Raw genomic sequence first — 45,046 nt, forward strand, 5'->3', positions numbered from 1 at the left:
TACAGCTTGTCCTCGGGTTAACCGAACCCCAATCATCAGGCATTGGCGGTGGGGCATTTTTAGTTTACTGGGACAATAAAAAGAAGGCGCTTACGACATTTGATGGTCGAGAAACAGCCCCTCTTGCTGTCACTCCCTTACTGTTTCAAGATAAAAAAGGCGAACCGCTTAACTTTTTTGATGCCGTTGTTGGCGGCCGATCGGTTGGCACTCCGGGTACGGTTCGATTGATGTGGCATACCCATCAACGTCACGGCAAACTCGCTTGGCGTAAGTTATTCGAACCCGCCATCGCGCTTGCCAAGGAGGGGTTCACCGTGAGTCCGCGCTTAGCAGAGTTAGTTAAGCAGGATCAAGAGCACCTCCAGCGTTTCAGCGCAACGCGCAGCTACTTCTTCAATGCTGATGGCGCTCCTATTCAAGCAGGCCAACAGCTTAAAAACCCTGAGTATGCCGATACACTGAGCCGGATCGCCGAACGAGGTGCCAGTGCGTTTTATACCGGTGACATCGCCAAAGACATCGTTAATACCGTGCGAAAAGCACCTGATAACCCCGGGGTATTGAGTGCGATGGATCTCGCCATCTACCAAGTCAAAGAACGGCCTGCGGTATGTGCGCCTTATCGAAAGTATGAGGTCTGCGGCATGGGGCCACCAAGCTCTGGCGCCCTCACCCTCGGGCAAATTATGGGCATGCTCAACCATTATCCACTTGCTGAAATGGGACCAAACAACCCAGATAGCTGGCGTTTACTGGGCGATGCATCGCGCCTTGCGTTTGCTGATCGTGGCCACTATATGGCAGATAGCGATTATGTCCCGATGCCAACAGAGGGCTTGTTGGCTAACGATTATATAGAACAACGCGCAACACTGTTAAATACCGACAAGGCACTCACCACGGTTTCTGCAGGCCAACCCGCTTGGCAACATGCCATGCGCTTCGCGATGGATGAATCGATAGAGCTCCCTTCCACCAGCCATTTTTCGATTGTTGATAGAGATCGCAACGTTATTTCTATCACCACCACTATCGAAAACGGTTTTGGTTCTCGTTTAATGGTACGCGGCTTTTTACTCAACAATGAACTAACGGACTTCTCTTTTCGCAGCCACAATAACGGCCTGCCTATTGCCAACCGTATTGAACCAGGTAAGCGCCCGCGTTCATCGATGGCACCGACTATCGTAATGAAAGAGAATAAACCCTATCTCGCAATTGGCTCACCCGGCGGCAGCCAGATCATCGGCTATGTCGCAAAGACACTGGTTGGCTACCTCGACTGGAACTTGGACTTACAACAAGCGATCAACCTGCCGAATATGAATAATCGCTTTGGCAGCTTTGAGCTCGAACAAGGCACGACCGCTGAAGAATGGGCGCCAAAATTGGAAGCACTAGGCTTTAACACCCAGATCAAACCGCTGAACTCTGGTGTGCAGGCGATCAGCATGGACGGAAAATCATTGAAAGGTGCTGCCGATCCCCGTCGGGAAGGAAAAGTAATCGCCCACTAAGACCACGCAGTAAGCCTTAATGAGCCAAAGGCACATATAAAAAACAAGCCCGTGAGCAAAGCGACTCACGGGCTTGTTATTTGTTATTGGTTATTGGTTATTGGTTATGGGTTATGGGTTCATTGACCGCTGTTACATCGGATCAAGCTTGGCGTATTGAGTAACCAACCACTTGATACCCTCACCATTGAATGCAACCTGTACTCGGCTTTGTGCGCCGCTACCTTCAAAGTTAATGATGGTACCCTCACCAAACTTCGGATGTTGGACACGTTGACCCAAGCTAAATCCGGTTTGATTGAAGTTGTCATTCACCTGTGTTTGGCTAAAGCGGCCACTGCTGGCTGGGCGAGACACTTTCGCCTTCATCCGCACTTCTTCAACATGCTGTTCTGGAATTTCACGAATAAAGCGTGACGGTTTATGGAAGTTATCTTTACCGTATAAGCGGCGCATCTCAGCGTAAGAAATGTATAGCTTCTGCATCGCACGGGTCATCCCCACGTAACACAGACGGCGCTCTTCTTCCAAACGACCGACTTCTTCGGTGGTACGTGAGCTAGGGAACATCCCTTCTTCAACCCCGACCATAAACACCATTGGGAATTCCAAACCTTTAGCACTGTGCATCGTCATCAGTTGCACTGCGTCTTGAAATTCATCGGCTTGACCTTCTCCGGCCTCTAAGGCGGCATGCGACAAGAAGGCCGATAGCGGGCTCATTTCTTCCGCTTCTTCCGGTACTTCGAACTGGCGAGTTGCCGTCACCAGTTCTTCCAAGTTTTCGACTCGGGCTTGCGCTTTCTCGCCTTTTTCCTGCTCATACATGCTTCGCAGGCCAGAATTGCGGATCACTTCATCCGTTTGCTGATACAACGGCAAATCACGGGTGTCATCCTCAAGCGCATTGATCAATTCAATAAAGCGACGTAATGAGTTAGCCGCTCGGCCAGCTAATACTTGCTCTTCCAGCAAGGCAATACTGGCTTGCCACATCGTGGCACCACGATCACGGGCAGCCATACGAATGGTGTCTAGCGTACGATCCCCCATACCTCGTGTTGGCGTATTCACAACCCGTTCAAACGAAGCATCATCGTTACGATTAGCAATCAAACGCATATAAGACAGTGAATCTTTGATTTCCTGACGTTCGAAGAAGCGCATGCCACCATAAATACGGTATGGCATTCCCTCTTGAATTAACGCCTCTTCCAACACGCGTGATTGGGCATTACTACGGTACAACATCGCCGAATCACTTAACGCCCCGCCTTTGTCGCGCCACTCTTTGATTTTTCCAACAACAAAACGCGCTTCATCCAACTCATTAAACGCCGAATAAATTGAAATCAACTCACCTTCTGCGCCATCAGTCCATAGGTTCTTACCCATGCGCTCATTGTTGTTGGCGATCAGTTCATTGGCCGCTTTCAGGATATTGCCGGTCGAACGATAGTTCTGCTCAAGAAAGATGGAAGAGGCATCTTTGAAGTCATTGAGGAAGCGTTGGATATTCTCTACCTTTGCTCCACGCCAACCGTAAATAGATTGGTCATCATCCCCCACGATCATAACGTTACAGTCAGGTCCCGCCATCATACGCAACCAAGCAAACTGAATGTTGTTGGTATCTTGAAATTCGTCGACCAAGATATGTTTAAACCGTGCTTGGTAATGCTCCCGAATATGCTTGCTGCTTTTTAATAGCTCGAAAGCACGAAGGAGTAACTCAGCAAAATCGACCAAGCCGGCACGATCACAGGCTTCTTGGTAAGCGGTATAAAGACGCAACCAAGTTTGCTCAACAGGATCATTAAAAGTGTCGATGTGCTGCGGGCGCAAACCCTCATCTTTCTTACCGTTGATATACCACACCGCCTGGCGTGCAGGCCATTGCTTTTCATCAAGGTTTTGCGCTTTGATCAAGCGGCGTAACAAACGCATTTGATCATCGGAATCGAGAATATTGAAATCTTCAGGCAGTTTCGCATCAAGGTAATGGGCGCGTAGCATACGGTGACATAAACCATGGAAGGTACCATTCCACATGCCTGCGGATGAGCCGTGCATCAGTTCATTGATTCGACCACGCATTTCTGCTGCTGCTTTGTTGGTAAACGTCACCGACATAATTGAATAAGGCGACGCCTGCTCAATCGTCATCAACCAAGCAATACGATGCACCAAGACGCGTGTCTTGCCACTTCCAGCTCCCGCTAGAACTAGGTGATTTCCCAACGGCGCAGCCACCGCCTCTCGTTGCTTGTCATTAAGGCCATCTAACAGGAGTGAAACGTCCATCGCTATCTACTGGTTATTTATACAATGGTATCGATTATAACCACAAACTCGCGTCAGATGCGAGATGAAGCCTATATCTCGGTCGCGATCAGCTGCTTATTCACATAGTTATCAATAGCCTGACATGCTTTCAATTGGTTAATTTTTCACCTTATAAATCTACTGACAAATAAATTTGTTCTATCATTTGAATTGCATTTGTTAATTAAAAGTAAAAAAACCTAAGAAAGTGTGAAATAAAAATCCTACTCGCCCTTTCTTATGTTTCGAGAGCACCAACAAGGTGCCAGATAGCGAAAAGGAAATGTTGCTCCTTATTTGCAACAGTCAGCGTATTAAAAGAGGAATGATCATGAATAAGACAAAAAATATCGCACTTGCTACCGCAGTAACCGGCCTACTCGCTCTTGCAGGTACTGCAGTAACCACAACGACAGCCGTTGCTGCTGACGCAAAAGAAAAATGCTATGGCGTAGCAAAAGCGGGGAAAAATGACTGTGCAACCAAAACCAGTTCATGTGCTGGTACATCCAAGGTTGATGGCCAAAAAGATGCTTTCATCATGGTTCCCAAAGGCCTATGTGATCGTCTAAACGGTAGCTCAAGCAGCTCATCTTAAGTCACTCCAATTAACCTATTAGTCAGCTCATACCCCACACAAAGGAAGTTTTATGAAAAAGTCTAACATTGCCGTTGCTACTGCTGTTTCTGGTTTACTGGCACTGGCAGGTACTGCCTTAACGACAACAACCGCTGTTGCTGCCGATGCGAAAGAGAAATGCTATGGCGTAGCAAAAGCAGGGAAAAATGACTGTGCAACCAAAACCAGTTCATGTGCTGGTACATCCAAGGTTGATGGCCAGAAAGACGCCTTCATCATGGTACCTAAAGGCCTATGTGACCGCCTAAATGGTAGCTCTGGTGAGGCTAAGTAATTGAGCAGGCTTGCGCCCAATAGGATAGTTGGGGTGGGGCTTCGCCCCCCCCACATCCAACAGATGTTAGCTGAGCAACCTACGGCTGGCTGGTTGGAAATTCATAGTGAAAACTATTTTTCTTCAACCTCAACCGCCCGCCAACAACTCAGAGAGCTTGCCAAGCATTACCCCATCAGTTGCCATGGCATTGGTTTATCGCTGGGTTCAACGGATCCCTTAGACCCTCGACACCTGATGCAACTAAAGCAACTCATCGATGAAATACAGCCTATCGCTGTCTCTGATCATCTGAGCTGGAGTTCAATTGACGGACAATTTTTCAATGACTTGCTGCCGTTGCCATATACCGAAGAGGCCCTCGATGTGTTTTGCCACAAGGTAATGCAAGTACAGGACTACCTCGGCAGACAAATGCTGATTGAAAACCCTTCCAGCTACCTGAGCTTTAATCACTCCACGATCCCGGAGTGGGAGTTTTTACATCAAGTTCAACAACGCACCGATTGCGGTTTACTGCTAGATTTGAACAATATTTATGTCAGCGGCTTCAATCATGGTTTTGACTGCGACAAATACATTGCCGCCCTCGACCCAAATGCCGTAAAAGAAATTCATTTAGCTGGCTTTACCATCAAGCAAGTGGATGGTGGTGAGATATGGATTGATACACATAGCCAACCAGTCAGTGAACCAGTGTGGCAGTTGTACCGTCGCTGGGTTAAACAGCATGGTGCAGTCCCAACACTTATCGAGTGGGATCTCGATATACCTGAGCTACCCATTTTATTGGGCGAGGCCCGTAAGGCTGAGCTAATCATTGAGCAGGAGGCGCACAATGGGCAAACAATCTCCTAGCTCACTACAGCAACTTCAGCAAGGCTTTGCACAGGCATTGCACTACCAGTCTAATCAGGCGATATCATATGTGAGTGATGGCCGCTTTCCAGCAGAGCAGCTGATCCAAGTTTATCGTAATAACTTCATTATTAGCTTGTCTGAAGTGTTGGAGGTTACCTATCCCTGCGTTCAAGCTGTTGTCGGTGAAGAATGCTTTAGCCAACTGGCTCGCCAGCATGTGCTCACCGTACCGCTTTGCCAGGGCGACGTAAGTGATTATGGCGATGGCTTTGCCATCACCATAGAGAGCCAGCCAGAATTACTTCAAGCGGTGCCATACTTAGCCGACTTAGCGCGTTTAGAGTGGGCTGTGGATAGCGTCAGTCAATTACCACCAGCAACACCGAGCTTTCCTCTAGAGAAGCTTGCACGCATCACAGAAGAAAACCTACCAACCCTAAGATTGGTTGTCGAAAAATCAACGCTATGCCTGAACTCTGCCTATCCTGTGGCGAGTCTCTGGCAGATGATCACCAATAATAACATTGAAGAAATTGACCTAACCCAGCCTGAGTCGGCCATTATTCAACACCGCGCCGATCAGGTACATGTCATCAGTACTACGACAAATGCAATATCGTTGATCCACCTTAGTCAGCAACATCAATGCTTAGCCAATGCGACAGCACCTATGCTGGCTCTGTTAGGTGAGCTGATCCAACAACACGTTTTTGCCGATATCTACGGCTTGCCCGAGGGAGAATGAGCATGCTGAATTTTTTCAAACAAATAGACAATATCGCCCAGCGGATCACCGATCCTCTCATTCCACTGCTATTACTTTTTACCCGCCTGTGGGTGGCATGGGTCTTTTTCAAATCGGGGATGGTTAAGTATTCCAGCTGGGATAGCACCCTCTATTTATTCGAGTATGAATACCAAGTGCCTATTATTCCTTGGCAGTTTGCCGCGTATTCGGGCACAGCCGCCGAGCTAATATTGCCGGTATTCCTTGCCCTTGGTTTGTTTACCCGGCCAATGGCACTCGCACTGTTCGTGTTCAACATTATTGCGGTGGCCTCTTACCCGTTGTTATGGGAAAAAGGCTTCTATGATCACCAGTTGTGGGGAATGATGATGCTGGTGAATGTCTTCTGGGGCGCCGGTATGATTTCTCTCGACCGCCTGATCAGCAATGAGCCCAAGCAAAGCTTATTGGAATAGCCATTAGTTAAATACATGGCACAAAAAAGAACAGCCATGGCTGTCCTTTTACGATAAGCAAACTGTCTTTTAAGCCGCTAAAACAAACTTAATAGCTGCGATAGCTGGTTAATTTCGAGATCAGGTAACCATTTTGCTCGAGGCTCATTACATAGTTGACGTTGGCTGTCATTAAACCAGCACGCCTGAAAACCATTAATTTTTGCACCGCCAACATCTGTCACAAGGTGGTCGCCAACATGTAAGATATCTTGCGGGGCAACCTTAAGGAACGTGGCTGCTTTCGCGAATAAAATTGGCTCTGGTTTCGCAAGGCCATCGTGCCCAGCCATTAATACCGCATCAAAATATTGTCCAAGCCCAATTTTATTAATATCAACATTGCCGTTCGTGATTGCAACCAAAGGCCTTTTTTCCGCCAACAAACCGAGCACTCGGTGTGTTTCTTCCGGTACATCGACTTGGTTGCGCACTTCAAGTACAACATCAACCCCTTGACGGGCTGCGCACTCTGCTTGTATTAGCGAATAGCCAAGCTGCATCAATCCAATTTTGATCAGTTCGTAGCGCCATAACGTCACATCATGGCGCAACATTGGGTCAGCCTCTGCCAGTTGCCGCTTCAGCGCCAGCCAGTGCTCACGTCCAATACCTGTCGTCGCAGGGTGATTCGCTGCAAGCCAATCATGCATCGCTTGTTCGGCACGCCGGATCACTGGCCGGTTGTCATAGAGGGTATCATCAAGATCAAAAGTTAACGCTTTAGGGAGTGAAACATTGCGATAAAACTGCATGACAGGCCAATAACTCCAGTGATTTTAAAACTTAAAAGGTGAGCAAGTACTCGCGACTATTTCCGCTTCGCGCGAGGGTGAGCATCATCATACACCTTTGCCAAGTGTTGAAAGTCCAAGTGGGTATAAATTTGGGTGGTAGAAAGATTCGCATGACCGAGCAGCTCCTGAACAGCCCGCAAGTCACCAGACGATTCCAGCATATGAGTTGCAAAACTATGGCGTAATTTGTGCGGATTGATATGGCTAGATACAGCCTGTTTCTGCCCCCATTCCGCCATTCGTTTTTGTACGTTCCGATTTGAAATGCGTTGGCCGAGCTTCGACACAAATAATCCGGATTCACCTGGCGAGGCAAGCTGCCCTCGCACTTTCAACCAATGCCCAACCCACTCACGGGCAAGGCCAGCAAACGGCGCAATACGCTCTTTGTCACCCTTACCAATCACACGAATATCGCCTTTACGTAGGCTGATATCTTTCACGTCGAGGTTAACTAATTCAGACAGACGCAAACCGGCGCCGTACATCAGCTCCATCATTGCCCGATCACGAATAGACAGCGGATCATCACCATCAACACTCAGTAGCTGATCCATTTCATCAACATCCAAGTTTTTAGGTAATGGCCGCGCTTTACGTGGTGCAGAGACCCCTTTTGCCGGATTGGCCTTAAGAAAGCCCTGTGACACCAAATAATCGAGAAAGCTACGTAAAGCAGAAAGGCGCATTGACAGGCTGCTCGCTTTAAGTCCATCGCGCTTCCCCTTACTGGCGAGCTGTCGTACCCAGCCAGCATCAACAAGTTTCCAGTCAGCCACACCTAAATCGACCAGTTGCTCAGCCATTGTCGTGAGCTGGCGCTTATAGTTCTGTTGAGTATGCAAGCTGAGCTCTCGCTCACTACGTAAATACTCATAAAAACGCTCGAGCGGCTTTTCCAGATCTTTAGGTAAACTCACTCAATAACCTCGCGAGAATATTCCCAATGATGTATCAATCGTGTCAACACTAATGCCAGTTGTTCAACAAACAGGGTATCCATTTCTGGCTGGAAATGTCCCCCATCAGCACAGGCAAAGCTCAAGACACCAATCGGACGCTCACTCCCCCCAAGAGGGAGCACAACAAATGATCCTAAGTGCGGCGGCTGCTCAAAGAGCAGGTCACTTTCTTGCTTACGTAGTCGACCTAAATAAACGGGCCGCGACACCAAGCGAGAACGGCGAAGCCCTTCAAATTCACGCCTATCAAGCAATAGTTGTTCATCAAGGCTATCAAACAGGCGTAAGCTAACATCCAGCTCAAGCTTCATGGCAAGATCATCTAACACCAGCAATGCTTGATAGATATTATGAGTTTGAAAAAGCTGCTGCTGTGCCTGTGAAAAAACATCAAATAACTGACTATTTTTAGCCGCGGCCCCAACCAAGTCAGCCATCTTACCTTCTAACTCCGTCACCTGATCGCGCAACCGTTCAAGTTGGATATCAACCAACGACACCACACCACGATCGGTATGGTGAACCTGAATACGCGTTAGCAGATCAGGATGTCGGATAAAGAAGTCAGGGGTAGCCTGCAGGAAGTTTGCCACTTCCTGCTCTGTTAACTCAGTTTGAGGGGCTGGCGACAGCTCATCAAACTGGTATACATCGGTCATAATACAATTTGTCCATCAAAGACATGGGCGACAGGCCCTGTCATATACAACGGTTGCCCTTCACCTTGCCAGCGAATATGCAGGTCGCCACCAGGAAGAGAGACCTTTACATTTTCATCTAATAAACCTTGTATTCGGCCAATCGCAACTGCCGCACATGCGCCACTGCCACAGGCTTGTGTTTCACCTGCACCACGCTCATACACACGAAGGTTAACTTCACTAGGGCTACATACTTGCATAAACCCTGCGTTCACTCGTTCAGGAAAGCGCTCATGAGACTCAAGTAATGGACCTAATGTATCGACATCTGCTGTCAATACATCATCGACCACGGTAACACAGTGCGGATTGCCCATGCTGGCCGCACCACAAAACAGCGTTTTATCGCCAACACGTAACAAATAGGTTTTTTCCGTTTGTTTCGCTCGAAACGGTATCTTGCTTGGCTCAAAAATAGGCACACCCATATTCACAGTGACCTGATTATCGTTCTCAAGCTTCAGCATCATCTTACCGGCTTTGGTACTAACCGAAATGTGATACTTATTGGTTAGCCCCTTCATCCAGACAAAGCGGGCGAAACAGCGGGCTCCATTGCCACACTGCTCAACTTCACTACCATCGGCATTAAAAATACGGTAATGAAAGTCGGTTTCAGGATCGTACGGTGGTTCAACGACCAATAACTGATCGAAGCCAACCCCACGGTTACGATCCGCTAATCGCCGGATACAATCCGGCGAAAAAAAGACATTCTGGGTTACGCAATCGACCACCATAAAGTCATTGCCCAGACCATGCATTTTTGAAAAGTTAACCTGCATGATGTTCCTTATCGTTATTCTGGCAACAAATGCTCAGACTGCCATAACTGCGCCAACTCCTCACGCTCACGTACTACGTGGGCTTTCGGGCCATCGACCATGATTTCTGCGGCTCTTCCTCGAGTATTGTAATTTGAGGACATAACGAAACCATAGGCGCCCGCTGAACGTACCGCCAACAAATCACCCGGCTCAAGGCATAACTCGCGATCTTTACCAATAAAGTCGCCAGTTTCACAAATCGGCCCAACAAAATCATATAACTTAGCACGACCTTCACGAGGTATAACGGGCACGATCGCTTGCCAAGCTTGATATAGCGTCGGGCGGATCAGATCATTCATCGCGGCATCAACAATGGCGAAGTTTTTATACTCGGTATGCTTTAGGTACTCAACGCGCGTCAACATCACGCCCGCGTTAGCGGCAATCGCACGACCCGGTTCAAAAATCAATTCAAGATCAGCGTGCTCAGTCAACCGCGCCAGTAACGCTTTTGCATAATCAGACGGTTCAGGCGGTCGCTCATCGCTATAAGTCACCCCTAGGCCACCACCGACGTCAAGGTGATCAATCTTAATCCCTTCCGCTTTTAACGTATCAATCAAGGCGAGCAAGCGGTCTGTGGCATCGATAAAAGGGTCGATTGCTGTCAGTTGCGAGCCAATATGACAGTCCATGCCCGTCACTTTTAAGTTTGGCAAACGCTGCGCAAGACGATAAACCTCAGGCGCACGCTCGAATGCAATACCAAATTTATTGTCACGCAAGCCTGTCGAAATATATGGGTGCGTCTGGGCATCTACGTCAGGATTGATCCGCAAAGACACCGGAGCCACTTTGCCCAACTCGCTAGCAACCTGATTTAAACGTTCAAGCTCAGGCTCTGATTCTACATTGAAGCATTTTATCCCTAGCTCCAGCGCCCGTTTCATTTCTGCGGCCGTTTTCCCCACCCCGGAGAAAACCACCTTTGATGGTTCACCGCCAGCGGCGATCACGCGCTCTAGTTCACCACCAGAAACGATATCGAAACCCGAGCCCAGGCGAGCCAGCACATTCAGTACGCCAATATTTGAGTTGGCCTTCACCGCATAGCAAATCAAGTGCGGGTGGTTCGCCACCGCTTGGTCAAAGGCATTCCAGTGGCGCTCTAGCGTCGCACGTGAATAAACATAAAGTGGCGTGCCGAAACGCTCTGCAAGTTCAGTCAGTTGAGTATCTTCAGCCCAAAGCTGACCATCTTGCTGGTAATTAAAGTAATCCAATGTAGTCTCTTCCCTGTATCAACGCTTATTGTTGTTGCTGTTGCTCTGAATCATCAGGCATATATAACGGCCCACTCTGACCACAGCCGGTCAGGGCAAGAACACTCAGTACGAAAATTGCTAATAAACCTTTGTGCATTTTGAAAGCCAGTGATTATCATTTCAATGCCCTCTATAATCGCACCAACACTAGGAAAAGCAATAGGACGTAATGGGATGAATGATACAGAATTTCATAAGTTAGCCGATGAAGTGCTAATGAGCATCGAAGAAGGCATTGATGAGTCAGGTGTCGACATCGACTATGAGACCACAGGCAACGTACTAACACTTGAATTTGAGAACCGCAGTCAAATCGTAATTAACCGCCAAGAGCCACTACATGAAATCTGGCTTGCGTCTAAATCTGGCGGTTATCACTTTAAATTTAAAGAAGGGGAATGGCACTGTACACGCAGTGGTGAAGAGCTGATTTCACTGGTAAAACAAGAATGCTCACTGCATGCAGAAGAAGCGGTAGACTGGTCATAGCCTACCGGAGTCATTAACGCGACGACAAGCCCATCATTGCGGTGGCGGCTTCTGCCGCCGGTCGTCGCGGGATTTTCTGACCACTCTTGTATGGTAGTACTTGTGCCTCACCACGGTCGTTATACACAATATCGTAAAACTGTGGCAGGTTAAAATTGATAAAATTAGCGCTATAACTAAAGCGATCCTGAGCTGAGGTGTAAAAGCGGTTTACCCCATGTACCATCTCATCCTTATCACCATTGCACTGGCGATAAACTTCAATGCGATTGGTTTCGTCCAAAATATAAATGTTGAACCCTTCATCGCAGTCTTCAAAGAAAAACTGAATTAAACCTTCACTGGCATAAGAATCAACAATTTCAGGTGGGTGTGGTTCATCGGTTTTCCCCATCACCAGATTAGCCGATCCCATGAGCTTATTACTTGAAATACAGCTGTAAAAATCCACCGAATTTTCAAGTTTCTGCACTGAAACACCACGGCGCTCAAAGAATAACCCATGGGTTTGTTTACCAATACGGATAGCTTTGAAACGACGGCGCTTTTCTTGCTCAACGGGTTTCAAGCGCATTTCAATACATTCAGCCACCAGTTGATAGACTAAATTACGGATCAAGCCTCGCATGTGCTTGCTGTAACAGAATACATCAACTGACTCTGGCGGCAGGGCGTCTTGGTGCATTTTGCCAAGTACGGTTTTCAGCGCATCGAGCATCGCATTTTCACCGGTAAAATTCAGCGTACGTACTTCATTCCACGAATTGCGATACACCAAATCCACACTTCCCACTAAGCATGCTTGCTCTGGGCCATAGCTAAAAATATCCGTGTTTTTAAAATCAAACCGAACTGAACGGTTTTTTAGTTCCGTGGTTGGATCGCTTTCAAGGTTCACAAACAAACCGAGTTGGCGGATCTCACACGGGCTCGATAATGCCTGCAAGCTCGGTTGTGGACGCCTGATCGGGAACGTATTGCGAATATCACTCACCAACTGATACAACTTATCAATGTCGAGCGCTGAGTCACGTACTACGGAATGCAAACATGTCGATTCAGTCAGCAACCCATTGAAGTATGCCCATGCCACGAGTTTACTCAGGTAGCGGTTATGCTCTAGCGGCGTACGACCGAGGATTGCTATCGGATCTAAAGACTGTTTATACAGATACCAACCAGCAGTATTTGTTCGCCCCGCAGGCACTTGGATAAGCGTGAGATCTTCCTCGTGCAAATCAGGGGAGAGCTGTGGGTTTAGCAAGGTCACTTTACCCGGTAGCACCTCAAAGGCTGCATACAGCTTACGCGCCAAAATACTGATATCTTCAGGACTAATTGCCGAAGTAATGTTGTTACGGCGAGCAAAGCGGATCAAGTTACGGTAACTCAGCATTAACGCGTCGAGTAACCCATTATGAGCACTTTTAACCAGCTCAACCTTCCAATCTCGACGATTATCAAGCTCCAGTAACACTTCATGCGACCACTGCCAGCTATCGGTCAGTTCTTGCAGCACTTTACGGCGCCAAGGCACCGAACCAGAAGCTGGCTCTCGGGTTAGCTTTTCATGGGTTTTAAGATAAAAACAACGGCGGACTAAATCGAGGCGACGGTGGTCGTTAATGCGCTCAAGGTAACGTGTGACCTTTTCGAGCATAAGAAAATATGCATCCATACAGAATTCAGTGCGATCTATCGCAAAGAACCGACGCTTACCATCAACACTTAATAACTGGGTATGTGGGTATTCCCATGAGTAAGCTTCAAGCAAAATCGCCTTTAACACTGATTTGTATGGCGAATCGATACTTTTATATAGCTGCCATAGGCTGGAGCCAAAGTATTCTTCTGCAGGAATACGCGCTAACCCACCGAAATCAATCCACTCATTACGACGGATATAACCATCTCGTTCAAGATAATCGATATATTCGTCGTAACACTCTTCCATTTCCGGCGGCACCATAAACCATAAAAGGCGTTGGCCAGCCATTTGGACTGCTGAGCGATAAAACTCATCAAGCAGCAACAAATGCTGGCTTGAGCCACAGTTTTCACCGGTCATTTTTTCAGAAAAGTTTTCGCGGAAGCGATTCTCATCAATCAGGAAAAAGTTTGCTTCTACCCCTTGTGCCATTGCCCACTCTGAAACCAGAGAACACTTAGCATCTAATGCTGCACGCGCATCAGCAGGTAAATCGGTACGGATACAAACCCAGATATCAAGATCACTGGTAAGGCTTTGTCCTAACGATGAAGTACTGCCCATCGCATAAAGACCAAGGATGGGACACTTATCATCGCTAAGTGAAGGAGGAGTAACAGATGCTGAAAAAGCCAACCCACAATCATCAATAAACTGCTGTTGTTGTTCAGTAACGGCAAACGCCGCGATCCCCACCGGTACGGCCTGATCAAGGTAGCCGGGCACTGCTGGGTGATTATAGTGAAGCAAGACACTTAACAGGTTAAATACCTGCTCGGATTGTGCATTCATCGCTGCTCGAGCACGATCTCGTCGCAACTCGTTAAGCTGATCCTGTCTACTTTTAAGCGTTTCTATATAGTTCTGCAAATTACTCTTCCAAGAGCTGCCAGCTTGAGAGCGGCCCAAATCTTGTCATTAATGATGTAGAAGTGGCTCTACACATAAGCAAAAACGTGATCAATCTAACAGTTTTTGTATTAACCGTAAAGATAGTGCTGCTTTATGACAATTTGTGAATGGACTGCAATCTTGCCAGTCGACCTTTCCATAGCCCTGCTCACCTGAAGCTAGTACAAACCGAATGAATCGCCAGCTTATGACGTCTAATGGTTTTACCTCGTGAACTTTATGTGAACAATATCACATTAATTATCGTCGATATCAAGACAATACTGCTTCATCGCACTGACAGCCATAAGTGAATTATCATCATGGTTCAGTAGTGATAGGATTAAAGTAAATAGCTAGTTTAACAATGGACCCAACTCGATGACTGACACCCCTATCCGTATTGCCACACGAAAAAGCCCACTGGCCATGTGGCAAGCCGAGTTTGTAAAAGATGCACTTGAGCAAGCCCACCCAGGGCTGTCTGTAGAATTAGTACCCATGGTAACCAAAGGCGATATCATTCTAGATACTCCTCTTGCCAAAGTCGGCGGGAAAGGCCTTTTTGTTAAAGAGCTAGAAGTCGCCATGCTAGAAGGCCGTGCTGATCTTGCGGTTCACTCAATGAAGGATGTCCCAGTCGATTTTCCTGAAGGACTTGGCTTGGTTACTATTTGTGAACGAGATGACCCTCGTGATGCATTCGTATCAAATACCTACCAGCACATAGACGAACTGCCAGCAGGCTCTGTTGTCGGCTCATCAAGCCTGCGACGCCAATGTCAGATTCGTGCCCAGCGTCCCGATTTGGTGGTAAAAGATCTACGCGGCAACGTGAACACTCGCCTACGTAAACTCGATGACGGTGAATACGATGCCATTATTTTGGCTTGTGCAGGCCTAAAACGTTTAAAAATGGAAGATCGTATCCGTGATGCGATTGCACCAGAAATCAGTCTACCGGCAGTGGGGCAAGGTGCCGTTGGCATCGAATGTCGCCTGGATGATGAGCGTGTTCGTGGCTTGCTGAATGTTTTAAACCACCCAGATACCTCTACGCGTGTTTTATGCGAACGTGCAATGAACAATCGTCTTCAAGGTGGTTGTCAGGTGCCAATTGGTGGCTACTCTGAGCTTCAAGGCGATCAGATTTGGCTTCGCGCCCTCGTGGGTGAGCCTGATGGCAGTAAAATGGTCCGCGGCGAAATTAGTGGCCCAGCGGCAGATGCAGAACGCCTTGGCACAGAGCTAGCAGAGCAACTGCTGGCTGATGGTGCTAAAGACATTCTAGATAAGCTTTACGGCAACGCTTAAATGACCGTACTGATCACCCGCCCCGCACCCGACTGCCATCAACTTGTCCAGCAACTTGAGGCGGCGGGGATCAGTGCCATTGCCCAGCCACTGTTAGAAATTCAGCCGGGTCAACAACTTCAGCAGCTCATTTCACAGCTTCAGCAATTAAAAAAAGATGATTTCCTGATTGCCGTCAGTGTTAATGCCGTCAACTTAGCGCACAATTACTTAATGTCAGTGGGTGCCAGTTGGCCGAAAAACGTGCATTATATAGCTGTCGGACATAAAACCGCCGAAATGTTGAAATCCCGTACCGAACAGCCGGTAAGGTCACCAACAGAACGGTGCGACAGTGAAGGATTACTTACCCTGCCAGAACTGTCTGATGTAGATGGAAAACGCATATTAATTTTACGAGGTAATGGGGGGCGAGAGCTCATTTATCAAACTCTGCAGCAACGTGGAGCTAGCGTAAGTTATTGTGCAACCTATCAGCGCTGCTGGATCCCACTTGATGGTCAAGCGCTTTGCCAGCAATGGCAACAGCGGCATGTCTCAAAAATGGTGATCACTAGTGGTGAACAACTGAGCCATTTGGCACAGTTAGTACCCGACAATGCTAAAGCTTGGTTTTATCAATGCCACCTTTTCGTACCAAGCCAGCGAATCGCCAATCAAGCAAAAAAGCTTGGTTTTACTACAATTTCCACTGTGGGAAGTGCTGCTAATGGCCCGCTTCTCACTACCCTAAGAAAAATAGGCACGATGGGAAAATCGGATGACTGATAAAAAAACTAATAATGACAAGCCTGCAGATAACCAAAAGTCCGCAGCAACAAGTACTTCTGGGAAACAAGGTCACGCGAGTGCCAAAGCACAAGCGCCAAAACAACCTACAGCAACCAAAGCCGAAGAGCCTCAGAAAGCAGCAACCGCCGCAGATACCCCTGAACAGCCAAAAGCAGCAGACGAAAAGAAAAGTGGTAGCAAAACAGGCGCTATCGCCATTGCACTCGTGATCGCTCTGGGGGCAGGCCTTTATTATCACGGTCATCAACAAACGCTAACACAGAACGCCCAAATGGCTTCGCTGCAACAAGAACTCAGCAGCATGCAATCTAAATTGAATGCTAGCCAAAAAGAGACCCTAAGTCAGGTACAAACTAGCCTGCAAAGCAGCCAGCAAAGTACCAGTGTATCGCTAGAACAGCAGAATAAGTCCATTACAGGGCTACAACTAGCACTGTCTGAAATGAAGGGCCGCCGTCCCAATGACTGGCTACTCGCTGAAGCTGATTACCTTGTCAAAATGGCAGGCAGAAAATTGTGGTTAGAGCATGATACCGTTAGCGCAACCGTGCTACTGGAATCCGCAGACCACCGTATCGCCGAGCTAAACGATCCAAGCCTTACACCTATTCGCGAGGCTATGCATTCCGATATTACGGCACTAAAAGCCGTGGCACGTGTTGACCGTGACGGCCTTGTGCTGCGGTTGACGAGCCTACAACAGCAGGTAGCAAACCTACCCCTTGCTAATGCGATTTTGCCTGAAGCTGATCTCGTTGAAGCTACTGATGTCTCGACATCAGTCGATGATTGGAAGCAAAACCTCACAACATCACTGAAAAACTTCAGTGAGCACTTCGTGACGTATCGCACCCGCGATGGCAGTGTTATTCCACTACTCTCGCCAAAACAAGATTTCTACCTACAAGAGAATATTAAATCCAAGCTAGAGACGGCCATCAAATCGGTTTACCGCGAGCAAGGTGAGCTATATAGCACGTCACTGAGCATGGCAAAAGACTGGGCTGAGCAATTCTATAATATGGAAGATCCGGCAGCACAGAGCTTTATTAGTACTCTTGATGCGCTAGCAAGCGAAAATATTGAAGCAAGCTACCCAAGCAAGCTTAATTCGCAATCTCTGATCACCGATGCAGTCAGTGATCGTCTACGTCAGCAAGTTAAGCCACTTAGCACAGAGGAGAACCCAGCATGATCAAACTATTGTTGCTGGTTGCTGCGCTAATCGCCGGTATTGTTGCCGGGCCGATGCTGGCTGGTAATCAAGGCTACGTGCTGATCTCGGTAGCAAACCAGACTCTCGAGATGAGCCTAACCACACTGATCTTGTTCATTGTGGTCTTATTCGGTGCTTTCTTCTTATTAGAAACCATCTTAAAACGCTTATTCTCATTGGGTAGCTCTACGCGCGGCTGGTTTTCTGGCCGTAAAACGCGTAAAGCACGCCTCCAAACATCTGCAGGTTTAATGAAGGTCATCGAAGGTGACTGGAGACAAGCTGAAAAGTTGGTTGTGAAATCCGTTAAGCACAGTGACACACCACTATTAAACTACCTTGCGGCAGCAGAAGCAGCACAAGGCCAAGGTGATGCCAGCCAGCGTGATGAATACCTCAAGCAAGCGGCTGACATTGATAGCCAAAGCCTTGCCGTTGCCTTAACCCGTGCCAAGCTTCAGTTTCGTCAGCAACAGTACGAACAAGCAATGGCAACATTGCAGGAAATCAAACCTGATCATAGCCGCAACCCAGTATTACTCTCACTACTCAAAGAGTGCTACTTAAAGCTTGAAGACTGGAAACCACTACTTGCACTTCTGCCTCAGCTTGAAAAAGCGGGTGTGCTTCAAACCGAAGATATTGCAGTACTGGAAGTACAAGCGGAATGCGGCATCATGAAGCATCTTGCCAAGCAAGGTGGCAGCGAAGGCTTAATGGGTCACTGGAATAGCCTAAGCCGTAAGGCAAAGCTACGCCCAGAATTAGTTGCATGCTTTGTAACCCTCATGAGTGAACACAATGCTGACAGTGAAGCATACAGTGTATTGCGTGATACATTAAAAAAGAACAATGACAATAGCCTCATTGAGCTTGTACCAACGCTGAAGCTAGCTGACTACCACCCTGCCATTGTTCGCCTGCAAGATTTGCTACGTTATGACAGCAGTAACCCAAGCACTCACAGTGCATTAGGGCAGCTATTCATACACGAAGAGAAATGGGAAGAAGCGAAACAGCATTTTGAGAAAGCCATCGCGCTAAACCCCAATGTCGCTGACTACGGTTACTTGGTGAACACTCTTGAGAAGCTTGATCAGGCCCAAGCTGCTGCAGATGCATCTCGCCAAGCGTTAACATTGGCACTACCAGCCAAGAATTAACAAATAAGCAACATTACATTTTGACATCAAAAAGCACCCGAATGGGTGCTTTTTTATACCTAAAAACCATACTTTATGTGTCTTTCACCACATAATTGTTTCCAATTGTTAACAGTCATTTCATCTTATATCTATCCTATTGCTAGCAGTATGTAAAAAGGATTCAATAGATACTCTTGTTGCTCAACAGATGGATAGCTAACTATGGATATACTTCCTTGGTTAATCGTTTCTGGCATCATTGTTTCTGTGATCACCTGCTTAATGACAGCAGTACTGATCAAAGAATCATAATTGCCAGATACAAAAAAACCTCCGCTTGGAGGTTTTTTTGTATCTGGAGATCGAACACCGTCTGCTATAACTGCAATGCTCTCTTGGCTTTTTGCAGCGCTTTATCATAACGCTTCACCGCTTTTGCCGCTTTTTTCAACCGCTTATTTTTAACTTTTGCTATCGCCTTCAGCTGCTTTGCTTGCTTCTTCGTCACCACTGGTGAAATCGCACTCTCCGTTTGTTCAATCTGCTCTAGCGCCGACAAATGTACTTGAACTTCAGATTTCGATACCGCTGAATCAGCAATAGGAGAACTGGTAAGCTGCGATGTTAAAGCACTCGGCTTGCACAAATATGTTTTATCACTGGCAACGCGGGCACAACTGCTGCAAATAAAATTAGGTGTGCTAACAATTTTGCTGATCTCTGCAAACTTATCCGCAATTTCAATACGACGATACTTACATAATGACTTTGCCATTACCTCTTCCTCCAGCAAAGACAACCTACTTGGTGTCCACCCTCTTTCCATCATAGTGGTAAACAACAACTAACAAGGTAAATTGGTATTTTTATCATTTATACCAATGCATCAGATGAAAGGCTACTTCATTGCGGCTTTGACATAGACATCAAACCGATTTTTTTTGGTTTCAATGGCCGTTGACGGTTTTTTATCTGCTAAAAATTCCGCGTAATCAGGCCGCTTAACCACCACTCGTTTCGTCGCTAATGCCAATGCAGGAGCCAATAATGCGTCAGCATCAAGGTCAGGGCCAACTAGCGTTTGGAAAACTCGCATTTCTTTTTTAACTAACGCCGACTTTTTCTTGTGGGGATACATTGGGTCAAGGTAAACCACATCGGGTGCAACAAAATCAGGATCCGCGGCTAATTGCTCTAACGCATTATGGCTAGAAGCATGTAATAGGGTTAAACGCTCACTCACCCATCCACCAATGTCGCCATCCTGCTTGGCACGCTGTAAACCATCATCAAGTAATGCTGCTACTACAGGGTGACGCTCAACCATTTGCACCTTACAGCCTAGCGAGGCCAATACAAATGCATCACGCCCTAAGCCAGCGGTACCATCAACCACCGTTGGCATGACTCCCCCTTTCAAACCCACCGCTTTTGCGATTGCCTGACCACGACCACCGCCAAATTTGCGACGATGGGCCACAGCACCACCAGCCAAGTCCACAAACACTGCCCCTAGCTTCGGTTCATCAAGCTTACGTAACTCTAAACGCTCAGCGGTCAAAACCAACGCAAACGTACTCTCAGGGTCATGAGTCAATCCCCATCGAGCAGCAAGCAGGTCGAGGTCATGTTGGCGTTCTGAGTTTTCACAAGTTAAGGCTAGTTGCACAGGGCTCTCCGGTTCATTAACAATCCTGCATTTTATGTCATTCGGCAGAAAATAAGGCGTGGGATTATATACCCAAGCGGCCTCTCGATGCTCGTTTCAGCAATAATTACTTGGCGGTACCACTTTTTTATCTGCGCTCAATTGCTCAACCAGTTCCGCAAGAGGCAAAGGTTGGCCGAATAAAAATCCCTGCGCATAATCAACACCCAACACTTTAAGGTGCGCTAGTATCGCTTCACTTTCCACAAATTCAGCCACCGTTTGTTTGCCCATTTTCTTCGCCAGCTCATTGATCGCTTTGACCATTGCAAAGTCCATTTCATCATCGGCAATATCACGGACAAACATGCCATCGATTTTGATGATATCCACAGGCATTCGCTTCAAATAGCCAAACGAAGATAGCCCTGAACCAAAGTCGTCCAGTGATATCTTACAACCCAATGCTTTCAACCGAGTAAACAGCTGGATAGCTTCACTCATATTACCAATCGCCGCCGTTTCGGTAATTTCGAGGCACAGCTTGTGAGTGGGTAGCCCTGAACCACTGATCTTATCAATTAAGAAATGGACGAAGTCACGATCTCCCATTGACTGGCCAGATAAGTTAATGGCACACATTTCAAGTTCGGATACCGCTTCTGGATGGTCGAGCAACCAATTAATGACCTCATTAACCACATAACGATCAATCAAATGTGCGAGGTTATAGCGCTCGGCTGCTGGCATAAACAGGGCTGGAGAAATCATCTCACCGTCTTGACTACGGATCCTCACCAAAATTTCATAGTGATGCTGCGTACTCACAGTACCTAAAGGGGCTATTTCCTGAGCATGTAACTCCAACCGTTTTTCAGCGAGCGCTTTACGGATCAGGCTAACACATGCCATTTCTTGTTCACGGCGGCGCAATTCTTCGTCATCAGGGTGATACAAGTGAAGTCGATTACGACCTTCATCTTTTGCGGCATAACACGCCGTATCAGCCTGAGCATGCACCTGCTGGGACGAACCTGCCGTTTCATCGATCAAGCGGATACCAATAGAGCCACTAAAACTAAACCGCGTGCTCTGCCAGTAAAATGACGCCTCATCAAGCACGTATAGTATTTCACGGCCAAATTTCACCGCCTCTTCTAAGGTGCAATGATGCAGAATAATGGCAAATTCATCGCCTCCAAGGCGGGCCAACATCGCTTGCTCTGGCGTGATCCCTTTGAGTAACCACGCAACTTGTTTCAACGCCTCATCACCAGCTTCGTGACCCGCGGTATCATTAATGACCTTAAATTGATCAAGATCGATATAGAACATAGCGTGGCGCGCCCCTTTATCCCGCGCTTCAACCAATACCTGTTCAAGGTGCCGCTCAAAATAATTACGATTAAACAAGTCGGTAAGATAATCATGGCAGGCTTGATAAGCGAGCTGCTCTTCCAGCGCTCGGGTTGAAGTAATATCTTCCCCGACCACCAGCAGCTGTTGTTTCGACTGCATAGAGCGGATCACCTCGCGAATCCACACGCGTTGACCATCAGCACAGCAATATTGTAATTGGCGACGCCAAACCTTGTCGTTCTCACTATCACTCGCGGTCGAAATAAACTGCTGAGGCTTGAGCTCGCCATGATGATAAAAGTCTGACACTTTATGGCCGAGCAACTCCCGCTTACTATAACCAAGAAGGTCGGCGGCAAACTGATTAACCGATTGTATGCGAGACTGGCGATCAATGGTCATGAGCATGACGGGTTGCTGTTCGTACAGCAGTCGGTAACTTACCTCTCGCTCGCGCAGTTTTTCTTCCATTTGATAACGTGTTGTGACATCTCGAGCTTCAAATAAAACTTGAGCTTCACCACTGACCGCATAGGGCAAGCGCTTCATTGAAACATCCAACATCCGATAGCCATCTTCCGCACTTTGAACCTCTAACTCCAGTCGCACTTGCTGATCGAGCTCAACACGTTCAAAAGCTTGTTTAAGGGGCAACATCGCCGCTTTATCCCAGCAATACCACTGCCAGATTGCACGATCATATTTCATTGCAGAACGACCGAGTAACCCTTGCAAAGCGAGGTTGCCAGAGATCAAAGTGCCATTAATATCTAGTATCCCGATGTATTGAAAGCTCTGATCAAATACACCAGCAAATAAAGCACGGCTCTGCTTTAATCGTTGTTCGTCATTTTTTAACCGACGGATCACAATACTCAGCAAAACGATCACCCCCCCCATTAAACCTAGAGACACGGTGAGAACCCGGATTTCATTCTGATAGCGTTCAAGCCAGCCTGCAGGTTGGTTCAACACCAGCACATCACTGTTATCAACATTCAGTCCCCAACGAGACATAACGGGGTAGTTAAAAAGCTTTTTGCTTGGGCTTCTGACAAAAGCCGGGTATTGGGAAAGTTGATTATTCACGATGCTCAGCAATAATTCGCCAGCTAGTTGCCCCTTCTCAAAACCACTGGTCATAACGCCGCCGACGACCCCATATTGCAGCATATATTGATAAGAAGCATAGACGGGGGCCGACGACGCCAGCGTTAGTTGACCGAGAAAATCATCGCTATCCATGTAGTGGCCGGTATTGTCACGGAAATAACTAAGAAAAAGCACGGCAGAATTTAGAGGAAGCTCAGCAACCTCCTGGAAAAGATCGCTAAAGGTATCATTTTCAACCCGAGTAACCTCAAGATCGAGGTAGTTTGCCGCAAGGTAGTCGACTAGCCCTTGCCATTTAGCCTCTCCCGTTGCGGTATTATCAGCAAACACATAAACCTGCTGAAGATTGGGCTGAACAGACAGAGCCAATGACAGGTTATAAGATGGGTCGCTTTGCTCTAGCACCCCTGCCACCTTAACCAATCCACGGTGCTTATTGGGGTGGTAGCCATTCACTCCAACCAGTACAACTGGGGTATCACCGACCACATCTCCGAGCTGGTTCACCAGCCATAGCGCATTATTATCTGCAGCGACAATTGCCCGATAGCGCTTACGTTTTAATTTTGCACGATAAATATCGAGCAACTCTGCCATGTAGGTACTGGATTGATAGCGCTTGCTGTCCATATAACTGACACTGAGAGAAACGGAGGAGTGCTCAGTTGCCGCTTCTATGCCAGCTTGTAGAGAATCAGTCCACTGCATGCCTTGGTGATACGAGTGAATAACTAATATGTCTTGTTCTTGAGCAGAGGCTATCCCGCCCCATAAAAAAAACCATACAACGAGAAACCGCATAATGAAAAGGAAGTCCTGTCTGACTGTGCATTGGCTATATCCATTCTTGCTGACCTTGAGCATCCCTCAGCCAAAATGATATTTATTACCTTTGTTTATTTATATTTAGAGACTTAGGCATGGACAGTATAAGATATGAGCATGCTGGTATAAACAAAGGATTGCTTGCATCATGACCCCCCAGATTCGAATAGATGATCTCGACCGTGAAATTCTCAACGCGCTCATGACCGACGCGCGTACCCCTTACGCTGAAATGGCTAAACGCTTCAATGTTAGCCCTGCCACAGTGCATGTCCGGGTTGAAAAGATGCGTGCTGCAGAAATTATTACTGGCACAGAAGTGATAATAAATCCCAAATTATTGGGGTATGACGTTTGTTGTTTTATCGGTATTAACCTTAATGCCGCTCGCGACTACCATTCTGCACTGGCCAAACTGAACGAGTTGGATGAGGTGGTAGAGGCGTATTACACAACAGGGGCATACAATATTTTCGTAAAACTGATGTGTAAGTCCATTGAAGAACTGCAATATGTGCTGATCGACAAGCTACAAGCCATTGATGAAGTCCAATCAACCGAAACGCTAATTTCATTGCAAAACCCCATTAATCGCAATGTACAGCCATAAAAAAGCGAGGCTAAATAGCCTCGCTCTAACATGATATTCACGCTGATATTATTCTGGCTTATTGCCTAATTCAGCGCCGCGCTCAGCGGCTTCTTCAGCTAACCACTCAGCAACACTCTTGGCAAAGTAAGTCAAAATACCATCTGCACCGGCACGCTTGAAGCATACTAATGATTCCATCACGGTTTCGCGCTCTTTCAGCCAACCGTTCTGAATCGCAGCCATGTGCATCGCGTATTCACCCGATACTTGATAAGCAAAGGTAGGGACTTGCAACTCGCTTTTCACACGACGAACCACATCCAAATAAGGCATACCTGGCTTCACCATCACCATGTCTGCACCTTCATTGACGTCCATCGCCACCTCATGCAATGCTTCATCGCTATTGGCAGGATCCATCTGGTAGGTTTTCTTATCGCCACCTTTTAGGTTCCCCGACGAGCCGACGGCATCACGGAATGGGCCGTAATAGTGAGAAGCATATTTGGCAGAATACGCCATTATCTGAGTATGGATATAGCCTGCTTCTTCTAGCGCTTCTCGAATAGCGCCAATACGTCCATCCATCATATCTGACGGGGCAATAACATCAGCGCCCGCTTCAGCATGAGACAGTGCCTGCTTGATCAGCACTTCTGTCGTGACGTCATTAACCACGTAGCCATCATCATCAATAATGCCGTCTTGACCATGGATTGTGAACGGATCAAGTGCGACATCAGTGATCACCCCCATTTGTGGCACGTGCTCTTTCAGTAAACGTACAGCACGTTGTACTAAACCTTCAGCGTTATACGCCTCTGCTGCACAAATGGATTTAAAGTCTTGAGAAACAACAGGGAACAGCGCAATCGCTGGTACACCCAGCTTAGCTAGGTATTCAGCTTCTAACAGCATAAGGTCAATAGACAAGCGCTCGATACCCGGCATTGAATCCACTGTTTCACGGCGGTTTTTACCCATCAGGATAAACATTGGATAAATAAGATCACTGGCAGAGATCTGGTTTTCTGCCATTAAACGACGGCTAAAGTCATGCTTGCGCATGCGACGCATTCGGCGAGCTGGAAACGCGCCCTGAATAGATACAGACACTGCATACTCCTTGTTGAAGGTTAACGTTCTTTTTGCTGATAATACCACTCCCGTCAGGTGACAGGAGATCCAATTTGAAAAAATGCCTGAGTAGTCGTATATGACTGAGCCATAACAACTTCAGCAGGTTGACGGCGGCATTCCGCAATCACGGTTGCAATGTGGGGCAAAAATTTGGGTTCATTACGGCTCGATTTAGGTTTTGGCCGATAATCTCTCGGCAATAAGTAAGGACAATCAGTTTCGATCATCAGCCTATTACCTGGAATATACTGCACAATATTACGTAACTCAGTTCCCCGACGCTCATCACACACCCAGCCTGTAATGCCCACGTGCAAATCAAGCGCTAAGCAATCACGTAACTCTGCCTCGCTTCCCGTAAAGCAATGCAAAACGGCTGCAGGGAGTTTATCTCGCCACGGTTTTAGAATATCCATAAAGCGTTCATGTGCGTCACGGCAATGCATAAATACTGGCATGTTCAGCTCTGCAGCCAAAGCAAGCTGCGCTTCAAACACGGCTTCTTGTTGCGGGCGGGGAGAAAAGTCACGACTGAAATCCAAGCCACATTCGCCAATTGCCACAACTTCTGGCGATAGGGCTAAGTCACGGATCTGAGGAAAGGTTAGATCATCGACTGTTTTGGCGTCGTGCGGATGAACACCGGCAGTACTGTAGCAATATTGAGGCCAGCGACGTGCCATCTGCAACGCCTGCTGGCTTTCTTCAATGCTAGTGCCAGTTAGGATCAGTCCGTTGACACCCGCTTGTTGTGCTCGACTAATAACCTCATCGCGATCTTTATCAAATCGGCTATTAGTCAGGTTCACCCCGATATCTATCATGATTATTCCATTTAAAAACTTTCTATACCGGAATAACTTAGAGGACTCGGGGCAGTTTGGCTATCACCCTTTGTAAATTTTTGGGTTAAAGACATCACGCAGCCAGTCACCCAATAGATTGATCACCAAGACAAGCGATACCAACACAATACCCGGGAAAGCGGTTATCCACCATGAACCAGAGAATATGTAGTTAAAGCCAATACTTATCAACGCACCCAGTGAAGGCTGATCAACAGGTAACCCTAAGCCTAAAAACGACAGTGCCGCTTCCGACATAATGGCATTTGCAACTTGCACGGTTGAAATCACCAAAATCGGCGATAAGCAGTTTGGTAAAATATGACGAAACATTATGCGAGGCGCCCTAAAGCCCATCACTTTTGCGGCTTCAACATACTCTTTTTTCTTCTCTGCCAGCACCGAGGCTCGGATCGTTCGCGCATACTGCGGCCATTCTGCCACGCCAATGATCACCACCAGCATTATTACAGCGTATTGACTATATAGCTGAGCGCCAAGAGCGGCACGAAAGATGGCCGACACAATTATCGCCACCATCATGGTTGAAAACGAAAGTTGGATATCGGCAAATCGCATCAAAAAGCTATCAATTCGCCCGCCGTAATAACCCGCAGATAACCCAATGACCACGCCTAAAACCATCTGTACCGCGACAGCCAGCAGGCCGATCATCAAAGAGACCCGCATGCCATAGAGAATGGTCGACAAAATGTCTCGCCCTTGTGGATCCGTTCCTAGCAAGAAGCGAGGATCAGAATATTCCATCCAAACAGGCGCCATCTCTGAATCCATGATGTCAATTTGGCTCAGATCGTACGGATTAAAGGGGGCAATCAATGGCGCAAATAGCGCACTCAGGAAAAAGGCCATGAATAGCGCAAAGCTCACCATCGCCACTTTATCTTTTAGAAAGTAATAAATAATGTCGGAGTTTTTAAATCGCTCCCAGCGACTTGGATAATGCATTGGAGTAGAAGACATCGTTACTCTCCCTTACCAGTAAGATTGACAGTGGGGTTGATCAGCCCGTAGAGCAAATCGACAATGGTATTGGTAACGACAAAAATCAAACCAACAAAAATGACATAGGCGGTAATGAGCGGTGTATCGACACGGTTGATCGCTTCAAGAAACAAAAAGCCAGTGCCCGGCCACTGAAAAACGGTCTCTGTTAGTATGGTATAGGCAACCATGGTACCGATTTGTACCCCACCTACCGTGATCACTGGTAGCATGGTATTTTTCAGCGCATGCTGATAATAAATTTTATTGGAAGCCAACCCTTTTGCTTTAGCAAATTTAATGTATTCGGAGCTCAACACTTCCAGCATTTCTGAACGAACTAAACGAATAAAAAGCGGTAGCATAATCGACGCCAGCGCCACACACGGCAAGACAAGGTGCGCTAAACCGTCAAGGTTGAATAAACCTGACTGCCAACCAAAGGTATCAGTGGTGGTGCCTCTCCCATAAGAGGGTAACCAACCTAACTCAATCGAGAAAACATACATCAGCATGATGGCGGTAAGAAAGACCGGAATGGATATTCCGATACTACTGAAAGCCATAATCACTTTAGTCATAAAACTATTGGGTTTAATGGCGGAATACACCCCCAACGGAATAGAAACCACAATAATGATCACAGCGGCGCCAAACACCAGTTCAAGTGTCGCCACCAATTTATCTAAAATGACATCAAGTGCTGGGCGCTTAAAGAAATAGGATGTTCCTAAATCACCTTGTACAGCATTGCCAACAAAGCGCGCATATTTGGTTACAAAGGGGTCATTCAACCCTAAATCGTCACGTAACGCTTGGCGTTCCGATTCCGAGACCGATTGACCAACTAACTCACGTAACGGGTCACCCAGGTTATCCTGAATGGCAAAAGCCACCAAGCTGATCACAAACATCACTATCAGTGCCTGATACAGGCGCTTGACCAGAAACGTCAACATTCCTTGCCCCTTATTTCGTCCTTAAAACAACATCAGGCCCTTTCAGGCCCGATGCATTATCTGGTAGTGATTACTTCTCTACCACTAAATCACCGAAGTACGGGAAGTTCATCGCGTTAACAATCGGTTTAATCTTAACGTTTGATTTTGCTGCCCACGCTAAGTTTTGGAAGTGAAGCGGTACAAATGCAGCGTCATCGTATAGCGTTGCTTCAACTTGCTTCAGCATCTGCGAACGTTTAGCCGGATCCGTTTCGATATTTGCGGCATCCACTAACTTGTCCATATCACTGTTAGCATAATAACCACAGTTATATTGACCACGACCTGTTTCTTCATTACGTGTCATCGTCAAGAATTCAGATAGGTTGGCAGAATCTTCGGTATCAGAGTGCCAACCAATCATCATCATATCTGCAGCACACACATCAAACTCAGGCCAGTATTGCGCTTTAGGCATTGTTTTCAAATCAACCTGAATACCAATTTTAGCCAGCATTTGTGATGCCGCTTGTGCGATGTTTGCATCATTTACATAGCGGTTGTTTGGCGCCATCATGGTGAGTTTGAAGCCGTCTTTATAGCCCGCTTCAGCCATTAGCTCTTTTGCTTTAGCGACATCAAAACGTGGTACCAGCGCTTCATTATAACCAGCGTACCCTTCTGGGCTTTGTTGGCCAGTGGCTGTCGCAAAATCACGCATGATACGCTTAACAATACCTTCATTGTTAATTGCATGAACAATCGCCTGACGTACACGTACATCTTTCAATGCTTCATGACTGTTCTGGTTCATTTGGAAAGAAATAAGGCGGGTACCAGCCATTGTAACAAGGTCGATATCTTTAGATTGTCCAACACGACGGTGATCGTTTGGCGCTACAGGAGCAATCATATCAACACCACCCGACAGCAGTGCCGCAACACGCGTGGCATTCTCTTTGATCGGCTGCAGTGTGATCTTATCGACGTTACCTGGCGATTGCGTATCCCAGTAATCAGCAAAACGTTCGAATTCCACTTTTACGCCTTGCTCACGCGCCGTAACGATAAATGGTCCGGTGCCAGACATATTGGTTGAAGCAAAAGAGTTGCCGTGCTTAACGATTTCAGCTTTATCTTTACCATCAGCGGTTTTGCCCGAATAGAACTTGCTGTCCATTGGGAAAATGTAGGTTGCTGTCTGTAGCACCAATGGGTACGGGCCGGTTGTTTTCAGCTCAATCGTGTAGGCATCCACTTTTTCGATACCCGTAAATGGGTCAAAAATAGCTTTAAAGTCAGCCGATTCTTTCAAACGATTAAACGTCCAAACCACATCATCTGCCGTCATTTCATTGCCAGAGTGAAATTTAACACCTTGACGTAGCGTAAATTGAAACGTTTGATCATCAACACGTTTCCAGCTTGTCGCTAGGCGAGGCTCGAAATCTAATTCTTGGTCAAAGCGTACCAGAGGGTCAAAAACCATGTGCGATAGTTGCAACGTACCACCAGATAGTTGCTCATGTGGATCCATAGAGACCGGATCGGCATCGTAAGCCACTTTAATGTCGGCAGCTGTAGCACTAAAACTTAAACCTGCCGCGATCAATGCAACAGCTAGCTTACTCTTAATGGTTTTCATGCATAACTCCTTTATGCGGGGAGCGAACTCCCTTTCTGTTGTGATTACTTGTTATAAATACTTTTACTGGCTCAGGTGCAGCTTTGAGCCAAGGTAATAATCAAGCTAATTTCAGTCCATCTTGACTGATACCTTTAAACTCCGGCATCAGTGAAATAAGGTGTTTGCTATACGCATGCTTCGGGGCCGTAAACAACTGCTCGGTGGGTGCGACTTCAAGCAACTCCCCTTTTTGCATCACTCCAATGCGATCACACATTTGGCGGATCACAGGTAAGTCATGGCTAATAAATAGCATGGTGAGGTTTAGTTCATCTTGCAGATCTTTGAGTAGATTAAGAATTTGTGCCTGTACCGAAACATCTAATGCAGAAGTCGGTTCATCGCAAATTAATAAACGCGGGCGGGTTGCTAATGCACGGGCAATCGAAATACGCTGACGTTGACCACCTGAAAACTCATGAGGGTATTTGACACCCGCAGCAACACCTAACCCGACATGATCAAGAAGGTCATTCACGATTTGTCGCGTCTGTGCTTCACTCTCGGTTAATCGATGGAAACGAATAGGCTCGGCAATGATATCCATAATTTTCATACGTGGATTCATTGAAGAATAAGGATTCTGAAATACCATCTGCATCTGGCGGCGTAACGGACGACGATCTTTTTCATTTTTCAATGCGGTAAGATCGACCCCTTCAAACGTGATTTTGCCTGAGTTTGGCGGGTATAAACCAGTGATCGCTCGGGCTATCGTCGACTTCCCAGAACCAGACTCTCCTACCAAGCCGAATGTTTCACCTTCAACAATTTCAAAGCTAACATCATTATTCGCTTGTACGTATTCACGGCGGCTTTCAAAAAATGAGTTTTTGGTGATAAAGCGTAAACTAACGTTTTCCACCTGAAGTAACGCCCCCGTATAGCTGCGCTGATCTTCACTTTGTCCCAGCCAGTGATTTTTAACGTCGAGCTGGCTCATCTCATGGGCTTCTTCAATGTAGCTTACCAGCGGAAAACGCTTAAGCTTAATATCAGAGCGAGGTACGGCAGAGATAAGACTCTGGGTGTAAGGGTGATTTGGACGACGCAGTACTTGCTCTGTCTCACCAATCTCAACCAAATCACCACGGTACATCACGGCAACCCGATCGGTCACATTGGCCACCACGCCCATATCATGAGTCACCAGCATACAGCCGACATTTTTCTCTACACACAGCTTACGGATCAAATTAAGAATTTGATCTTGAATCGAGACATCCAGTGCGGTGGTGGGTTCATCGGCAATGATTAAATCAGGCTCTCCCGCAAGTGCTATCGCAATAACAACGCGCTGACGCATTCCGCCTGAAAACTGGTGAGGGTATTGCTTAATACGCAACTCTGGCTGAGGGATCCCAACCTGCTCCATTAAGTTCAGGGCACGCTTGAAGGCATCCTCCTGACTGACCTTCAGGTTGGTCACAATCGTTTCAGTTAACTGCTGTTCAACTGTAAATAGAGGGTTCAATGATGTCATCGGGTCTTGAAAAATAAACCCAATTTTTGTCCCTCTTACTGAACGCATCTGGTTATTATCAAGCCCAGATATTTTCTCTCCATCAAGGAAAACATCACCACTGGCTATTCGCCCCGGAGGACTCAATAAATCGATTACCGCATTACCAACGGTTGATTTACCCGCACCTGACTCACCAACAACCCCGACAATTTCACCGCGTTCAATAGAAAATGACAACGATTTAACAGCTGCGTGAACGCCATGACGCGACGGATATTCAATACGTAGGTTCTTTACTTCCAATAAAGCCATTACCAGACCCCAACTGCTTGGCAGCTTTCTGCCCTGTCTGAAAAATTGATTCCCTTCAATCAGCATAATTTGCTGAATATATGTTCAGGACACAATCTGTCAAAAATTTCACAGAAAAGCAACAAAACATTAGTAAAAACCGACAAAATGAATATAAAAAGCATAAGTAGTCAAAAAAAACGACTTTAGACAGCAATTAAACAGACCGTTTACTTGTATTTGTATAACGAATAAACCCCACTGAGCGCAGAGGATTGAGCTGAAATACTGGTTATATGCTATAACCAAAAAACAAATCGAAATAAATACTTATGCATAAATATGAAAGTGACATTTAACACAACAGAAACAATCAACTCCCTGTAACGGCAATGTCATGTATAAACACTAGAAAATTAGGGGATTTTAAGATGATCGCATGTAACAGGATATTATCAGCAGAAGATCACACTTTTTAAAATAGAGGTAAGTGAGGATAGTGATGAAATTTGAGGGTATAGGTAAAATTGAAAAACTGTCGCAGGATATGGTTAGCGGTAATAAGAAGATAAAAGCTATAAATGCAAAAAACCCCAGTCTTTCGACTGGGGTTCTTAATAGTGGTCGGTGAAGAGGGATTCGAACCCCCGACCCTCTGGTCCCAAACCAGATGCGCTACCAAGCTGCGCTATTCACCGACAACATTTTAGGCTTGAAGCCAAGGGAGTGAAACACTACCTAAATATGGGGTGGCTAACGGGGCTTGAACCCGCGACAACCGGAATCACAATCCGGGACTCTACCAACTGAGCTATAGCCACCAATGTAAGTGGTCGGTGAAGAGGGATTCGAACCCCCGACCCTCTGGTCCCAAACCAGATGCGCTACCAAGCTGCGCTATTCACCGACTTTGTTCTGTATGAGGTCTCTCACCTCTGATACTAATTATAACAATCAATATCATTTAATATGGGGTGGCTAACGGGGCTTGAACCCGCGACAACCGGAATCACAATCCGGGACTCTACCAACTGAGCTATAGCCACCAATGTCACTTGCCAATATTTATTATCCGGAATGGCGCGCCCGAAAGGATTCGAACCTTCGACCTTTGGCTCCGGAGGCCAACGCTCTATCCAGCTGAGCTACGGGCGCCTTGCCCTATCGACGGGGAGGGATATTACGGATCACGCCCCGATTCGTAAAGTGTTTTTTTCGTTTTTTTTTCCGTTCGCTGGAAAGATAAGCAATTATCTATTGATTCGTATCATACAAAATCAGCTCGCTGGTTTATCACTACAACATAAGCAGATATAATCACTTTGTTTTTACAATTTAAACATTTTGTCAATAACCATACCCTTGTATCAATAGTTCAGCTAATAACAAGCATGCAGAAGACTGTGACAAGGACGCTATGATGGCAATCGCACATAATTATCTGGAAGTGTAAGGTGAGCTCAATGGAATTAACTCTTCGACAACTAATGGTCGCGGCCATCACAGCAATAACGCTGGCAGGCACAGCCGTTGCTGCCGATATGTCAGACGAAGCTATCGCAGAACGTATCAAGCCAGTGGGCTCAGTCTATCTTGAAGGGGAAGCACCTACTGGCCCCGCTGTTGCAGCAGGACCTCGCAGCGGCGATGCGGTTTATGGCACGTTCTGTGCCGCCTGTCATGGCTCAGGCCTGATGGGAGCGCCGAAAAAAGGCGAAGCTGCCGATTGGGATGCACGCCTTGCCAAGGGCAATGATGTCTTAGCCGACCATGCCATCAATGGCTTCAATGCTATGCCAGCAAAAGGATCGTGTATGGATTGTAGCGATGATGAAATCATTGCAGCCATTAATCACATGATTGATGGGCTATAAGTCAAATACACATTGAAATAAACGAAAAAGGGTTGATGTAAAACATCAACCCTTTTTCATACATATCGCTCGCTTAAATCACCCTACTTTTTAAACAGCGATCTAATATTCGCGATATGCGCTTGTCCTTTCTCCATTCGTTGCTGTTGAGTCATTGGCTTTTTATCCGCCTCCCACTCTAAGTCATCTTGTGGAAGCTCGTACAAGAAGCGGCTTGGCTCCGGCTTTAATAGCTCACCATACTGTCGGCGTTCTTTACATAGAGTAAACGTCAGCTCTTTTTGGGCACGGGTGATCCCAACATAGGCCAAACGACGCTCTTCATCGACATTGTCTTCATCAACACTGGTTTGGTGCGGCAAAATACCTTCTTCTGCGCCAACCAAGTACACATATGGGAACTCAAGACCTTTAGAGGCATGTAGCGTCATTAACTGAACCTGATCAGCGTCATCGTCATCTTCACCACGTTCCATCATGTCGCGTAGCGTCAGGCGCTGTACCACTTCCTTCAGCGTCTTCACTTCCTGATCGTAATTATCACCTTCTAAATCAGCAGTGATCCAACTATACAAATCAGAAACATTTTTCATCCTCATTTCAGCCGCTTTCGGACTCGGCGAGGTCTCATACAACCAATCTTCATAGTTGATATCTCGCACTAGCTGACGAACAGCCGCAACGGTATCACCACGTTCAGCATTGTCTGCAAGCTCAACAATCCAACGGGTAAAGCGCTGCAAAGACTCCAGCCCTCGCCCCGATAAATGCTGCTCTAGCCCTATTTCAAAACTCGCCGCAAATAAGCTCTTGCCGCGCATATTGGCATAAGTACCCAGCTTCTCGAGTGTGACAGGCCCTATTTCACGGCGTGGGGTATTCACGATACGCAAAAACGCATTGTCATCATCCTGATTCGTTAGCAGGCGCAAGTAAGCCATCATGTCTTTAATTTCGGCACGGGAGAAAAATGATGTGCCTCCCGAAATTTTATACGGGATACGGTTTTGCATCAGTGCCCGTTCAAACAAACGTGACTGATGATTACCTCGGTATAATATGGCGTAATCTTTATAGTTCGTGTTATTCAAGAAGCGATGGGCAATCAACTCACCTACAACCTTCTCTGCTTCATGATCTTCGTTTTTAGCCGTGATCACCTTTAGCATTTCCCCATCAGGGATTTCTGAAAACAACGTTTTTTCAAAAATATGTGAGTTATTCGCAATCAATATATTCGCGGTACGCAAAATACGGCTGGTAGAGCGATAGTTTTGCTCCAACTTGATCACTCTTAAACTAGGGAAGTCTTTGCTTAATAGGTTAAGGTTTTCGGGCTGGGCGCCACGCCACGAATAAATGGACTGATCATCATCACCAACGACAGTAAAACGTGAGCGTTCGCCTACCAGCAGTTTAACGAAGATATATTGGCTGGTATTGGTATCTTGATATTCATCCACCAATAAATAACGAATCCGATTTTGCCAACGTTGACGGACGTCCTGATTATCACGCAGCAGTAATACTGGCATCAAAATTAGGTCATCGAAATCCAGTGCGTTATATGCCTTCATCTGTCGTTGATACATTTCATAACAATGGGCAAACAACTCATCACGCTCCGAGCTTGCTTGCGCTTTCGCAGCCGCCGGTGACAGCATGTCATTTTTCCAGTTCGAAATGCTCGAGATTAAGAGCTTTAGTAAGTCTTTATCACCATCGATTTCGGCTTCAGTTAACTCTTTGAGCAGCGCCATCTGATCTTGGTCATCAAACAGAGAAAAGTTTGCTTTTAACCCCAATGATTTATATTCACGACGAATAATATTAAGCCCGAGGGTATGGAAAGTGGAAACCATTAGCCCTTTTGACTCATCTCGCCCCAAGGTCTGTCCAACACGCTCTTTCATTTCGCGCGCGGCTTTATTGGTGAAGGTAAGCGCAGCAATATTTCTCGCTTTGTAATCACAATGCTGAACCAAGTAAGCAATTTTATTGGTAATAACACGGGTTTTACCGGAACCGGCCCCTGCAAGAACCAGGCATGGTCCTGCCACATATTTTACCGCTTCATTCTGCCTTGGATTCAGTTTCATTGCATATCCTGTGTTAATCATCGGGCTGGCAAGCGCATTTTAACGGGTTCTAAGCCATTGTCTATTCGCCCAACCATTTACCTTATCAATCCTGACAATTCAAAAAATTACTTGCACAAAAACACAGACGCCATAAGATATTGAATGAACATTCATTCACCAACTTTAATTACAAAATAATTACATGAGTGACAAGAAAAAAAGGATTCTTCAGGCGACAGAAAAGCTGCTGGCTGTATACGGGTTTCACGGTATTTCCATGCAAATGGTTGCCAAAGAAGCCGGAGTTGCCGCTGGCACAATATATCGCTATTTCGAAGATAAAGAAGATCTCCTTCAGCAACTTCATGTTCACATTTTGTCTTATGTAGCGAACAAAATCAGTCAGAATGTGTCTGATGATATGCCGTTGAAGCAGCGCTTTCGTACTATATGGCTGAATATTTGGGATATGACCACGCAAGAAGATGCCCCCATCATTAATCGTGGCCAGTTCGAAAACTTACCCCGTAGAGAAAGTCACGAACAACGGTTACTTGAAAAAAAAATGTTCGCCAAGGTCGACCGATTATTTAACGAAGGAAAGGCCACTGGCCTCTTTAAAGATTTAGATAACGAGATCTTGAGCGTGTTAAGCCTTGAGCCATGCGCTTGCTTGGCTCGCAAACATGTTAATGGTGTATTCAAAGTGAACGAGACAGCGATGGAAGCTGCTATCGATGCCTCTTGGGACGCCATTATTCAACATAAACATTAGCACTACCGGAGCACACCCAACGATGAAAAAATGGATAGTGATGCTATTTCTCGCCTTCTTACTGTTTGGAAGCGTGATTGGTTTCAACCTTTTTAAGCAACAAAAAATAGCTGAGTTCATGGCAAATATGCCTGAGCCTGAGTTTCCAATTACTGCCACCGAAGCTCAATCGACCAATTGGGTTCCCGCTATCGAAGCAATTGGCTTTATAGAACCAAACCAAGGCGTGACCATCACCACTGAGGTTGCTGGTGTGATCAAAGATCTTGACTTCGAATCAGGCTCAACCGTCAAAGCAGAGCAACAACTGCTAACGCTAGATTCTGATGTTGAAGCGGCCAACCTGAAAAGTGCCCAAGCTCGTTTGCCGGCCGCCAAAGCTAAATATGAGCGCTACCGTGGCCTATTCAAAAAAGGGTCTATTTCAAAAGAAGCCTTTGACGAATCTGAAGCATCCTACTTTTCTCTCATGGCTGATATCGAAAGCTTAAAAGCAACGATAGATCGCCGTACTATCAGAGCCCCATTTGATGGTGTTGTTGGCCTACGTAATGTCTACCTTGGCCAATATATCCAACCGGGAACCGATGTTGTACGCTTAGAAGATACCACCTTAATGAAGCTACGCTTCACTGTGCCACAAACGGATATTTCTGATATTCACCTTGGCCAAGAAGTCGAAATCTTTGTTGATGCATACCCTGAAACCCCATTTAGCGGCAAGATCAGTGCAATCGAGCCAGCAGTAAGCTACCAAAGTGGCCTTGTGCAGGTTCAAGCTGACATCCCGAATAACAGTGGCCAGCTACGTAGTGGTATGTTTGCACGTGCGCATATCATTCTTCCAACCCTAGAAAATCAAATCATCCTGCCGCAAACCGCAATCACCTTTACCCTGTACGGGGACAATGTGTACCTTGCGAGCGAAGACGAAGATGGTGTGTTACGTGTGAGCCAGTCAGTGGTAAAAGTTGGTGAGCGTAAAGGCCAATATGTTCATGTCCTTAGTGGTGTCAAAGCCGGGGATACCGTCGTGACCTCAGGTCAAATTCGCCTCAGCAACCATGCGAAAGTTCGTCTGGTTGAAAGTGACTCGCTGGATGCTCCAGCCGAAACACCAATGCTGTAATCCGGAGGTCACATGCGCTTTACAGATGTTTTTATAAAACGTCCTGTTTTGGCAGTATCAATCAGCTTCTTGATTGCACTGCTGGGCCTGCAAGCCATTTTTAAAATGCAGGTCAGGGAATACCCAGACATGACCAATACCGTGGTCACGGTCAGCACAAGCTATTATGGTGCCAGTGCTGATTTGATCCAGGGTTTTATCACCCAACCGCTGGAGCAAGCTATTGCTCAGGCTGATAATATCGACTTCATGACCTCTTCCTCGGTGCTCGGTGCATCAACGATCACGGTTACGATGAAGTTAAATACCGATCCGAATGCCGCTTTGGCCGATATATTGGCCAAAACCAACTCGGTACGCTCCCAATTACCGAAGGAATCAGAAGATCCAACAGTAACCATGTCAACCGGTTCAACGACCGCGGTGATGTATATCGGTTTTACCAGTGATGAACTGGTCTCGAGCCAAATCACCGACTATCTAGAGCGCGTGATCAACCCGCAGTTATTTACGGTTAACGGCGTTTCTAAAGTCGATCTATACGGCGGGATGAAATACGCTCTGCGTGTCTGGTTGGATCCAGCCAAAATGGCGGCTTACAACTTGATGGCTAATGACGTGATGAACGTACTGAATGCCAACAACTACCAATCGGCAACAGGGCAAGCAACTGGCGAATTCGTTCTTTACAATGGTACTGCTGACACGCAGGTCTCCAATACAGATGAACTAGAAAAGCTAGTTGTCTCAACCAAAGAAGGCCAGGTGATCCGCTTAGGCGATATTGCCAAAGTGACCTTAGAAAAAAGTCACGATGTTTACCGTGCATCTGCAAATGGCGAAGAGGCCGTTGTTGCTGCAATTAACGCAGCACCAAGTGCCAACCCCATCAACATTGCAGCCGATGTGCTTCAGCTATTGCCTGAGCTTAAACGCAATATGCCTGATAACATCAAAATGAATGTAATGTATGACTCGACCATTGCGATCAATGAGTCTATCAACGAAGTAATCAAAACGATTGCTGAAGCTGCTCTGATCGTACTTGTTGTGATCACCTTGTTCTTGGGCTCTTTCCGTGCAGTTATCATTCCAATCGTGACCATCCCGCTGTCGCTAATTGGCGTGGCAATGGTCATGCAAGCTTTCGGCTTTTCTTGGAACTTGATGACACTGCTAGCAATGGTACTGGCTATCGGCCTTGTGGTAGATGATGCCATCGTTGTATTGGAAAACGTCGACCGCCACATAAAAGAAGGCGAATCGCCGTTTCGTGCAGCCATCATCGGCACCCGAGAAATAGCCGTTCCTGTTATCGCCATGACACTGACACTTGGTGCTGTATATGCGCCGATTGCCATGATGGGCGGGATCACCGGTTCACTCTTTAAGGAGTTTGCCTTAACGTTAGCCGGTGCGGTATTTGTATCAGGGATCATCGCCCTTACGCTCTCACCGATGATGTGTTCAAAAATGCTTAAAGCCAATGAACAGCCAAGCAAATTTGAATTAACTGTTCATCGCTTCCTTGATCGCATGACAAACCGCTACGAGAAAATGCTTGGCGGTGTTATGAAAATGCGCCCCGTCGTGATTGTGTTTGCCCTCATCGTGTTTGGAACACTGCCACTGCTGTTTAAGTTTATTCCAAGTGAACTTGCCCCTGCTGAAGATAAGGGTGTGTTGATGATGATGGGTACCGCCCCGTCAACGTCAAACTTGGATTACATCGAAAACACTATGGAAAAGGTCAACAACATCCTCAACGAGCAGGATGAAGTAGCCTATGCTCAGGTATTCTCAGGGGTACCAAGTTCAAATCAAGCGTTTGGTATCGCTTCAATGGTGCCATGGAGTGAACGAGAAGCCAGTCAGGCGGATGTGGTTAAGCGCGTTACTGACTTAGTTAAAGACGTTCCTGAAATGGCTGTAACAGCCTTCCAGATGCCGGAGTTGCCAGGAGCAGGCTCAGGCTTACCCATTCAGTTTGTGATTACCACACCAAGTAGCTTTGAAAGCTTATTCCAAGTAAGTAGCGATGTTTTGGATAAAGTGAAAAGTAATCCAATGTTTGTCTATTCCGACCTTGATCTGAACTACGATTCAGCAACCATGAAAATCAAGATCGATAAAGACAAAGCAGGCGCATATGGTGTGACCATGCAAGATATCGGTATCACCTTAAGTACCATGATGGCTGATGGCTATGTTAACCGTATTGACCTCAATGGCCGCTCATACGAAGTGATCCCACAGGTTGAGCGTAAATACCGCCTGAACCCAGAATCACTTAAAGGCTACTATGTACGTGCGGCTGACGGTAATGCCATTCCATTAGGTAGCCTAGTTAATATTGACGTTGTTGCCGAACCGCGCGCATTGCCTCACTTCAATCAGCTTAACTCAGCAACGGTCGGGGCAGTACCTGCACCAGGTGTTGCAATGGGTGACGCCATTAGCTGGTTCCAAAGTGAAGCGGTGAATACCCTACCGACAGGATACCAGTATGACTTCATGGGTGAAGCACGCCAGTTCGTAACTGAAGGTAATGCTCTGTACACGACCTTTGCTCTCGCACTGGCCATCATCTTCTTGGTTTTGGCGATCCAGTTCGAGTCGCTACGTGACCCATTAGTTATTATGGTTTCCGTACCATTGGCGATCTGTGGTGCCTTGATCTCCTTGGCATGGGGAGCAGCATCGATGAATATCTACTCGCAAGTAGGTTTGATCACGCTAATTGGTTTGATCACCAAACACGGTATTTTGATTTGTGAAGTGGCAAAAGAGGAGCAACTGCACAATCAAAAAGATCGTATGGCGGCAGTGATGGAGGCAGCTAAAATCCGTCTACGTCCGATTCTAATGACGACTGCGGCAATGATTGCGGGTTTGATCCCTCTACTCTACGCCACAGGGGCTGGTGCCGCACAGCGATTCAGTATCGGCATTGTCATTGTTTCTGGCCTTGCCATTGGTACGGTCTTCACTTTATTTGTGCTACCGGTAATTTACACTTACCTTGCAAGCATTCATAAGCCTTTGCCAGTCTTCCTTGAAGATAAAGACTTAGAGAAACTAAAGCGAGCAGACGAAGCCCGTAATGCATTAAAAGAAGCCCGAGATTGATAGTTACAACCTTAATCTAAAGAGGCCGCGATAGCGGCCTCTTTTATTTTGTACAATCATCAACGACAATCCCCATCGATTTGAATAAAATAACGATAACAGATTAAAAACCCCTTACGGAGTGAACCACGCTATGTTTGATCCAAAGAAACTTGAGCAAGTCGCCAAACAAATCCAAGACTCAATGCCACAACCAGTGAAAGAGCTTGGCAACGATGTTGAACAAAAAGTGCGCCAAGTGATCCAAGCACAGCTTGGTAAGCTTGACGTTGTTAGTCGTGAAGAGTTTGATGTACAGACACAGGTTTTATTGCGTACACGTCAAAAGCTAACAGCTCTTGAGCAAAAGATGGAAGCGCTAGAAAGTAAACTAAGCAGTGAAGACAAGAGCGAATAAAGAACACGCTTAAAGGGTTCTTCGTACTTTAGTTTATATTAAGCCCATTAAAAAAGCCCAAATGCTATGCATTTGGGCTTTTCTTTATTCAGCTTTTTGTGACGTTACTAACCACCAACAGCGATACGCTGCATATCAGTCATGTAGCCACGAAGTTCTTGACCAATAGACTCTACTGGATGATTACGAATCGCTTCGTTTACTTCGATTAGCTTTTGATTGTCAGCAAAGTTAGATTCTTCATTTATGCCTTTACCGATCACGTCGGTCGCTACATTTGGCATAAACTTCTCACGTAGCAACGGTGTTGCAACGTTTGCAAACAGGTAGTTACCATATTCAGCCGTATCTGAAATAACAACGTTCATTTCATACAAACGCTTACGAGCAACTGTGTTCGCAATTAACGGTAATTCATGTAGCGACTCATAATAAGCTGACTCTTCAATGATACCTGATGCTGTCATTGCTTCAAACGCCAACTCAACACCTGCACGTACCATTGCAACCATCAAAATGCCGTTATCAAAGTACTCTTGCTCTGAAATTTCAACATCAGAATCTGGATAGTTTTCAAACGCTGTTTCAGCCGTTTCACCACGCCAACCTAGAAGATCCGTATCGTCATTTGCCCAATCAGCCATCATCGTTGTTGAGAAATGACCTGTAATAATATCATCCATGTGCTTATTATATAGCGGACGCATTAAGTCTTTCAGCTCTTCTGATAACTCAAACGCTTTGATTTTAGCTGGGTTTGAAAGACGATCCATCATGTGAGTAACGCCACCAAACTTCAGTGCTTCAGTGATCGTTTCCCAACCGAATTGCAGCAATTTACCAGCATAAGAAGCATCAATGCCATCAGCAATCATCTTCTCATAACAAACGATAGAACCCGCTTGTAGCATGCCACACAGAATCGTTTGCTCACCCATCAAATCAGATTTAACTTCCGCAACGAACGAAGATTCAAGTACGCCAGCACGGTGACCACCAGTACCTGCAGCCCATGCTTTCGCAATTTCCAGGCCATCTCCCTGTGGATCATTTTCTGGGTGCACAGCGATTAGCGTTGGTACACCAAAGCCACGCTTATATTCTTCACGAACTTCTGTACCAGGACATTTAGGTGCAACCATCACGACAGTTAAGTCAGGACGAATCTGCATACCCTCTTCAACGATATTAAATCCATGAGAGTAACCTAGTGTCGCACCTTCCTTCATTAACGGCATCACCGTCTCTACAACATTAGAGTGCTGCTTGTCAGGTGTTAGGTTTACAACAAGATCTGCCTGCGGAATAAGTTGTTCGTAGCTACCAACTTCAAAACCATTTTCTTTTGCATTTTTAAAAGATTGACGTTGTTCATCAATTGCAGCTTGGCGTAAGGCATAAGCAACATTTAATCCCGAGTCGCGCATATTTAAACCTTGATTGAGGCCTTGAGCACCGCAACCAACGATAACGACTTTTTTACCTTTAAGAAAATCGGCTTCATTAGCAAACTCAGCACGATCCATGAATCGGCAGCGACCAAGTTGATCTAACTGCTGACGTAGATTTAGGGTATTAAAATAATTAGCCATAACAACAAACTCCGTGAATTCTTTTCCTTGGGCCGACATATACTTGTCGAATAAACTGATAGTAAATCACTCACTTTGTTGCGCAAAGTGATATATTCACAATAACTTATTGCAAAAAATGCAACGCACTCTATGAATATAAAAACCTTGCAACTGTTTCTTCATCTCTGTGATTCAAATAGCTTTAGCCAGACCGCACAAGCTATGCATATTAGTCCCTCTGCACTAAGCCGAATAATTCAGCGCCTTGAAGATGAGCTGGGGCAAAGTTTATTCATTAGAGACAACAGAAGTGTGGAGCTAACATCAGCAGGAAAAACCTTACTCCCTACCGCTGCACTGATAGTGTCCAACTGGCAAGAAGTAAAAGCTGAACTAAAGACCCAGAAAATAAAGCTTCGAGGAAAACTTAAACTTTTCTGTTCTGTAACTGCAAGCTATAGTCACTTGCCTGATATTCTGAACAAGTTCCGCAAGTTGTACCCTCAGGTTGAGATTCAATTAATAACTGGCGACCCCGCTCAAGCCATCGAAAAAGTACAACAGGGTGAAGCAGACATCGCGATTGCCGCCAAGCCAGACAGTCTGCCAGCAAAGCTTACCTATATCGATCTTGATAGCGTCTCAATGTCTGTGATTGCACCACTACTTCCACCGACCAACCTTCAAAAACAATTAACTGATCCACCATTATGGGATGAACTTCCCTATATTTTACCAGAGTCAGGAACGGCACGAGATCGAGCTGACCGCTGGCTAAAAAATAAAAAGATACAACCCAATATCTATGCACAAGTAGGAGGTCATGAAGCGATAGTAAGTATGGTGGCACTAGGGTGTGGAATAGGCATAGCGCCCGACGTTGTTATCGATAATAGCCCCATGAGCAATAAAATAAAACGTCTCGATAAAGAAGCAATTCAACCGCTTCAACTAGGCCTCTGCTGTAAGCAAAGTCGTCAGGCAGAACCATTGTTGAACGCACTACTTCAATTGTTTTAAATTCCATTGTACATGCATAAGCCTATCGCTAAAGCGACACAGTAGGCTGGCTCAACCTAGTTAATTAAATATCTAAAGCCGAGTGAAACTCACGTAGCGGTTCATGTGCACACTGTTAATTGAGGCTATGTCAGTGAAAAGTATCAAGCCGAAAGACAGACAAATGTAAAAAGCTTCGTCATTTCTGACAAAGCTATCGAAGAAGTAGCGAAACAGCTTGGCTGATATTCCTGTCGGGCTCGGTATGACAGACCATCGCATTCAAGGTAAATAGGCTAGCCAACTAAACTATCGCTTTTTGCTTCACATACAAAAAATCCCCAGCATTTCTGCTAGGAATTGAAGAGTGGTGGACCGGGCTCGCGTTCAAGCAATACTCATTTATCCGAAGGATGAAGGATAAAGCAGTAGAAATATATAGACGTAAAAAAGCCCGAGTCTTTCGACGGGGACGCCTAGTCTTGGGCTATTTGGCCTACGGCCAAACATTGTTTACTGATACAAAAAAAGCCTCAGCATTTCTGCTGAGGCTTTCGAAGAAGTGGCGGAGCGGACGGGACTCGAACCCGCGACCCCCGGCGTGACAGGCCGGTATTCTAACCAACTGAACTACCGCTCCACACGGACATGGATGTTGCCATCACATGCGATTTCCATCGTTCAATATGAAAATCTAAATTGGAAGCCTGGCGATGTCCTACTCTCACATGGGGAAACCCCACACTACCATCGGCGCTATTACGTTTCACTACTGAGTTCGGCATGGGATCAGGTGGGTCCATAATGCTATGGTCGCCAAGCAAATTCTGTTTATTCACCGCCTCAGGGCAGTAAATAGCAATCTGGGAAAATCTAACTAGTTTCTCAAACACCATTCAAGTGTTTGTGGAGTCCGTAAAAACCCCTTGGGTGTTGTATGGTTAAGCCTCACGGGCAATTAGTATCAGTTAGCTCAATGCCTCGCAGCACTTACACACCTGACCTATCTACGTCGTAGTCTCCAACAACCCTTTAGGATACTTAAAGTATCAGGGATGACTCATCTCAGGGCTCGCTTCGCGCTTAGATGCTTTCAGCGCTTATCGATTCCGAACTTAGCTACCGGGCAATGCCACTGGCGTGACAACCCGAACACCAGAGGTTCGTCCACTCCGGTCCTCTCGTACTAGGAGCAGCCCCCTTCA

General features: G+C 46.3%; 37 protein-coding genes, 6 tRNA genes and 2 rRNA genes (1 of these 45 running past the window's edge). 18 read left to right on the top strand and 27 right to left on the bottom strand.

Annotated elements, in window-relative coordinates; translation table 11 throughout:
• Positions 1-1,520 carry the 3' portion of a gamma-glutamyltransferase gene (ggt, locus tag L4D09_RS12125; protein WP_428457769.1) on the top strand. The gene continues 268 nt to the left of window position 1, outside the view, so the window shows 1,520 of its 1,788 coding nt (coding positions 269-1,788); its start codon lies beyond the left edge, outside the window; the stop codon is at positions 1,518-1,520.
• A gap of 132 nt (positions 1,521-1,652) precedes the next feature.
• Here ggt and uvrD read toward each other — a convergent pair whose 3' ends face one another.
• Positions 1,653-3,824: a DNA helicase II gene (gene uvrD, locus L4D09_RS12130; protein WP_428457770.1), complete on the bottom strand. Its 2,172-nt coding sequence runs from the start codon at positions 3,822-3,824 to the stop codon at positions 1,653-1,655.
• A gap of 352 nt (positions 3,825-4,176) precedes the next feature.
• On the opposite strand from uvrD, the gene L4D09_RS12135 reads away from it, so the two are divergent.
• The 5 genes from L4D09_RS12135 to L4D09_RS12155 are packed head-to-tail and all read left to right on the top strand — an operon-like array spanning position 4,177 to position 6,823.
• Positions 4,177-4,443 carry a BufA1 family periplasmic bufferin-type metallophore gene (locus L4D09_RS12135; protein ID WP_428457771.1) on the top strand — a complete coding sequence of 89 codons (267 nt, stop codon included), beginning with the start codon at positions 4,177-4,179 and terminating at the stop codon, positions 4,441-4,443.
• A gap of 52 nt (positions 4,444-4,495) precedes the next feature.
• Complete coding sequence (locus L4D09_RS12140; RefSeq protein WP_428457772.1) at positions 4,496-4,759, top strand: BufA1 family periplasmic bufferin-type metallophore; 264 nt, start codon at positions 4,496-4,498, stop codon at positions 4,757-4,759.
• Positions 4,760-5,617 (top strand): MNIO family bufferin maturase, encoded by an 858-nt coding sequence (gene bufB / locus L4D09_RS12145; protein WP_428457773.1) that lies wholly within the window; start codon positions 4,760-4,762, stop codon positions 5,615-5,617. It begins immediately after the preceding gene.
• Positions 5,598-6,365: an HvfC/BufC family peptide modification chaperone gene (locus L4D09_RS12150; RefSeq protein ID WP_428457774.1), complete on the top strand. Its 768-nt coding sequence runs from the start codon at positions 5,598-5,600 to the stop codon at positions 6,363-6,365. The genes bufB and L4D09_RS12150 overlap by 20 nt, the downstream gene beginning before the upstream one ends.
• Positions 6,366-6,367: 2 nt before the next feature.
• A complete protein-coding gene (locus L4D09_RS12155) occupies positions 6,368-6,823 on the top strand; it encodes a DoxX family protein (protein WP_428457775.1) in 456 nt (151 codons plus the stop codon).
• Between the two features lie 77 nt (positions 6,824-6,900).
• Here L4D09_RS12155 and yigB read toward each other — a convergent pair whose 3' ends face one another.
• The 6 genes from yigB to lptM are packed head-to-tail and all read right to left on the bottom strand — an operon-like array spanning position 6,901 to position 11,514.
• Positions 6,901-7,617, bottom strand: coding sequence for a 5-amino-6-(5-phospho-D-ribitylamino)uracil phosphatase YigB (yigB, locus tag L4D09_RS12160; protein WP_428457776.1), 717 nt, complete (start codon positions 7,615-7,617; stop codon positions 6,901-6,903).
• A gap of 56 nt (positions 7,618-7,673) precedes the next feature.
• Complete coding sequence (gene xerC, locus L4D09_RS12165) at positions 7,674-8,579, bottom strand: tyrosine recombinase XerC (protein ID WP_428457777.1); 906 nt, start codon at positions 8,577-8,579, stop codon at positions 7,674-7,676.
• Entirely contained in the window at positions 8,576-9,280 is a 705-nt protein-coding gene (locus L4D09_RS12170) for a DUF484 family protein (RefSeq protein ID WP_428457778.1), read from the bottom strand. Before L4D09_RS12170 ends, xerC begins: the two co-directional genes overlap by 4 nt.
• Positions 9,277-10,107: a diaminopimelate epimerase gene (dapF, locus tag L4D09_RS12175; RefSeq protein WP_428457779.1), complete on the bottom strand. Its 831-nt coding sequence runs from the start codon at positions 10,105-10,107 to the stop codon at positions 9,277-9,279. Before dapF ends, L4D09_RS12170 begins: the two co-directional genes overlap by 4 nt.
• Before the next feature lie 14 nt (positions 10,108-10,121).
• A complete protein-coding gene (gene lysA / locus L4D09_RS12180; RefSeq protein WP_428457780.1) occupies positions 10,122-11,375 on the bottom strand; it encodes a diaminopimelate decarboxylase in 1,254 nt (417 codons plus the stop codon).
• Positions 11,376-11,400: 25 nt separating this feature from the next.
• Complete coding sequence (gene lptM, locus L4D09_RS12185; protein ID WP_428457781.1) at positions 11,401-11,514, bottom strand: LPS translocon maturation chaperone LptM; 114 nt, start codon at positions 11,512-11,514, stop codon at positions 11,401-11,403.
• A 77-nt stretch (positions 11,515-11,591) separates the two neighbouring features.
• Between lptM and cyaY the strand changes: the two genes are divergently transcribed.
• Positions 11,592-11,906 (top strand): iron donor protein CyaY, encoded by a 315-nt coding sequence (cyaY, locus tag L4D09_RS12190; protein ID WP_428457782.1) that lies wholly within the window; start codon positions 11,592-11,594, stop codon positions 11,904-11,906.
• 13 nt (positions 11,907-11,919) lie between these two features.
• On the opposite strand, the gene L4D09_RS12195 is transcribed toward cyaY, so the two are convergent.
• A complete protein-coding gene (locus tag L4D09_RS12195; protein WP_428457783.1) occupies positions 11,920-14,484 on the bottom strand; it encodes a class I adenylate cyclase in 2,565 nt (854 codons plus the stop codon).
• Positions 14,485-14,886: 402 nt separating this feature from the next.
• Here L4D09_RS12195 and hemC point away from each other — a divergent pair, with 402 nt between their 5' ends.
• From hemC to L4D09_RS12215, 4 genes are read left to right on the top strand one after another with little or no spacing between them, the layout of a single operon-like run.
• Positions 14,887-15,819 (top strand): hydroxymethylbilane synthase, encoded by a 933-nt coding sequence (gene hemC, locus L4D09_RS12200; protein WP_428457784.1) that lies wholly within the window; start codon positions 14,887-14,889, stop codon positions 15,817-15,819.
• The gene (locus L4D09_RS12205) at positions 15,820-16,587 is read left to right on the top strand and encodes a uroporphyrinogen-III synthase (protein WP_428457785.1); all 768 of its coding nucleotides are present in this window, start codon (positions 15,820-15,822) and stop codon (positions 16,585-16,587) included.
• The gene (gene hemX, locus L4D09_RS12210) at positions 16,580-17,806 is read left to right on the top strand and encodes a uroporphyrinogen-III C-methyltransferase (RefSeq protein WP_428457786.1); all 1,227 of its coding nucleotides are present in this window, start codon (positions 16,580-16,582) and stop codon (positions 17,804-17,806) included. The genes L4D09_RS12205 and hemX overlap by 8 nt, the downstream gene beginning before the upstream one ends.
• On the top strand, positions 17,803-18,990 hold the full coding sequence (locus L4D09_RS12215) for a heme biosynthesis HemY N-terminal domain-containing protein (RefSeq protein ID WP_428457787.1): 1,188 nt from the start codon (positions 17,803-17,805) through the stop codon (positions 18,988-18,990). Before hemX ends, L4D09_RS12215 begins: the two co-directional genes overlap by 4 nt.
• Before the next feature lie 358 nt (positions 18,991-19,348).
• On the opposite strand, the gene L4D09_RS12220 is transcribed toward L4D09_RS12215, so the two are convergent.
• The 3 genes from L4D09_RS12220 to L4D09_RS12230 form a co-directional block, all read right to left on the bottom strand.
• Entirely contained in the window at positions 19,349-19,747 is a 399-nt protein-coding gene (locus tag L4D09_RS12220; protein WP_428457788.1) for a hypothetical protein, read from the bottom strand.
• A 123-nt stretch (positions 19,748-19,870) separates the two neighbouring features.
• The gene (locus tag L4D09_RS12225) at positions 19,871-20,641 is read right to left on the bottom strand and encodes a class I SAM-dependent methyltransferase (RefSeq protein WP_428457789.1); all 771 of its coding nucleotides are present in this window, start codon (positions 20,639-20,641) and stop codon (positions 19,871-19,873) included.
• Between the two features lie 96 nt (positions 20,642-20,737).
• Entirely contained in the window at positions 20,738-23,893 is a 3,156-nt protein-coding gene (locus L4D09_RS12230) for an EAL domain-containing protein (RefSeq protein WP_428457790.1), read from the bottom strand.
• Between the two features lie 172 nt (positions 23,894-24,065).
• On the opposite strand from L4D09_RS12230, the gene asnC reads away from it, so the two are divergent.
• The gene (asnC, locus tag L4D09_RS12235) at positions 24,066-24,527 is read left to right on the top strand and encodes a transcriptional regulator AsnC (RefSeq protein ID WP_428457791.1); all 462 of its coding nucleotides are present in this window, start codon (positions 24,066-24,068) and stop codon (positions 24,525-24,527) included.
• A gap of 48 nt (positions 24,528-24,575) precedes the next feature.
• On the opposite strand, the gene hemB is transcribed toward asnC, so the two are convergent.
• The 11 genes from hemB to L4D09_RS12290 all read right to left on the bottom strand — a co-directional run bounded on the left by hemB (position 24,576) and on the right by L4D09_RS12290 (position 33,038).
• Positions 24,576-25,625, bottom strand: coding sequence for a porphobilinogen synthase (gene hemB, locus L4D09_RS12240; RefSeq protein ID WP_428457792.1), 1,050 nt, complete (start codon positions 25,623-25,625; stop codon positions 24,576-24,578).
• Positions 25,626-25,678: 53 nt separating this feature from the next.
• Positions 25,679-26,473 carry a 3'-5' ssDNA/RNA exonuclease TatD gene (gene tatD / locus L4D09_RS12245; RefSeq protein ID WP_428457793.1) on the bottom strand — a complete coding sequence of 265 codons (795 nt, stop codon included), beginning with the start codon at positions 26,471-26,473 and terminating at the stop codon, positions 25,679-25,681.
• A gap of 63 nt (positions 26,474-26,536) precedes the next feature.
• Positions 26,537-27,478, bottom strand: coding sequence for an ABC transporter permease (locus L4D09_RS12250; protein WP_428457794.1), 942 nt, complete (start codon positions 27,476-27,478; stop codon positions 26,537-26,539).
• A 2-nt stretch (positions 27,479-27,480) separates the two neighbouring features.
• Entirely contained in the window at positions 27,481-28,458 is a 978-nt protein-coding gene (locus L4D09_RS12255) for an ABC transporter permease (RefSeq protein ID WP_428457795.1), read from the bottom strand.
• 70 nt (positions 28,459-28,528) lie between these two features.
• Complete coding sequence (locus tag L4D09_RS12260) at positions 28,529-30,085, bottom strand: ABC transporter substrate-binding protein (protein ID WP_428457796.1); 1,557 nt, start codon at positions 30,083-30,085, stop codon at positions 28,529-28,531.
• Between the two features lie 100 nt (positions 30,086-30,185).
• The gene (locus tag L4D09_RS12265) at positions 30,186-31,904 is read right to left on the bottom strand and encodes a dipeptide ABC transporter ATP-binding protein (RefSeq protein ID WP_428457797.1); all 1,719 of its coding nucleotides are present in this window, start codon (positions 31,902-31,904) and stop codon (positions 30,186-30,188) included.
• Positions 31,905-32,504: 600 nt separating this feature from the next.
• Positions 32,505-32,581: transfer RNA gene (locus L4D09_RS12270), tRNA-Pro, on the bottom strand.
• Positions 32,582-32,628: 47 nt separating this feature from the next.
• Positions 32,629-32,704: transfer RNA gene (locus L4D09_RS12275), tRNA-His, on the bottom strand.
• A 9-nt stretch (positions 32,705-32,713) separates the two neighbouring features.
• Positions 32,714-32,790 (bottom strand) — tRNA-Pro (locus L4D09_RS12280).
• A gap of 63 nt (positions 32,791-32,853) precedes the next feature.
• Positions 32,854-32,929, bottom strand: a tRNA-His gene (locus tag L4D09_RS12285).
• Positions 32,930-32,961: 32 nt separating this feature from the next.
• A tRNA-Arg gene (locus tag L4D09_RS12290) sits at positions 32,962-33,038 on the bottom strand.
• 308 nt (positions 33,039-33,346) lie between these two features.
• Here L4D09_RS12290 and L4D09_RS12295 point away from each other — a divergent pair.
• Positions 33,347-33,757 carry a c-type cytochrome gene (locus L4D09_RS12295; protein ID WP_428457798.1) on the top strand — a complete coding sequence of 137 codons (411 nt, stop codon included), beginning with the start codon at positions 33,347-33,349 and terminating at the stop codon, positions 33,755-33,757.
• An 83-nt stretch (positions 33,758-33,840) separates the two neighbouring features.
• Here L4D09_RS12295 and rep read toward each other — a convergent pair whose 3' ends face one another.
• Entirely contained in the window at positions 33,841-35,856 is a 2,016-nt protein-coding gene (gene rep / locus L4D09_RS12300) for a DNA helicase Rep (protein WP_428457799.1), read from the bottom strand.
• Positions 35,857-36,040: 184 nt separating this feature from the next.
• Between rep and L4D09_RS12305 the strand changes: the two genes are divergently transcribed.
• From L4D09_RS12305 to ubiK, 4 genes are all read left to right on the top strand, one after another.
• Entirely contained in the window at positions 36,041-36,613 is a 573-nt protein-coding gene (locus L4D09_RS12305; protein WP_428457800.1) for a TetR/AcrR family transcriptional regulator, read from the top strand.
• Positions 36,614-36,635: 22 nt separating this feature from the next.
• A complete protein-coding gene (locus tag L4D09_RS12310) occupies positions 36,636-37,742 on the top strand; it encodes an efflux RND transporter periplasmic adaptor subunit (protein ID WP_428457801.1) in 1,107 nt (368 codons plus the stop codon).
• A gap of 12 nt (positions 37,743-37,754) precedes the next feature.
• On the top strand, positions 37,755-40,871 hold the full coding sequence (locus tag L4D09_RS12315; protein ID WP_428457802.1) for a multidrug efflux RND transporter permease subunit: 3,117 nt from the start codon (positions 37,755-37,757) through the stop codon (positions 40,869-40,871).
• A gap of 133 nt (positions 40,872-41,004) precedes the next feature.
• Entirely contained in the window at positions 41,005-41,268 is a 264-nt protein-coding gene (ubiK, locus tag L4D09_RS12320) for a ubiquinone biosynthesis accessory factor UbiK (protein WP_428457803.1), read from the top strand.
• A gap of 107 nt (positions 41,269-41,375) precedes the next feature.
• Here ubiK and ilvC read toward each other — a convergent pair whose 3' ends face one another.
• Entirely contained in the window at positions 41,376-42,860 is a 1,485-nt protein-coding gene (ilvC, locus tag L4D09_RS12325) for a ketol-acid reductoisomerase (RefSeq protein WP_428457804.1), read from the bottom strand.
• Between the two features lie 132 nt (positions 42,861-42,992).
• On the opposite strand from ilvC, the gene ilvY reads away from it, so the two are divergent.
• Positions 42,993-43,862: an HTH-type transcriptional activator IlvY gene (ilvY, locus tag L4D09_RS12330; protein WP_428457805.1), complete on the top strand. Its 870-nt coding sequence runs from the start codon at positions 42,993-42,995 to the stop codon at positions 43,860-43,862.
• A gap of 542 nt (positions 43,863-44,404) precedes the next feature.
• Here ilvY and L4D09_RS12335 read toward each other — a convergent pair.
• The 3 genes from L4D09_RS12335 to L4D09_RS12345 all read right to left on the bottom strand — a co-directional run.
• Positions 44,405-44,481 (bottom strand) — tRNA-Asp (locus L4D09_RS12335).
• Between the two features lie 65 nt (positions 44,482-44,546).
• Positions 44,547-44,662 (bottom strand): 5S ribosomal RNA (rrf, locus tag L4D09_RS12340).
• Between the two features lie 116 nt (positions 44,663-44,778).
• A 23S ribosomal RNA gene (locus L4D09_RS12345) occupies positions 44,779-45,046 on the bottom strand; the annotation flags it as partial.

Origin of the sequence: Photobacterium makurazakiensis (genome assembly GCF_050336715.1) — a bacterium.
Classification (GTDB): Bacteria; Pseudomonadota; Gammaproteobacteria; order Enterobacterales; family Vibrionaceae; genus Photobacterium; species Photobacterium makurazakiensis.

Excerpts from the sequence above, each read along its gene's own strand:
- uvrD (WP_428457770.1), bottom strand. The coding sequence starts at position 3,824 with ATGGACGTTTCACTCCTGTTAGATGGCCTTAATGACAAGCAACGAGAG.
- L4D09_RS12135 (WP_428457771.1), top strand. The coding sequence starts at position 4,177 with ATGAATAAGACAAAAAATATCGCACTTGCTACCGCAGTAACCGGCCTA.
- L4D09_RS12140 (WP_428457772.1), top strand. The coding sequence starts at position 4,496 with ATGAAAAAGTCTAACATTGCCGTTGCTACTGCTGTTTCTGGTTTACTG.
- L4D09_RS12150 (WP_428457774.1), top strand. The coding sequence starts at position 5,598 with ATGGGCAAACAATCTCCTAGCTCACTACAGCAACTTCAGCAAGGCTTT.
- L4D09_RS12155 (WP_428457775.1), top strand. The coding sequence starts at position 6,368 with ATGCTGAATTTTTTCAAACAAATAGACAATATCGCCCAGCGGATCACC.
- yigB (WP_428457776.1), bottom strand. The coding sequence starts at position 7,617 with ATGCAGTTTTATCGCAATGTTTCACTCCCTAAAGCGTTAACTTTTGAT.
- L4D09_RS12170 (WP_428457778.1), bottom strand. The coding sequence starts at position 9,280 with ATGACCGATGTATACCAGTTTGATGAGCTGTCGCCAGCCCCTCAAACT.
- dapF (WP_428457779.1), bottom strand. The coding sequence starts at position 10,107 with ATGCAGGTTAACTTTTCAAAAATGCATGGTCTGGGCAATGACTTTATG.
- lptM (WP_428457781.1), bottom strand. The coding sequence starts at position 11,514 with ATGCACAAAGGTTTATTAGCAATTTTCGTACTGAGTGTTCTTGCCCTG.
- cyaY (WP_428457782.1), top strand. The coding sequence starts at position 11,592 with ATGAATGATACAGAATTTCATAAGTTAGCCGATGAAGTGCTAATGAGC.
- hemC (WP_428457784.1), top strand. The coding sequence starts at position 14,887 with ATGACTGACACCCCTATCCGTATTGCCACACGAAAAAGCCCACTGGCC.
- L4D09_RS12205 (WP_428457785.1), top strand. The coding sequence starts at position 15,820 with ATGACCGTACTGATCACCCGCCCCGCACCCGACTGCCATCAACTTGTC.
- hemX (WP_428457786.1), top strand. The coding sequence starts at position 16,580 with ATGACTGATAAAAAAACTAATAATGACAAGCCTGCAGATAACCAAAAG.
- L4D09_RS12215 (WP_428457787.1), top strand. The coding sequence starts at position 17,803 with ATGATCAAACTATTGTTGCTGGTTGCTGCGCTAATCGCCGGTATTGTT.
- L4D09_RS12220 (WP_428457788.1), bottom strand. The coding sequence starts at position 19,747 with ATGGCAAAGTCATTATGTAAGTATCGTCGTATTGAAATTGCGGATAAG.
- L4D09_RS12230 (WP_428457790.1), bottom strand. The coding sequence starts at position 23,893 with ATGCGGTTTCTCGTTGTATGGTTTTTTTTATGGGGCGGGATAGCCTCT.
- asnC (WP_428457791.1), top strand. The coding sequence starts at position 24,066 with ATGACCCCCCAGATTCGAATAGATGATCTCGACCGTGAAATTCTCAAC.
- tatD (WP_428457793.1), bottom strand. The coding sequence starts at position 26,473 with ATGATAGATATCGGGGTGAACCTGACTAATAGCCGATTTGATAAAGAT.
- L4D09_RS12250 (WP_428457794.1), bottom strand. The coding sequence starts at position 27,478 with ATGTCTTCTACTCCAATGCATTATCCAAGTCGCTGGGAGCGATTTAAA.
- L4D09_RS12255 (WP_428457795.1), bottom strand. The coding sequence starts at position 28,458 with ATGTTGACGTTTCTGGTCAAGCGCCTGTATCAGGCACTGATAGTGATG.
- L4D09_RS12260 (WP_428457796.1), bottom strand. The coding sequence starts at position 30,085 with ATGAAAACCATTAAGAGTAAGCTAGCTGTTGCATTGATCGCGGCAGGT.
- L4D09_RS12265 (WP_428457797.1), bottom strand. The coding sequence starts at position 31,904 with ATGGCTTTATTGGAAGTAAAGAACCTACGTATTGAATATCCGTCGCGT.
- L4D09_RS12295 (WP_428457798.1), top strand. The coding sequence starts at position 33,347 with ATGGAATTAACTCTTCGACAACTAATGGTCGCGGCCATCACAGCAATA.
- rep (WP_428457799.1), bottom strand. The coding sequence starts at position 35,856 with ATGAAACTGAATCCAAGGCAGAATGAAGCGGTAAAATATGTGGCAGGA.
- L4D09_RS12305 (WP_428457800.1), top strand. The coding sequence starts at position 36,041 with ATGAGTGACAAGAAAAAAAGGATTCTTCAGGCGACAGAAAAGCTGCTG.
- L4D09_RS12310 (WP_428457801.1), top strand. The coding sequence starts at position 36,636 with ATGAAAAAATGGATAGTGATGCTATTTCTCGCCTTCTTACTGTTTGGA.
- L4D09_RS12315 (WP_428457802.1), top strand. The coding sequence starts at position 37,755 with ATGCGCTTTACAGATGTTTTTATAAAACGTCCTGTTTTGGCAGTATCA.
- ubiK (WP_428457803.1), top strand. The coding sequence starts at position 41,005 with ATGTTTGATCCAAAGAAACTTGAGCAAGTCGCCAAACAAATCCAAGAC.
- ilvC (WP_428457804.1), bottom strand. The coding sequence starts at position 42,860 with ATGGCTAATTATTTTAATACCCTAAATCTACGTCAGCAGTTAGATCAA.
- ilvY (WP_428457805.1), top strand. The coding sequence starts at position 42,993 with ATGAATATAAAAACCTTGCAACTGTTTCTTCATCTCTGTGATTCAAAT.